The organism is Aquincola tertiaricarbonis, from assembly GCF_000969605.1.
GTDB classification, from domain to species: domain Bacteria; phylum Pseudomonadota; class Gammaproteobacteria; order Burkholderiales; family Burkholderiaceae_C; genus Aquincola; species Aquincola tertiaricarbonis.
The window spans coordinates 1-56,725 of record NZ_JZUE01000016.1 but is presented as its reverse complement, the minus strand read 5'-3'; the positions used below and the strand labels follow the sequence as shown (position 1 = coordinate 56,725).

Annotated in this window: 48 protein-coding genes and 1 pseudogene (1 of these 49 cut by a window edge); 24 read left to right on the top strand and 25 right to left on the bottom strand. The window is 66.3% G+C overall.

What is annotated here, in order from left to right; translation table 11 throughout:
• Positions 1-465: the beginning of a porin gene (locus VO99_RS17970; RefSeq protein ID WP_083440707.1), read on the bottom strand. The gene continues 609 nt to the left of window position 1, outside the view; only the first 465 of its 1,074 coding nucleotides appear in the window; its start codon is at positions 463-465; its stop codon lies off the left edge, out of view.
• 138 nt (positions 466-603) lie between these two features.
• Here VO99_RS17970 and VO99_RS17965 point away from each other — a divergent pair, with 138 nt between their 5' ends.
• The gene (locus tag VO99_RS17965) at positions 604-1,944 is read left to right on the top strand and encodes a class-II fumarase/aspartase family protein (protein ID WP_232315409.1); all 1,341 of its coding nucleotides are present in this window, start codon (positions 604-606) and stop codon (positions 1,942-1,944) included.
• Here VO99_RS17965 and VO99_RS17960 read toward each other — a convergent pair.
• Together VO99_RS17960 and VO99_RS17955 are read right to left on the bottom strand one after the other, a co-directional pair.
• A complete protein-coding gene (locus tag VO99_RS17960) occupies positions 1,935-3,215 on the bottom strand; it encodes a GntR family transcriptional regulator (RefSeq protein WP_232315408.1) in 1,281 nt (426 codons plus the stop codon). The two genes, VO99_RS17965 and VO99_RS17960, sit on opposite strands and share 10 nt — an antisense overlap.
• A 419-nt stretch (positions 3,216-3,634) precedes the next feature.
• On the bottom strand, positions 3,635-4,618 hold the full coding sequence (locus VO99_RS17955; RefSeq protein WP_046114373.1) for a LysR family transcriptional regulator: 984 nt from the start codon (positions 4,616-4,618) through the stop codon (positions 3,635-3,637).
• Positions 4,619-4,776: 158 nt separating this feature from the next.
• Here VO99_RS17955 and VO99_RS17950 point away from each other — a divergent pair, with 158 nt between their 5' ends.
• From VO99_RS17950 to VO99_RS17925, 6 genes are read left to right on the top strand one after another with little or no spacing between them, the layout of a single operon-like run.
• Positions 4,777-5,628: a fumarylacetoacetate hydrolase family protein gene (locus VO99_RS17950; RefSeq protein ID WP_046114284.1), complete on the top strand. Its 852-nt coding sequence runs from the start codon at positions 4,777-4,779 to the stop codon at positions 5,626-5,628.
• Positions 5,629-5,644: 16 nt separating this feature from the next.
• Complete coding sequence (locus tag VO99_RS17945) at positions 5,645-7,726, top strand: hydantoinase/oxoprolinase family protein (protein ID WP_046114283.1); 2,082 nt, start codon at positions 5,645-5,647, stop codon at positions 7,724-7,726.
• Positions 7,723-9,573, top strand: a complete 1,851-nt coding sequence (locus tag VO99_RS17940; RefSeq protein WP_232315407.1) for a hydantoinase B/oxoprolinase family protein — start codon at positions 7,723-7,725, stop codon at positions 9,571-9,573. Before VO99_RS17945 ends, VO99_RS17940 begins: the two co-directional genes overlap by 4 nt.
• A 17-nt stretch (positions 9,574-9,590) precedes the next feature.
• A complete protein-coding gene (locus VO99_RS17935) occupies positions 9,591-9,983 on the top strand; it encodes a type II secretion system F family protein (RefSeq protein ID WP_232315406.1) in 393 nt (130 codons plus the stop codon).
• 43 nt (positions 9,984-10,026) lie between these two features.
• Positions 10,027-10,998, top strand: a complete 972-nt coding sequence (locus VO99_RS17930; protein WP_083440705.1) for a Bug family tripartite tricarboxylate transporter substrate binding protein — start codon at positions 10,027-10,029, stop codon at positions 10,996-10,998.
• Positions 10,999-11,026: 28 nt separating this feature from the next.
• The gene (locus tag VO99_RS17925) at positions 11,027-12,133 is read left to right on the top strand and encodes a porin (RefSeq protein ID WP_232315405.1); all 1,107 of its coding nucleotides are present in this window, start codon (positions 11,027-11,029) and stop codon (positions 12,131-12,133) included.
• A gap of 408 nt (positions 12,134-12,541) precedes the next feature.
• Here the strand turns inward: VO99_RS17925 and VO99_RS17920 are convergent, their stop codons facing one another.
• Positions 12,542-13,300: an SDR family oxidoreductase gene (locus tag VO99_RS17920; protein ID WP_046114281.1), complete on the bottom strand. Its 759-nt coding sequence runs from the start codon at positions 13,298-13,300 to the stop codon at positions 12,542-12,544.
• Between the two features lie 123 nt (positions 13,301-13,423).
• On the opposite strand from VO99_RS17920, the gene VO99_RS17915 reads away from it, so the two are divergent.
• Positions 13,424-14,395 (top strand): AraC family transcriptional regulator, encoded by a 972-nt coding sequence (locus VO99_RS17915; RefSeq protein WP_046114280.1) that lies wholly within the window; start codon positions 13,424-13,426, stop codon positions 14,393-14,395.
• 340 nt (positions 14,396-14,735) lie between these two features.
• On the opposite strand, the gene VO99_RS17910 is transcribed toward VO99_RS17915, so the two are convergent.
• Complete coding sequence (locus VO99_RS17910; protein ID WP_046114279.1) at positions 14,736-16,028, bottom strand: amidohydrolase family protein; 1,293 nt, start codon at positions 16,026-16,028, stop codon at positions 14,736-14,738.
• Between the two features lie 193 nt (positions 16,029-16,221).
• Here VO99_RS17910 and VO99_RS30355 point away from each other — a divergent pair, with 193 nt between their 5' ends.
• Positions 16,222-16,386 (top strand): hypothetical protein, encoded by a 165-nt coding sequence (locus tag VO99_RS30355; protein WP_157039625.1) that lies wholly within the window; start codon positions 16,222-16,224, stop codon positions 16,384-16,386.
• Between the two features lie 55 nt (positions 16,387-16,441).
• On the top strand, positions 16,442-16,684 hold the full coding sequence (locus tag VO99_RS30350) for a hypothetical protein (RefSeq protein WP_198156986.1): 243 nt from the start codon (positions 16,442-16,444) through the stop codon (positions 16,682-16,684).
• A 443-nt stretch (positions 16,685-17,127) separates the two neighbouring features.
• Here the strand turns inward: VO99_RS30350 and VO99_RS30345 are convergent, their stop codons facing one another.
• Together VO99_RS30345 and VO99_RS31365 are read right to left on the bottom strand one after the other, a co-directional pair.
• On the bottom strand, positions 17,128-17,568 hold the full coding sequence (locus tag VO99_RS30345; RefSeq protein ID WP_157039623.1) for a hypothetical protein: 441 nt from the start codon (positions 17,566-17,568) through the stop codon (positions 17,128-17,130).
• Between the two features lie 247 nt (positions 17,569-17,815).
• On the bottom strand, positions 17,816-18,124 hold the full coding sequence (locus tag VO99_RS31365; protein WP_157039622.1) for a hypothetical protein: 309 nt from the start codon (positions 18,122-18,124) through the stop codon (positions 17,816-17,818).
• 430 nt (positions 18,125-18,554) lie between these two features.
• On the opposite strand from VO99_RS31365, the gene VO99_RS17900 reads away from it, so the two are divergent.
• The 3 genes from VO99_RS17900 (at position 18,555) to VO99_RS29630 (ending at position 22,745) form a co-directional block, all read left to right on the top strand.
• Positions 18,555-21,503: a PAS domain-containing protein gene (locus tag VO99_RS17900; protein WP_157039621.1), complete on the top strand. Its 2,949-nt coding sequence runs from the start codon at positions 18,555-18,557 to the stop codon at positions 21,501-21,503.
• A gap of 236 nt (positions 21,504-21,739) precedes the next feature.
• Positions 21,740-22,339, top strand: a complete 600-nt coding sequence (locus VO99_RS31730; RefSeq protein ID WP_310733663.1) for a sensor histidine kinase — start codon at positions 21,740-21,742, stop codon at positions 22,337-22,339.
• 58 nt (positions 22,340-22,397) lie between these two features.
• Positions 22,398-22,745, top strand: coding sequence for a sensor histidine kinase (locus tag VO99_RS29630; protein WP_198156984.1), 348 nt, complete (start codon positions 22,398-22,400; stop codon positions 22,743-22,745).
• A gap of 254 nt (positions 22,746-22,999) precedes the next feature.
• On the opposite strand, the gene VO99_RS29625 is transcribed toward VO99_RS29630, so the two are convergent.
• The 3 genes from VO99_RS29625 to pyp form a co-directional block, all read right to left on the bottom strand.
• Entirely contained in the window at positions 23,000-24,271 is a 1,272-nt protein-coding gene (locus VO99_RS29625; protein ID WP_198156983.1) for a response regulator, read from the bottom strand.
• Between the two features lie 402 nt (positions 24,272-24,673).
• On the bottom strand, positions 24,674-25,870 hold the full coding sequence (pcl, locus tag VO99_RS17890; protein WP_198156982.1) for a 4-coumarate--CoA ligase: 1,197 nt from the start codon (positions 25,868-25,870) through the stop codon (positions 24,674-24,676).
• 54 nt (positions 25,871-25,924) lie between these two features.
• Positions 25,925-26,332, bottom strand: coding sequence for a photoactive yellow protein (gene pyp, locus VO99_RS17885; RefSeq protein ID WP_198156981.1), 408 nt, complete (start codon positions 26,330-26,332; stop codon positions 25,925-25,927).
• A gap of 592 nt (positions 26,333-26,924) precedes the next feature.
• Between pyp and VO99_RS28985 the strand changes: the two genes are divergently transcribed.
• Positions 26,925-27,188: a hypothetical protein gene (locus VO99_RS28985; protein WP_052736430.1), complete on the top strand. Its 264-nt coding sequence runs from the start codon at positions 26,925-26,927 to the stop codon at positions 27,186-27,188.
• Positions 27,189-27,981: 793 nt separating this feature from the next.
• Here VO99_RS28985 and VO99_RS17875 read toward each other — a convergent pair.
• Positions 27,982-28,476, bottom strand: a complete 495-nt coding sequence (locus VO99_RS17875; protein WP_046114275.1) for a hypothetical protein — start codon at positions 28,474-28,476, stop codon at positions 27,982-27,984.
• Between the two features lie 303 nt (positions 28,477-28,779).
• Between VO99_RS17875 and VO99_RS17870 the strand changes: the two genes are divergently transcribed.
• The gene (locus tag VO99_RS17870; RefSeq protein ID WP_046114274.1) at positions 28,780-31,191 is read left to right on the top strand and encodes a diguanylate cyclase domain-containing protein; all 2,412 of its coding nucleotides are present in this window, start codon (positions 28,780-28,782) and stop codon (positions 31,189-31,191) included.
• Between the two features lie 456 nt (positions 31,192-31,647).
• Here VO99_RS17870 and VO99_RS31995 read toward each other — a convergent pair whose 3' ends face one another.
• The gene (locus VO99_RS31995) at positions 31,648-32,079 is read right to left on the bottom strand and encodes an energy transducer TonB (RefSeq protein WP_198156980.1); all 432 of its coding nucleotides are present in this window, start codon (positions 32,077-32,079) and stop codon (positions 31,648-31,650) included.
• A gap of 82 nt (positions 32,080-32,161) precedes the next feature.
• On the opposite strand from VO99_RS31995, the gene VO99_RS30335 reads away from it, so the two are divergent.
• Positions 32,162-32,530, top strand: coding sequence for a type II toxin-antitoxin system HicB family antitoxin (locus VO99_RS30335; protein ID WP_157039619.1), 369 nt, complete (start codon positions 32,162-32,164; stop codon positions 32,528-32,530).
• Between the two features lie 769 nt (positions 32,531-33,299).
• Here the strand turns inward: VO99_RS30335 and VO99_RS17865 are convergent.
• The 5 genes and pseudogenes from VO99_RS17865 to VO99_RS17845 all read right to left on the bottom strand — a co-directional run bounded on the left by VO99_RS17865 (position 33,300) and on the right by VO99_RS17845 (position 39,093).
• Positions 33,300-33,548, bottom strand: coding sequence for an acylphosphatase (locus VO99_RS17865; protein ID WP_259374798.1), 249 nt, complete (start codon positions 33,546-33,548; stop codon positions 33,300-33,302).
• A 79-nt stretch (positions 33,549-33,627) separates the two neighbouring features.
• Positions 33,628-34,935, bottom strand: a pseudogene (locus VO99_RS31990) (DUF1173 family protein).
• A 552-nt stretch (positions 34,936-35,487) separates the two neighbouring features.
• Positions 35,488-36,504: a ketopantoate reductase family protein gene (locus VO99_RS17855; RefSeq protein WP_046114272.1), complete on the bottom strand. Its 1,017-nt coding sequence runs from the start codon at positions 36,502-36,504 to the stop codon at positions 35,488-35,490.
• Between the two features lie 46 nt (positions 36,505-36,550).
• Positions 36,551-37,417 carry an exosortase-dependent surface protein XDP2 gene (locus VO99_RS17850; protein ID WP_198156978.1) on the bottom strand — a complete coding sequence of 289 codons (867 nt, stop codon included), beginning with the start codon at positions 37,415-37,417 and terminating at the stop codon, positions 36,551-36,553.
• Positions 37,418-38,229: 812 nt separating this feature from the next.
• On the bottom strand, positions 38,230-39,093 hold the full coding sequence (locus VO99_RS17845; protein ID WP_046114271.1) for an MBL fold metallo-hydrolase: 864 nt from the start codon (positions 39,091-39,093) through the stop codon (positions 38,230-38,232).
• Between the two features lie 788 nt (positions 39,094-39,881).
• Between VO99_RS17845 and VO99_RS17840 the strand changes: the two genes are divergently transcribed.
• Complete coding sequence (locus tag VO99_RS17840; RefSeq protein ID WP_046114270.1) at positions 39,882-40,154, top strand: hypothetical protein; 273 nt, start codon at positions 39,882-39,884, stop codon at positions 40,152-40,154.
• 154 nt (positions 40,155-40,308) lie between these two features.
• Entirely contained in the window at positions 40,309-40,845 is a 537-nt protein-coding gene (locus VO99_RS17835; RefSeq protein ID WP_157039618.1) for a hypothetical protein, read from the top strand.
• Positions 40,846-41,245: 400 nt separating this feature from the next.
• On the opposite strand, the gene VO99_RS17830 is transcribed toward VO99_RS17835, so the two are convergent.
• From VO99_RS17830 to VO99_RS17820, 4 genes are all read right to left on the bottom strand, one after another.
• On the bottom strand, positions 41,246-43,201 hold the full coding sequence (locus VO99_RS17830) for a bifunctional diguanylate cyclase/phosphodiesterase (RefSeq protein WP_046114268.1): 1,956 nt from the start codon (positions 43,199-43,201) through the stop codon (positions 41,246-41,248).
• A 12-nt stretch (positions 43,202-43,213) separates the two neighbouring features.
• The gene (locus VO99_RS30330; RefSeq protein ID WP_157039617.1) at positions 43,214-43,420 is read right to left on the bottom strand and encodes a hypothetical protein; all 207 of its coding nucleotides are present in this window, start codon (positions 43,418-43,420) and stop codon (positions 43,214-43,216) included.
• 11 nt (positions 43,421-43,431) lie between these two features.
• Positions 43,432-45,186, bottom strand: coding sequence for a methyl-accepting chemotaxis protein (locus tag VO99_RS17825; protein WP_046114267.1), 1,755 nt, complete (start codon positions 45,184-45,186; stop codon positions 43,432-43,434).
• Between the two features lie 306 nt (positions 45,187-45,492).
• Positions 45,493-46,692: a citrate/2-methylcitrate synthase gene (locus VO99_RS17820; protein WP_046114266.1), complete on the bottom strand. Its 1,200-nt coding sequence runs from the start codon at positions 46,690-46,692 to the stop codon at positions 45,493-45,495.
• A gap of 141 nt (positions 46,693-46,833) precedes the next feature.
• Here VO99_RS17820 and VO99_RS17815 point away from each other — a divergent pair, with 141 nt between their 5' ends.
• From VO99_RS17815 to VO99_RS17800, 4 genes are all read left to right on the top strand, one after another.
• Positions 46,834-47,799 (top strand): Bug family tripartite tricarboxylate transporter substrate binding protein, encoded by a 966-nt coding sequence (locus VO99_RS17815; RefSeq protein ID WP_046114265.1) that lies wholly within the window; start codon positions 46,834-46,836, stop codon positions 47,797-47,799.
• Between the two features lie 23 nt (positions 47,800-47,822).
• Positions 47,823-48,776 (top strand): 2-hydroxyacid dehydrogenase, encoded by a 954-nt coding sequence (locus VO99_RS17810; protein WP_046114264.1) that lies wholly within the window; start codon positions 47,823-47,825, stop codon positions 48,774-48,776.
• Between the two features lie 246 nt (positions 48,777-49,022).
• Positions 49,023-49,259 (top strand): Lrp/AsnC ligand binding domain-containing protein, encoded by a 237-nt coding sequence (locus VO99_RS29600; RefSeq protein WP_052736425.1) that lies wholly within the window; start codon positions 49,023-49,025, stop codon positions 49,257-49,259.
• A 309-nt stretch (positions 49,260-49,568) separates the two neighbouring features.
• Positions 49,569-49,766 (top strand): methyl-accepting chemotaxis protein, encoded by a 198-nt coding sequence (locus VO99_RS17800; protein ID WP_046114263.1) that lies wholly within the window; start codon positions 49,569-49,571, stop codon positions 49,764-49,766.
• Positions 49,767-50,569: 803 nt separating this feature from the next.
• Here the strand turns inward: VO99_RS17800 and VO99_RS29595 are convergent.
• Positions 50,570-50,797, bottom strand: coding sequence for a DUF3563 family protein (locus VO99_RS29595; protein WP_083440698.1), 228 nt, complete (start codon positions 50,795-50,797; stop codon positions 50,570-50,572).
• 863 nt (positions 50,798-51,660) lie between these two features.
• On the opposite strand from VO99_RS29595, the gene VO99_RS28965 reads away from it, so the two are divergent.
• The gene (locus VO99_RS28965; protein WP_052736424.1) at positions 51,661-52,533 is read left to right on the top strand and encodes an AraC family transcriptional regulator; all 873 of its coding nucleotides are present in this window, start codon (positions 51,661-51,663) and stop codon (positions 52,531-52,533) included.
• A 17-nt stretch (positions 52,534-52,550) separates the two neighbouring features.
• Here the strand turns inward: VO99_RS28965 and VO99_RS17790 are convergent, their stop codons facing one another.
• Genes VO99_RS17790 through VO99_RS17780 form a run of 3 tightly spaced genes read right to left on the bottom strand, consistent with a single transcriptional unit; the run spans position 52,551 to position 55,655 of the window.
• Positions 52,551-53,627 carry an alpha/beta fold hydrolase gene (locus tag VO99_RS17790; protein WP_046114262.1) on the bottom strand — a complete coding sequence of 359 codons (1,077 nt, stop codon included), beginning with the start codon at positions 53,625-53,627 and terminating at the stop codon, positions 52,551-52,553.
• A 28-nt stretch (positions 53,628-53,655) separates the two neighbouring features.
• Positions 53,656-54,273 (bottom strand): hypothetical protein, encoded by a 618-nt coding sequence (locus VO99_RS28960; RefSeq protein WP_052736423.1) that lies wholly within the window; start codon positions 54,271-54,273, stop codon positions 53,656-53,658.
• Between the two features lie 20 nt (positions 54,274-54,293).
• The gene (locus VO99_RS17780; RefSeq protein ID WP_083440696.1) at positions 54,294-55,655 is read right to left on the bottom strand and encodes a TIGR03118 family protein; all 1,362 of its coding nucleotides are present in this window, start codon (positions 55,653-55,655) and stop codon (positions 54,294-54,296) included.
• 409 nt (positions 55,656-56,064) lie between these two features.
• Here VO99_RS17780 and VO99_RS17775 point away from each other — a divergent pair, with 409 nt between their 5' ends.
• Positions 56,065-56,286, top strand: coding sequence for a hypothetical protein (locus VO99_RS17775; RefSeq protein WP_046114261.1), 222 nt, complete (start codon positions 56,065-56,067; stop codon positions 56,284-56,286).
• The last annotated feature ends 439 nt before the right edge of the window (positions 56,287-56,725 follow it).

Genomic DNA, 56,725 nt, shown 5'->3' with positions numbered 1-56,725 from the left:
CGGTGAGTACTCGCGCCCCGCATAAAGCTCGCCGAGCGTCTTCGAGCCGACGGCGATCACAGAGCGTCCAAGCCAGAACACGCTGGCGTTGCTGGCGGCCCCGGTGTCGGCGGCGAACCGGTGTTCGAACTGGAAGCGTGCGTAGAGCCCGCCGCCGACGTCTTCCTGCCCACGGAATCCCAGGCGCGAGGTGTTGCCTGCCTTCAATGTCCAGACGTCGGGGGCCGCGCCGCGCCCCGGCAGCAAAGCACCCGGCGTCGTGCCGCTGTTCGCCTTGACGACGCCCTGATCGATGATGCCGTAGATCGACACGGAGGACTGCGCGCAGGCGGCCGAAGCTGCGGCGGCAAGTACCACTGTGCAGAGTGCCACTCTGCAGGCGGGCGCGACCACCGGGGGTGGCCGAGGATGCGGATGTTGTTTGGCAATCACGTATGTCTCCGTCGGGTATGGCCGATACGTCATCGGCGCCGCAGTGTACGCATATGTATTGTATGACGTCAATGTAAGTGTACCGGCGCATACGTATTTATCGCAGGGCGCCTCAGCTGGAGCGTACAATATGTATGCATTGATTGCTACGAGGCTCCCATGTGCATCGGAATGTTTGAATCGTTCGTGACCCGCCACTGGTTCAATGAGGCGGCGAAGGCCGTTTGGAGCGACGCGGCGACCCTGCAGGCGTGGCTCGATGTCGAGGCCACGCTGGCCCAGGCTCAGGCCGAGCTGGGCGTCATCCCGACCCACGCTGCGAACGTGATCCGCGCCCAGGCCCAGGCCGGCCGCTTCGACCTTGACGCACTGGCCGCCGAGATCGCCTTCGCCCAGCACCCGCTGGTTCCGGTTCTGCATCGGTTCGAGGCCCTGTGCGGCGAGCCGGCGGCCGGCTACATCCACTGGGGCGCGACCACCCAGAACATCTTCGACACGGCAAGTGCGCTGCAGATGCAGCAGACGCACCGGCTGCTGCTGCAACACCTGGGTGCAGCGATCGAGGCCATCGCAGCGCTCGCCGTCGAGCACGCGGATACGCCGATGGCCGGGCGCACCCATGGACAGCACGCACTGCCAATGACCTTCGGCCTGAAGGCGGCCGGCTGGCTGGACGAGCTGGACCGGCATCGCGTGCGCCTGAACAGCCGCATTGCGGCCTCCTTCCCGGCCTGCATGGGTGGTGCCATCGGCAGCTTTGCCGCGACGGGCGAGGTCGGCCGGCGTGTCGAGACGCTGCTAGCGGGGAAGCTCGGGCTGCAGCCGGCCGGGCTGTCGATGCGGTCTTCGTACGATCGGGCCGCGGACTACGTCTGCGGGCTTGGCCTGCTGGCCGGGACGGCGCAGAAGATCGCGCAGGACGTTGTCTTCCTGCAGCGCACCGAGATCGGCGAGGCGGCGGAGTCCTTCCACATGGGCAAAGTCGGCAGTTCGACAATGGCCCAGAAGCGCAATCCGTCGACTGCGCTTCTGCTCGTGAGCCTGGCCCGCCTGTTGCGCGCGCGTGTGCCGCCGGCGATAGAGGCGATGGTCCGGATGGACGAAGGCGATTCCTCGTCCACAAACGTGACCGACACCATGCTGCCAGAGATCGCGGTCATCGCGACCTCGATCGCCGAGACCTTGGCCACGCTGACGCGCGGCCTGCAAGTCGACGCGGTGGCGATGCGCCGCAACCTCCGATTGACGCGTGGCCTCATCAGCTCGGAGGCCGCGATGATGCGCCTCACGTCGGCAATGGGCCGCCACGAAGCGCATCGCATCCTCTACAACGCCGCGCAGCAGGCCGTCTCCCAGGACGTCGACTTCGAGGACGCGCTGCGCCAAGACGCCGCGCTGGCCGATCTGCCAGCTTCAGCCGACCTCGAAGGGGTGCTCGATCCGCAAGCCTACGTCGGACAGTCGGCCACGCTGGCCCGTGAGACGGCCAAGCGCGTCGGCGCTCAGCGTTGACTGCGACGCGCTTTTGCGGCGGGCAACGCGGCCAGCGACCGCCCCGGGCGGGACCGCACCTGTGTCAGCGTCGCGCCGTAGGGTGCGCCGGGTGAGCGCATCCGCATGCGGATGACGCGATGGAGCGTCTCAACCTGGTCGGCCACATGGCTGCCCACGATCTCGAAGAAGTCCGCATGCTCGGATGCGATGTCGGGTCGGCCCAGTAGCACGATGCTCAGCATGTCCGGCACCTCCAGACCGATCCCTGCGAGCGCGGCCCGGAAGGCGGCGCCGTCTTCGATGCCCCAGGCCACGAGGGCACTGAACGGCAGGCTGCCGGCGGAGCGCAGCAGCCCCTGCAGGTGATCAACCAAGGCGTCGGCGAAGCCTTCGTCCGGTAACAGCGGCAGCGTGATTTCGGTGCAGTCGAGCGTCTCCGCTGCGGCCAGCGCAAGACTGCGGTAGCGCCGCAGGGCGAGCTGGGTCGACAGGAACGGATGCGCCGTCGTCGCGAAAGCGATGCGACGATGCCCCTGCCCATGCAGCCGCCGCATGGCCGCATCCAGCGGTTCGCCCCATTCGATGCCGACGGACTCCACGTCGGAGCCGGCCAGCGCCAGACCATCGACGGCGACCACATCACACTTGTCGCGCAGCTCGGCAAGCAGTTCGATCGGGATCGTCCGGTAAGTGGATTGCACAACACACGCATCGAAGCGGGGCAGGCTCTTCAGCACGTCCCGGGCGTGGACGGGATCGGTGTACGACAGCTCCAGCACGCGTGCCCCGTCGGCCACCAGCGCTTTCTGGAGCCCTTCCATCAACAGGCGACCCCGGGCCACGCTGATTGACCGCCGCAGCAACAGCACCGACGGCCCGCTCTCGTTGTCGGCGATGGTCGACGATGGCGCCGGATGTTCGCGACCCGGTGCCTCGAGCGTGTCGGCACCGATGAAGAAGGTGCCGCGCCCGACTTCCGACTTGATGAGCCCCCTGTCCTTGAGCTGAGCGAAGGAGCGCTGGACGGCCACCTGCGAGGCGCCGAAACGCTTCATCAGCTCACGGATGGGAGGGAGCCGATCGCCGGGGCGCGCCTGACGCGCCAACGTGTCGAGGTACCGATCAATATCTGCCGAAGAACTGCGCATGAGCAACACAATACAACACAAGTACACGTTGTTGCGGCTCGGCGGCGCGCTGGCGCGCGTGCGACGACCGCACGGCTTGGTGAAAAATCGCCGTTGAGATATCAGCGCTCGGTCGGCACTGCCGGACGCCAGCTCTTGCATGCCTCAACGTCGGCAAGGCCGCGTTAAGCACGCGCCCGTTGTGGGCAGCGTCTTGCTCCAGCCCCTAAGAGCCGGGCAGGCTATGGTCTGCAACCGCCTTCGTTACCTGGCATGCTCGCACTGTTCGCCAGGACGCAACGGGAACAGGCGGCGGTTGCGCTGGCCGGGATCATCATCGCTCTGTTTGGCCCGCCAGAGCGGATGGCCGGTGTAAGCGCTGAAAGTCGGCGATGGGTCGCATCAACGCGCACCGGCCGCACTGCTTGCTCTTGGAAGGTGTCCTCGACGCGGACGTCGGTAGCCCAGGCGACTCCGCGAGACCGAGGCTGCATTGCCAGTGCGCATGGGTGGTCCCACGCGTTCTGTCAGGCGCCAATCGCCGACGCGGTGTCCCACGGCCGCCTGTTCGCGCGAGCCCGCTACCGGTGGTGTCCGCCTTTCGCCGAGCGTCTGGTCTTCGTTCCCTGTCCTGCCCCCGGAACCTCGGATCGGGGCTCCGTGAGCTGGTGGCCCCATGCGCACGTCAACTGCTGCACAACCTCGGCCACCACACGGCATGCAGGTGAGAGCTTGCCTTGCTTGGGCAGCGCCAAGGTTGTGTGGCGCAACAGGTCGGGCTTGACCAACTGGCTGGCCTGAAGCCGTCCGTCCTTCAATTCGCTGGCGATCGAATACGGGCCCAGCACCGAATACAGTCCCTTCGTGTGCGCGACCAACTCCTTCTGCACCGTCAGGGAATCGGCCTCTGCCCCCGCGGTCAGCCGGAAACCCAGCCCGCGCGCCGCCTCGTCAAGGGCGTTGCGCCACTGGCCGGGGCGCCGAGGCAACACCAGTCGCAAGTTCGAAAGACTCGCGAAGTTGACCGTCGGCGCCCGCGTCAGTTCGTCGCCCGGCGCCGCGACCAGGTAGGTGTGCGCGACGCTCAGCAGCTTCTCCTCGCGCCCGCTCGGGCGATTGAAGCGGAACAGGATGGCCAGGTCGACGGCCCCGCTGTCCAGCATGGCGTCGATCTCCGCGCCTTGCGCCTCGGCGATGTTCAGGCGTATGCCCGGATGCTCTCGCTGCAGGCACTCGAACAGTCGCGTGACGAGCGGGTGCGCGGCGGACGGGATGATGCCCATGCGCACCTCGCCCATCACCGTGCCTGACTCGGCGCGCAAGTCTTCCGTGAGGCGATCGGTGTCCTGAACCCACACGCGCAGGCGCAGCGCGGCACGCGCCCCCAGTTCGGTCAGGGCGACCCCGCGACCCGTGCGCCGGAACAGCGGGCCCCCGAAGCTTGCCTCGAAGTCGCTCACCTGCCTGCTGATGTGCGACTGCGCCGTCTGCCGACGGGCGGCCACCTTGCTGAGGCTGCCGGCCTCGGCCACCTCCAGGAAGAGTCTCACGCTGGCGATGTTCATGGGGAATTCCCGTATGAGCCATGCCAAATCGGGCATGTCTGAAAGCTCAGAAGTCTAGCTATCCAGAGAACAGACCGGTTCCTACAGTGGCGTCACCGACTGCCTCGACACGCTCTTGCGAGCCGCCTGGGGCAGGCCCCAACAGTCAGGAGACGTCATTGAAACTGGTCAGCTTTATCCACGCCGGACAGCCCACCTACGGCGTCGTCCGGGGTGGTCGTTATCTGCAACCCCCGGCCGACTTCCTGCGCCGGTTTCCCGACCTGCTGTCCGTGCTCAAGGCCGGCGCCGCAGGCGAACTCCAGCAGGCCACGGCGACGAACGGAACCTCCCTCGACCCCGCAGCCGTCAAAGCGCTGCCGGTGGTGCCGAACCCCGGCAAGCTGATCTGCGTCGGACTCAACTACAAGAGCCATGTGGCCGAGACCAAACGCGCCGATAGCGAATACCCGTCGCTGTTCCTGCGCTTCAACGACACGCTGGCCGCCGATGGCGACGAGGTGTTGCGGCCGGTCTTCTCCGAGCGCTTCGACTGGGAAGGTGAACTCGCCTTCGTGATCGGCAAGGGAGGCAGGCATATCCCAAAGGCGCAGGCCTTCGACCACATCGCCGGCTATGCCTGCCTCAACGACGTCAGCGTGCGCGACTGGCAACGCCATACCCACCAGTTCACGCCTGGCAAGAACTTCCCCGGCACGGCGCCATTCGGCCCGTACCTCGTCACGCGGGACGAAGTGCCCGACGTGACGCAGCTGACGCTCGAAACGCGGGTCAACGGGCAGGTGATGCAACACGCCACCATCGCCGACCTGATCTTCGACATCCCGGTGCTTGTTGAATACATCTCGCGCTTCACACCGCTGTCGCCGGGCGACGTCATCGCCACCGGCACGCCAGGTGGTGTTGGCGACCGCCGCGAACCGCCCCTGTACATGAAGGAGGGTGACGTGGTGGAGGTGGAAATCACCGGCCTGGGTGTGCTGCACAACCGCATCGGCACCGAAGCCTGAAGCAGGGAGATCCCACATGGCACACCAACGACCCCAATTGCGCATCGCCGTCGACATCGGCGGCACCTTCACCGACATGGCGGCCTTCGACGAGGGCAGCGGCAAGCTGCTGTTCGGCAAGGCCTTGTCGACCCACGGCGAACTGGTCAGGGGCATCCAAGCCACGATCGACAGCGCCGACATCGACTGGCGCGACGGCAACCTGTTCCTGCACGGCTCGACCATCGCGATCAACACGCTGCTCGAGCGCACCGGCGCCAACACCGCGCTGCTGATCACCGAAGGCTTCCGCGACATCTACGAGATCGGCCGTGTCAACCGGCCCGATGCCTACAACCTCTTCTTCAACAAGCACCAGCCGCTGGTGAAGCGATCGCTGCGCTTCGAGGTCGCCGAGCGCCTGCGCGCCGACGGCAGCACGCACAAGCCGCTGGACGAGGCCGCCGTGCGCGAACTGGCGCGCGAGCTGAAGCAGCACGAGGTGCAGGCAGTGGCCGTGCTGCTGCTGCACTCCTACCGCAACCCGGCGCACGAGCAACGCGTCAAGGCCATCCTGCAGGAGGAGATGCCCGGCGCCTTCGTCTGCGCCTCCCACGAGCTGAGCCAGGAATACCGCGAGTTCGAGCGTGTCTCCACCGCGGTAGCCAATGCCTACGTCGGGCCACGCGTGTCCGAGTACCTGGGCCAGCTCGAGAGCCACCTGTCGGGCAGGGGCTTCGAGGGTGACTTCTACATCGTGCAGTCCACCGGCGGCCTGTTCCCGGTGGAGCATGCGAAGGTGGGATGCGTGCGCATGCTGGAATCGGGTCCGGCGGCCGGCGTGATCGGCGCGCAGGCGATCTGCGCCCAGCTCGGCATGGGCGATGCCATCGCCTTCGACATGGGTGGCACCACCGCCAAGGCCGGGGTGATCAGCGAGGGCCGGCCGCTGACGACGGGCTCGGCGCTGATCGGCGGCTACGAACGTGCGCTGCCCATCCAGATCCCGATGATGGACATCCACGAGGTCGGCACCGGGGGCGGCAGCATCGCACGCGTTGAGACCGGCAGCGCGCTGCGTGTCGGCCCGCAGAGTGCTGGCTCGATCCCCGGTCCGGTCGCCTACGGCCGCGGCGGTACCGAGCCGACCGTGACCGATGCCAACCTGCTGCTCGGCCGGCTCGATGCCGACCACTTCCTGGGCGGCGAGCTCAAGCTCGACCTCGACGGCTGCCAGCGCCAGATGCGCGAGCGCCTGGCCAAGCCGCTGGGGCTGGACCCCACCGCGGCCGCGGACGGCATCCTGCGCATTGCGGTGACGCAGATGTCGCATGCGGTGAAGGCCGTGACCACCGAGCGCGGCCTGGACGCCGGCAGCTTCACGATGGTCGTGTACGGCGGCGCCGGTCCGCTGCACGCATCGGCCATTGCCCGCGAGATCGGCATCCGCAAGGTGCTGATCCCATATGCGCCGGGTTATTTCTCGGCCTACGGCATGCTGTTCTCCGACCTGCGCTACGACTACGTGCGCTCGGTCTTCCGCAAGCTCAACGACGTCTCGTTCGAGGAGATCGAGGCGGCGTACAAGACCATGGAAGACGAAGGGCGCGCGGCACTGGCGCAATCCGGCATCAACCCCGACGGCGTCGTCATCGAGCGTGCCGCCGACATGCGCTACGTCGGACAGGAGCACGCGGTCACGGTCGACCTGCCGCTGGCCTACTTTGCAGGCAAGGACAGGCAATCGATCAAGAAGCAGTTCGACGAACTGCACAAGGTGCGCTATGGCACCTCCGCACCCAAGGAGCCGGCCGACCTGGTCAGCCTGCGCGTGACGGTGCTGGGCACGATGAAGAAGCCGCCCAGGCACAGCGTGGATGCGGGCACGGCCACACCCGACAAGCGCGCGGTACGTGCCGTCAAGCCGGTGTACTTCCGCGCCGGCGGATGGGCCGACACGCCGGTCTACCTGCGCGACCTGCTGTTGGCGGGCAACGTCATCAGCGGGCCGGCCCTCATCGAGGAACACGCCTCCACCACCGTCGTGCAGCCCGGTGATGAGCTGCGTGTGGACGAACTTGGCAACCTGCAGATCTCCATCGGAAGCGATCGCTCATGAGCACCACCCAAGCCACTACCCAAGCCACTACGCAGGCGAACACCCACGGCACCACCCGGGCGCCTGACACGAGCTCCGCCACCGTGGACGCGGTCACCGTCGAAATCATCCGCAACGGCCTTTATGCCGTCACCGAGGAGATGAAGACCAACCTGACGCGCACCGCCTACAACCTGATCATCTACGAGGCGCTGGACTTCACGGTGGGCCTGTTCACCAAGGAAGGCGACACCGTCTCGATCGGCCTGGGCTTGCCGATGTTCATCCGCGGCATGTCGGAGACGGTGAAGGCCAAGATCCGCCACTTCGGCTACGAGAACATCCTGCCGGGTGACATCCTGGTCACCAACGATGCCTACACCACCGGCAGCCACCTGAACCACTTCACCTTCACCATGCCGGTGTTCCACGAGGGCAGGCTCGAAGGCTTCACCTGCTGCATGGCGCACTGGCTGGACGTGGGCGGCACGCTGGGCAACGTCACCACCGACATCTTCAGCGAAGGGATCCAGATCCCGATCATCAAGTACCAGCGCGAAGGCGTCGTCAACCAGGACCTGATCGACATCATCGCGATGAACGTGCGCCTGGCCGAGCGGGCCCTGGGCGACCTGCGTGCGCAGATCACGGCCATCACCACCGGCGAGCGCCGCTACGTCGAGCTGCTGCAGCGCTACGGCGCCGATGCAGTGAACGCATCGATCCGCCAGATCATGGATGCGTCGGAAGCGGTGGCCCGGCAGAACACGCTGTCGATCCCCGACGGCGTGTACGAGGCCGAGTCGTTCATGGACGACGACGGCCTCGAGATCGGCAAGCGGATCCCGATCCGCGTCAAGGTCACGGTGGCGGGCGATGAGATGACCGTCGACCTGTCGGACGTCAGCAAGCAGGTGCGGGGCTTCTACAACTCGGGCTTCACCACCGGCATCGCCTGCGCGCAGGTGGCCTACAAGTGCCTGACGACACCGACGGACTACCCGGTCAACGACGGCAGCTTCAGGCCGCTGAAGGTGGTGATGCCGATGGGAACGGTGATCAGCGCGGAGCGCCCCTACCCGATGCGCGTGTGGATGACCTTCCCGATGACGGTCATCGACACGATCTTCAAGGCGCTGGCACCGGCGATCCCGCACCGCTCGATCGCGGGACACCATGCCGACCTGGTGTTTCCGAACATCCACGGCATCAGCCCCGAGGACGGCCGGCTGTTCATCGTCGGCATCGGACCGCTGGGCGGCGGCTGGGGCGCCAAGAGCAGCGAGGACGGCGTGTCGGTCACCGTCTGCATCAACGACGGCGACACGCACAACAGCCCGACCGAGCAACTCGAAGCCAAGTACCCGGTGCTGGTCGAGAAGTACGCGATCCGCCAGGACAGCGCCGGTGCCGGCAAGTACCGCGGCGGCCTGGGCGCCGAGATGGTGGTGCAGGCGCTGTCGCCCTTCACCGTGACGACCCGCATCGACCGCGTGCATTGCAAGCCCTGGGGCCTGGAAGGCGGCGGCGACGCGATGGGCAACGGGCTGGCCGTTCGCCACAAGGGCGAGTGGAAGACCGATCACCTGAACGCCAAGATCTTCAACGTGCGGCTGGAGCGAGGCGACGCCTACAAGATGCTGTCGGGCGGGGGTGGCGGCTTCGGAGACCCGCTGGAACGCGACATCGAGAAGGTGGCCGAGGACGTGCGCGAAGGTTACGTCAGCGCGCAAGTGGCGCGCGAGGTCTACCGCGTGGCACTCGACTCGAGCGGCCAGGTGCATGCGCAGGCCACGAGCGCCTTGCGCAGCGCGCCACGCCCGCCCGCCAATGGCACGGCGGGCGACCTGGCCTGGGCCGGACAGTGAGCGCCGCAGGCCTGGCCGTGGATGCCGACGATCTCGTCCAGCGTGCCGAGCACCTGCTCGACCTGTGGAGTGCACTGTCGATGCAGCACGTGGCGCTGGGCGCCGGATGCGGCTGCGGCGTGGGCGGCATCAGCCTGCGGCTGGACGACTTCGAACTCGACATCGTCGACTACCTCGGCGACGCTGGTACGCGTTCCGATGTGCCGGAGGTGGCGATGTTCTTCACCGCCTTGCAGAAGAGCGCCGAGGAGGGTGCATCGATGGGATCACGGGCGCAGCCACTGCGCCGCCTGCTCGATCAGGCCCGCCGCGAACGCTTGCCTGCATCGGTGGCCGAGTGGCTGCTGCCCAAGGTCGAGAAGACGCTGCGCTCCTATGCCGAACTGCACGGGCCGAAGCTCGAGGATTGACCGTGCGCCGCCGACGACCCAACACGTAAATCGAGGAGACATCATGAACATCAACCAGGTGCTGGCAGTGGCGGGCCTGCTCGCCGCCGCCCCTTCATGGGCCCAGACCGAGAAATTCCCGGAGAAGGACAAGACGATCCGCATCGTCGTGCCGTTTTCCGCCGGCGGTGGCGTCGACAACGCTGCCCGCCTGCTCAGCGAGCAACTGCGCAAGCAGTTCGGCAGTACCGTCATCGTCGACAACAAGGCCGGTGCCAGCGGCACCATCGGCGGTAATGCCGTCAAGACGGCCCACGCCGACGGCTACACGCTGCTGTTTTCGGCGGCCACGCACGTGCTGGCCAAGCAGGTGCTGGCCAAGCCGCCGTACGACCCGCAGACCGACTTCGCACCGGTCGCGCGCGTCGGGGAGGCGCCCTTGATGCTGGTCATCGCACCGCAACGATCGGAGAAGAAGCTGTCGGAGGTGCTGGCCTCGGCGAAGCAGGAGCCGGAAAAGTGGACCGCGGCCATACCCGCCGCTGGCGCGCCCAGCCACCTCGCCACCTTGTTGCTGGCCCAGCAGAGCGGCGTCAAGTTCACCTACGTGCCCTACAAGGGGACGCAGCCAGCGCTGGTGGACGTGGGTGGTGGTCATGTCAACCTGCTGCTCGACTCGATGATCTCGTTGCAGCCGCTGGCCAAGGCCGGACAGGTCAAGCCGATCGCGATCACGTCCGCAAAACGCAGCCCGCTCGCACCCGAGGTGCCGACCGTCGCCGAAAGCGGAATGCCCAACTTCTCGTACGTGTCCTGGTATGGCGTCTGGGCGCCGAAGGACACGCCTGCCGATCGCATCGCCATCCTCAACGCCGCCATCAACAAGGCGGTGGTTGAGCTCGGCAAGTCCGGCGCCTTCGCGAGCCTGGGCATCGACCCCGTCTCCGAGACCACCGAACAGTTCAGGCGCTACGTCGCCGCCGACGTTGCGCAAGGCGCCGAGCTGCTGAAAAGCGCGGGCTTCAAGCCGGAGTAGGCGCATGCCGCAACAAGGAAACATCATGATGAAACGCCTGAGCGCAGCCACCCTGGGCGGTGCCTGCCTGGCTGCCGCAGCGCAGTCGTCGGTCACCATCGGCGGCACCGTCGACCTCGGCCTGCGACAGGTGCGCAACGGCTCCCTCGGATCGATCAAGTCCGAGGTCAGCGGCGCCAATGCGACGAGCAAGCTCATCGTTCGGGGTGTCGAGAACCTGGGCGGCGGGCGCAGTGCCGGCTTCTATCTCGACGCGACGATCCTCGGCGACATGGGCACCGTCGGCGCCGCGACGCCAGCCGGCCAGTTCTGGGACCGACGCTCCACCGTGAGCCTGGCCGATAGCCGACTGGGTGAGGTTCGACTCGGCCGCGACTGGGTGCCGACGCATCTGGTGTGGACGAGCTTCGACCCGTTTACGACGCTGGGCGTTGCAAGCGCCAACACGTTCCGGTCGTTCGCCGCCTCGCGCGCGCTGGGACAAGCCTTCGGCACGGCCGGCGAGGCGACGACGGCCAACCCGACCCTGCGCGTCAGCAACGCGCTCGAATACTTCCTGCCGGCGGGACTGGCCGGCGTCTACGGCCAGGCTGTCGTGACGGCCGGGGAGGGCGGTGCAACCGGCGCCGGCGGCACGAAGGGCAGCGGCTTCCGCCTCGGCTGGGCGAGCGGCCCTTGGAACGTCGCGGCCGCGCAATTCACGACCCGCAACGCCGCCGGCAACCAGCACTTCAAGGACCAGGTCTACGGCGCCTCCTACGACTTCGGCGTCGTCAAGCTCGACGTCATGCAGCGGCGATGGGTGTTCGGCGCCGACCGGACCGTCAACACCCAGGTTGGCGCGGTGATTCCGGTTGGCCCTGGCCTGGTCAAGTTGACGTATCTGCGGGCCGACCAGTCGGGTTCCACCGCAGCACGAGATGCCAACGATGCCAGGCTGCTGGGTGCGGGCTACGTGCACAGCCTGTCCAAGCGCACCGCGCTCTACACGCACCTCGCCCGCGTAGAGAACAAGGGGGCAGCGACCTTCGCCATTCCGGGCGGGCCAGCCGTGAGCGCCACGACCACCGCCGCCAACTACTCCGGCGGTCAAAAGTCTACCGCGTACGAATTTGGCATCCGACACGACTTCTGATCGTGGTTGCGGCCATTTAACTCGGTCAGCTGTCGAAGGGCCATCACTGCGATCGCGGGCAGATGTGGCCTGCCGTGGGCATCGTCCTGTGCGGCAAGGCCGGACGTTTGCGACTTCATGACCCTTGTCCTGCGGCGCTTCGACACGACCGCGCGATGCCTTTAGCGTCGAATGATTGCCGGCCTTCCAAGGACTGCCGCACGCCCGTTGGGCGAGGCCACTCCGGCCGCCGCCCCGCAGCACCAGTGCCACGTTGTTGCCGTGTGCGCAGATGGCTGGACGCTGGTTGACGCGCCTGGCCTGCAGCTTGGTGCGCTGTCCTCTCATCAGCAGGCGGCAGCAGGCCACAGCCGGCCAGCAGCGGAGCGGTGATTCTCCGGGCTGCCGATGCGCGCTTGCAGCGCAGCTTCAGGACGCGCCGCTGCGCGCCAGCGCCATGGCGTCGGCCCCGGCCGGCCTGCGCATTGGGCCGTTGACGTCCGTAGCCGCCTGCCACACGGCGTCGGCCACCTCAGCCTCTGCTGTGACATGCTCCACCTGCGTCAGCATCGCGAACACCCGCCGTGCGTAGCCGGCATACGCCTCGGGCACCAAGCCCTGCATGCGCTCGCTGCCGTTGACGGCGAAGCGCGTGGTCGGCGCGTAGCCCGGCTGCACCAGCCGAGCGTGGATTCCGAACTCGGCCAGTTCCAGCGCCAGCGAGGCGGTGAAACCCTCGACCGCGGTTTTGCTGGCGGTGTAGGCGGCTACCAGGGGCATGGGTGCCAACACCGCGCTGGAGGTGACGTTGATGATCGATCCGGACCGCCGGTGACGGAACTGCGGCAGCACGGCTTGGCACATGGCCATCGTGCCCAGCGTGTTGGTCTCAAAGACTTCGCGCACCGTGCTCATCGGAGTGGCCTCGAAGGCGCCGAACAAGCCGATGCCCGCGTTGTTGACCAGCACGTCGATGGCGCCGCAGCGCTGCAAGGCGCTGGCGATGCTGGCAGGGTCCGTCACATCAAGCGCAACGGGCTGAAAGCGTTCCGAGGTGGGGATGACGCCGTCCGACAGGGCGTCGGGTTGGCGCATCCCGGCAAAGACGTTCCAGCCCTTGGTGTGGAAGTGCAGGGCCGTGGCCAGGCCGTAGCCGGACGAGCAACCAGTGATGAGAATCGTGTTCATGCGGGAAATCCTTTGGTGGGTGGTGAACAAGCAGGTGATGCTTGGCGCAGGCTTCACACGTTAGGGAGCCGGCGCCGGATCGACTACGATCCGTCGTCCATCAAAAGTCTGCCAACGTCCGCCATGCGATTCCACGCCGCGCCCAGCGACCCCCTTGCGGAGGTCATCGCCCTGTTGCAGCCCCGCAGCGCCTACTCGCGCACCATTGAGGGCGCCGGGCGTTGGGCGGTGCGGTATGGCGCCTTCGGTCTGCCCAGCTTCTGCGTGGTGCTGGAAGGCGGCTGCCAGCTCGCCGTTCAACGGCAGGCGCCCGTCGAGCTGCGGCAGGGCGACTTCGTGCTGCTGCCGGCCACGCCGGGCTTTGTGTTGTCCAGCCTGGAGTTGGGCGCCATACCTGTGGATTTAGATGCGCAGCAGATCGCTGCCCAGGCGGCGCGCCTGGATGGTGGTGTCGGCGGGGACCAGCCGCCGGACGAGACCTTGCGCCACGGCAACCCCGAGGGGCCGCCTGACCTTCGCGTGCTCGGCGGGTTTTTCGAGTTCGGTTCGCCCGACGCAGGCTTGCTGGTTTCGCTGCTGCCGGCCATGCTGCACGTGCGAGACGTGCCGCGCCTGAGCCTCCTCGTCGGTCAGGTGGGAGAGGAGACGCGCACACGGCGCGCCGGGCGCACGCTCGTGATGACGCGCTTTGTTGAGCTGATGCTGATCGAGGCCTTGCGCTCGGCGGCCGAGGTCGACGGCCGTGCCGAAGGGGCACCACCGGGCCTGTTGCGTGGTCTGGCAGACCCGCGTCTGGCCCAGGCTCTGAGGGCCATGCACGCAGCGCCGGAGCGGCGGTGGACTGTGGTCCAACTCGCCGCCGAGGCGGCACTGTCACGATCGGCCTTCTACGAGCGCTTCAGCAAGGCCCTGGGCCTGCCACCGATGGAATACCTGCAGGCGTGGCGGATGGCGCTGGCCAAGGACTTGTTGCGAGGGCAATCCATGTCCGTCCAGCAGATCGCCGAGCGCGTGGGCTACGGCTCGGCCAGCACCTTCAGCATGGCCTTCAGTCGGGTGGTGGGAATGGCACCGGGGAGGTTCGGAAGAACCTAGACGTAGGACGGATGTCCGACGGCGGCTGCCGAAACACTGCATCTGGGCGCATGGGCAAGCGGACGAGCACGAAGTCGCTTGGCGGCATTCCACGCGGCAGGCACCAGGCTCAAGAGGTGGCCGATCTGATCAACTTCCTGGCATCCCGAAGTGCCGCATCGCTATCGGGGTCGGAGCATCTCATCGGCGACCGCACGGTCCTGACCCTGTAGGCGAAGGTACGGATTGAGACGCCGTTGCGGTCCTGACCGGCTGGCCCGTCTGCCAACTCGAAAGGGGCTGGTGGATCGGCCCTCCAAGGGGCACCTTCGCCGTCGATGACGACCAGTAGGAGCGACGCTCAGCGCACCGAGAACGGCGCCTGGTACGGGCGGCCATAGGCCACTCCGCCGGTGATGGTGCCGGCGGGCCGCAGGTGGGCACGCCCTTCCCGCTGGTTGTTGCGGGTGTCGACGAAGGTCACTGGGCCTTCCACCAGCTCCAGTATCGACAGGTCGGCCGGCGCACCGACCTGCAGCGTGCCCAGCTTGGGCATGCGGCCGATGGCACGCGCCGGCGCCTGCGTCGCCATCGCCACCACCTGCGGCAGCGAGAAGCCCAGGTGAAGGAACTTGCTCATCACCCACGGTAGGTAGGGGATGCCCGGCGTGTTGGCGCTGAAGACGTGCACGTCCGACGAGATGGTGTCGGGCGGGCAGCCTTGGGCAATGGCCGCTTCCGCAACCGTGTAGTCAAAGCTGCCGCCGCCGTGACCGACGTCGAAGACCACGCCCCGCTGCTTAGCGGCCAGCGCCGCCGGCAGCAGCCGGCCGTCCTGCACGATGTTGGTGAACTCGCCCGCCAGGTTGGGCGCGCCGGAGTAGGCATGGGTGAGGATGTCGCCCGGCCGCAGCAAGTCGAGAATCTGCGACATCAGCGCCCGGTCCGACACGCCACCGATGTGGCACATGAGTCGGGCCGGAACACCGGAGCGCTCGCAGGCCAAGAGGGCGCGCTTGAGCGGCTCCGCACCGTGGCGGGCGATCACGTTCTCGCTCATGCGCACCTTCACGCCGAGCACGATGTCGGCGTTCTCGGCGATGGCGCGTGCCGTGGCCTCCACCTGCGCATAGTCGATGTTGTAGAGCTCCGGCACCGGAAAGCCGGCCAGCCCCGCCACCGCGATGTGGATGAAGGCGAACTGCCGGGTGCGGCCGCCGGGCACGACGAAGCGGCGCCAGGCCGCAATGTTGTTGGCGCCGGCGTCCCCGGCGGACACCACGGTGGTGGTGCATTGGTGCGCCACCAGCTCGTCGGCCGGAATCCCGATCGCCGATCCAAAGGGATAGGTGTGCGCGTGCAGGTCGATGAGGCCCGGCGTGACGAGCTTGCCGCCAGCGTCCATCACCCGGCTGCCGCGCTCCGCCGGGATGGCGGGCGCAATGGCCTCAATCAGGCCGTGGCGGATGCCGATGTCGTACAGGCCAGACAGGTTCTGGCTCGGGTCCACCAGGTTGGCCCGGCGCACCAGCAGGTCGAACTTGTCGCCCGGTGCCATTGCGGCCCGGGCGGGGCCGGCCAGGGCAGGCAGCAGGGCCGCTGCGCCGTAAAGGCCGCCGAGGCGGATGAAGTCGCGACGATGGTGGGGGGTCATGCGGGTCAGCTCCTGTGCATTTTTCAAGGCGATGCATCAGAGCAGTCCCGTCGCGGCCGCGCAAGGGCGTTAGTGCCGAGAGGCGGCCGTGCCGCCACCGTGCTGGGCTCCACCGGCCCAGGCCCCGGTGGCTTGCTGTAGGCCGCCCTCCAGCGCCAGTAACGGCTTGCGGAATTGCGCCACCACCGTGGCCATGTCCTGGTCAGTCGACCCGTTGCTGCCGCAGTCGGACGCCGAGCTGGACGGCAAGCTGCTGGAACTGGCCACACCCGTGCTGGGCGCAGAGGAGGCACAGGCCTTGCGCAGCCGGCTGTGGGGCGTGGACCACGCCGTTCACGTGCGGCAGTTGCTGGGGTGAGCGGTGCGCCGGCACTTCAGCGGCCGGCCGGTGTTGGCCCCGGCCGCGCCGCCTCATGCGGGTGACGTCGATCGTGCGCATGGTCATCATCGCGTCGAACACACGCATGCGCACCGGCGGCTCGGGATCGGTCATGCCGTCTTCCAGCGGGCGCGGCGTGATCCGCCAGAAAGAGCCCGAGGTCGTCCTTGCACCAACCGCACTCGATCTTCTCCGCCGTGGCCCACGGCGCGGGTTCAACAGCGTTGTCGAAACAGGCGTGGAACGCTCGAGCCAATCGAATGAGTGCGTCGTCTGATCAGACAGGTCGTCAAGGGCCATCGGGCCACGCGCGCGTTGGACGGTTGCGGCGCAGAGCGTGAGAGGTCGTTTTCAGCAGTCTGCCGTCGGAGAGCGCCCCGCCGACACCGAGCGCTCCCAGGATGACGACCAGGGAATCCGGGCTTCGCTCGCGGAGCTTTTTCTACGTGTACGAGTCTGGAAAGAGCAGAGTGTGATGACGGCTAATTGCTTGAGGAGGCACAAAACGCTGCGCCAGACCACGGGCGACTTGCTTTAAGCTAGTAGAAGGCCCACGTCTGCGAACGCTTGGGCACGCCAGTACCTGTGCCAGCCGGCGTGTTGTCACCTTGGCTCGTCGTCGGGCGGCAGACTACGCTCGAGCTGGCACACCTCTCCCTTCTGATTGCGGCGCATCAAAGTCGTCCGGCACGGTCGACCGCCCCGCCCACGACCCAAGGGTCATGCCCGGTACTGGCCATTCCAACGCTTGCCTGCACTCGCCATCTCGTCCAGCGCCTTCGCGAGCCGCTCGGCGTCATTCACCCTGGTGGCCACCACCAGCAGGTCGCCCGTCTCCAGCATTCGGCGCTGGCGCTGCCACACCGCCTCAATCACGGGGCGCAAGCCGGCTCGAGGGTAGGGCGGTTGGTCGCCCGTCGGCATGTCCACGTACCAACCGCGCACAACCGCCTTCTGCGCTTTGTTGAGCTGCTCCCAGCGCACGTTCAACGGTACACCCTCTTTTGAGGTCGTCGCGACAATGGCGGCCGGCCGCGCGAATCTGTCCGGCCGGGGCAGGGCGTGCAGCGGTCCGGGCGTGCCGCATCCGGCGATCGAGCTGGCAAGCGCAAGCACAGCGAACGAAGCAACCGAACAGGAGAGAGTGGTCCAGCCTGGCATGCGAGCCCCCTCGACTGACGGCGGCTGCATCCTCCCATGCGCCGGTCTTCCGCGGAATGGCGGCGGCTTCAAGCCGACTTGCGTCGGGGACTCACCCGCCCCAACGCGACGAGATTGCCGGACGCGGGTAGCGCCGTTGGCTGCCACTCATAGGCGACTCCGTGGAGCGCGTGGCCTCGAAGATGAGCGCTGCCGAATCCCGGATCGCAAGAATCAAGTTGCCAACAGCGTCCTGCCAAGCATCTCCCTAGGAGATTCCGCAGCTGGTCATGACGTTAGTAGAAGGCCGGGTTCGTGGATTGACCTTGTGGGGCGGCAAGCTTCCCTGAATCGAGTGCAAGAGCTGCTCGGCAACGCCGCGCCAGCGCTTCAGTGCCTCCAAAAGGCCGATGACGACCCGGTCCATCGCCGCCCTCGCGTCTCGTTCAGGGTGACTGGTCAAGCCATTGACCGCGCGCATCGCTTTCACGATGACCAGCTTCCGGTACACGCCGCCATGCCCTCCGGTGCAGGAAGGCGACGCAGAGAGCTTCGTCGCGCATGCATGTTGGTTCATGGACTACGGTGGACCGGCGCGTGGTGACGCCGAGCCGGACTTGCGTCGGGCGATGGCACTTCACCCGGGCCTGTGGGAGCGGTGGTGGAAGCTGGCTGAATTAGTGTCCAACGAGGGTGCAATCGAACACGCTGGAGCTCCCTGTTGAGGGGGGCTTAGGGGAGCTGAGCACTAAGGCCGTCGCAGGAGGCTGTGCGGCTTCTGCCGCGCAGACTCCCCGACGGCTTCACGCAGCAACACCACGATTACCAGGTCGTGGATGGGATTGGCAGGGCGGAGCGGATGCAGAGCTCCCCGCACTGCCAAGATGTTGGCAGTAGGGTCCGGCCGCTGCTTGTCCTACGCTTGAACGTGGATTGGTTTGGCCCCACCAGTCCGGGAGGTTGCCCTGCTTCACTCCGGACCGCGAAGTGTGCTCAAGGATCAAGGCTTGATCGTCGGTCGCACCGTCGGAGCGGTGAGTCGCGCGCCTGAGGCAATGGCGCTGGTCTATGCTCGGCAGATGCAACCGACCTCTGCTTTGCTGACCTTCCTCCAGGCGGGAGGTGAGATGGGCACGCTTGTCCGCAGCCATGACTGGACGCGCACAAGCCTGGGCGACCCCAAGGACTGGCCTGTGAGCCTGAAAGCTGCGGCCTCGCTGGTCCTCAATTGCCAGTTGCCGATGTATCTGGCCTGGGGACCCGACCATGTCCAAATCTACAACGATGCCTATCGTGCCATCTTGGGCGACAAGCATCCAGCCGCACTGGGTGCGTCGACGCCCGCCACCTGGCATGAGATCTGGCCCATCATCGGCCCTATGTGGGAGGAGGTGCTGCGCGGGCGTCCCATCGGCTTTGAGGATTTCAAGCTGAGCATCGAGCGCTACGGCTACCCTGAGGACTGCTACTTCAACTTTTCTTACAGCCCTGTGCGGGACGACGAGGGTTCGATTCACGGCGTGCTCGTGACTTTTGCCGAGACCACACGGCAGGTTCGCAGCGAGGCACGCCTGAGGTTCCTAGATGAGCTCTCGCAGGCCACCCGAGAGGTATCCGACCCATCCGAGGTGCTGCGCATCACCGCGGAGCGCCTCGGCAAGTATCTGAACGTGAATCGCTGCGCCTACGCGCATGTGCATGAGGACCAGGACACCTTCGATCTCATCGGCGACTTCAATGCCGGTGTGGACAGCATCGTCGGGCGCTATCGCTTCACCGATTTCGGCGAAGTCGTGCACGGGCTGATGGTGCAAGGCAAGCCCTACGTCAACGACGACGTCGACCGCCATCCCGCCACCCGCGGCGGAGACTTGTCGGCGTACCGGGCGACGGCCATCCAGGCGGTGATCTGCGTGCCGCTGATGAAGCAGGGTCGCTTTGTCGCAGGCATGGCCGTCCACCAGTCGTCGCCCAGGCGCTGGACGCCCGAAGAAGTGCAGCTTGTCGCGACCGTTGTCGACCGGTGCTGGGAAGCCTTAGAGCGCCTGCGCAAGCAGCGGGAGCGGGATGCGGCCTTGCGCTCGGCCGGAGAGAGCGCCGAGCAGTTCCGGGTATTGGCACAGTCGCTGCCCAACCATGTCTGGACTTCGCCCGCAGATGGGCGCCTGGATTGGTTCAATGACAGGGTTTACGAATACAGCGGGGCGGCAAGCGGCGAGCTCGTTGGGGACGCGTGGCTGGGCATCGTGCATCCGGACGACCATGTCGCCACGGCCGCGAGGTGGGCCCAGAGTCTAGCGTCTGGCATGGCGTACGAAAACGAGTTCCGGCTGCGCCGGGCCGACGGCGTGTACCGTTGGCACCTGGCCCGTGCGCTGCCGCTGCGCTCCTCAGACGGCGCCATCAACCGGTGGGTGGGAACGAACACGGACGTTCACGAGAGCCGCCTCCAGGAGGTCGAAATCCGGCGAGACCGGGACCGCATGTGGGCTCTCTCGCAGGAGTTGATGCTCGTTTGTGACATTGAGGGCTGCATCACCGCCGTCAATCCCGCAGGACAGCGCATCCTTGGTTGGTCCGCCGAGGAGATGGTGGGTCAGTCGCTCGGTGCGTTTCTCCACCCGGAGGATGTCCCGGCCACCACAGCGGAAGTGCAGAAGCTGTCCAAGGGAATTGCCACACTGGCGTTCGAGAACCGCTACAGGGCGAAGGACGGCGAGTATCGGCTGCTCAACTGGACGGCAGTGCCCGAGGCTGGCCTGATCCACGCCGTGGGGCGAGACGTGACGCGCGAGCGGGCGGCAGAAGAAGCGCTGCGTCAGTCGCAGAAGTTGGAGGCCATCGGCCAGCTCACGGGCGGCGTGGCGCACGACTTCAACAACGAACTGGCTGTGATCAGCTCCTCGATCGAGCTGCTCCGGCGCCTGCCGGCGCACGACAGCAGGCGAGGGCGGTTCATCGATTCGATTGCGAACTCGGTCGCCCGATCCCGAACGCTCACCAGCCAGCTGTTGGCATTTGCCCGGCGGCAGGCGCTGCAGCCCGCGGTGTTCGATGTTGCGGAACGTTCGCGGGCGATGAAGGACATGATCGACTCGTTGATGGGCGGTCGCATCAGCGTACGATTTGAGTCAAACAGCGCCGCCTATGCATTCGCCGATCCGAACCAGTTTGCGACCGCCTTGGTAAACCTCATCGTCAACGCCCGCGACGCGATGCAGGGCAGCGGCAGCTTGTGCATCAGCGTCTACAAGACGGAGCATGCGCCGCAGGTTGGACCGGAGGAGCGGCGGCCATTTGTGGCGATTGACGTCGCTGACACGGGCTGCGGCATCCCGCCCGACAATCTGCGTCGGATCTTTGACCCGTTCTTCACCACGAAGAACGTGGGTGAGGGGACGGGCCTGGGCCTGTCGCAAGTGTTTGGATTCGCCCGGCAGTCGGGTGGTGACATCCTGGTAAGCAGCGAAGTGGGGGCCGGAAGCGTCTTCACGCTTTTGCTGCCGCTGGCCGACGCACCCGCGGCGCCAGAACCGATTCGCGCCGAGGACCACCTTCCTGGTGGCGACGGCCGGCTGGTGTTGGTGGTCGAAGACAATGCGGAAGTTGCGAGGTCAGTGCAGGAAACGTTGCACCTCCTCGGCTACAGGACGCTGGCTACGTCCAGCGCGGAGGAGGCCTTGGCAGAGCTGGACGCCGCCGTGCACGAATTCGATGCTGTGTTCTCCGATGTCGTCATGCCCGGCATGAGCGGGATCGATCTTGCCCGGGAATTGCAGGCACGCGATTCTTCGTTGCCGATCGTGCTGTCCAGCGGCTACAGCTTTGTGCTGTCCCAGCAGCCGGATCATGGGTTCCGATTGCTGCCCAAGCCGTACTCGATGGAAGAGTTGGCGCGGGCGCTCCACCTGGCGATGAGCTGCGCGCCGGAGGCGGAGCCTCGCCAGGCGCTTTGACGCCGGCAAACGCGGACGGCTGAAGCCCACTCTTGGCGGCTCCGCCTTTGCCGAATGAGGGCACCTGTCTGACCGGTGTCTGCAGCACAGCGGTCGTGACATGCTTTTCCGCAGCGGAGGACGACCGCTGTCCTGGCCGTTCTGCGGCCAACCGCATTGTAGGCCGGCCGAGGCCCGGCCCAAACCGGGGGCGGTGACTGGCGCTTTCCTTGCCGCGTACGTCATGGTCGACGCCGGTGCTGACCAGGATATGTTGGTGCAAGGCCCGCGTCCGCTTCCGACGGCGAGATCCTCGCGTCGGGGGGCGACCCAGTCGAAGACGCCCTCGTGGTGCAGATCCTAGAGCCGCCTGGTGGCCGCCGACGGCTTGCATACCGCAATGGACACCGCGCCCCGCAGTACCGCTGCGCAGACCACCCAGCACCCGTTCGCCGATCGGTAGGGTGGCCGCAAAATCGTCGGCCGCTCGGCATGGATCTACTGGTCGAAGAGGTAGCTACAGCGATGGCAGCGTCAGGCACCGGCAATACGTCATCGCCGGAGCAGCGACGGCCTGGAGGCGGAAGGCCAACCAAGCCAAAGATGAGCTCTTGGCCAAGTTGGCACATGAGCTCCGCAATCCGCTCTCCTCGGTGAAAGGCTGGACCGAACTTGCTCGAAAAAAGGCATCGATAGCCCAGTGGGACATTCGAAGGACCCTCGACGTCATCAACAGCAACACCGAGGTGCAACAACACCTCATTGAAGACCTGCTGGACCTTCCAGATCGTGTCGGTGTCCGTGCGTGTAAAGACAGTCATGTTACCCCTCGACTTGGTGCTGCAGCGGGCGGTTGACGCGATGCGCGTCACAGCCGAGGCCCGCGGCGTACGGCCTGAACGTGATGCTCCTCACATGAATGTGCTCGGCGACGCCACGCGCCTGCACCAGGTCTTCACCAACCTCCAGGGCAACGCCATCGAGTTCTCAGCATCGGGGAGCGAGGTGCGAGTTGACCTGGAAAGGCGGGCGCCTGAAACGCGCGTAAGGATCACCGACCATGGTGTTGGTCTGACAGCGGAACAAGCGGGCAAGGTCTTCGAGCCATTTCGGCAGGCGTCGGGACATCACACTGGAGGAGGGCTCAGGCGAGAGTTGGCCATTGTTCGTTCCCTTGTAGAGCCGCATAAAGGTCGAGTGCAGCTAATCAGCGAGGGGCTCGGCTTGGGCTGTGTCTTCCAAGTCTTTATTCCGGCCGCGTGAGCCCGCTGGCGCGCAGGATATCGTCCGCACCTGCTGGTCTCTGGAACTTGCTGAGGGGTCCTGAATTGGGTGAGCGATTTTTCAGTGTTGCAGGAAGGCGTGCAAACGCAAATCCATTGTGCCGTCCTGCACTGCGGGAACGCCAGCACCGGGCGCTCCACGCTGCGGTGTTTGATCGTGCACCAAACTGTGGCTACGGTCACTGCGACTGGAGGATGTCACTTACACCTTCTCGCTCCGAACCGCAAGAGCACTCATGACCAATTCGCCCACTTCGGAGCGTCGAGGCTGAGCCGTCGCAGTTGAGCCGCTACGTCTGCAATCATCAACGGCTTGGTGATGAAGGTGTCCATTCCGGCGGCCAGGCATGCGCTTGCGTTGTCCGGAGTGGCGTCAGCGCTGGTGCCAAGTATGGGAAACGGCGCCATGACGCCCGATCGCTGAAGGGCGCGTATGTGGCGTGTCGCTTCGATGCCATCCATGACCGGCATGTTCACATCCATCAACACGGCTGAAGGGGGGCTCTGCAAGCACAGGTCCAGACCCTGCTGGCCGTTGTCCGCTTGGATCGCCGAATAGCCCATGGTCTCAGCCATTGCGGCCATGACGACCTGGTTGACCAGGTTGTCGTCAACGATCAGCAGAGACGGCGTCGGGATGGCCCCGGTCAACGCCGCAGGCAGCGATGTGACGTCAAAGTTGGGCTCATGGGCGGCGGTTAGACAGGCGAGATCGTGCGGGCTGAAGGGCAGCGCCTGCAGCAGATAGGTGGAACTCAACTGTTCCAGTGCCGGGTGCCCCAACGGAACCGCCAGCACGCGGTGCACATCGGATGCGACTGGAAGCGACAGCCAGTTCATCACGTCCGCGTCCAGCGACGGCTGCCGTTCGTGGGCCAGTAGCAGCGCAGGTTGCTCGCTGCTCAATCGACCGACCGCATCCGTGATGGCGGTTTCGGGGTTGAAGAGCACCACCTTCCAGCCTAGCCGCTGCAGCCTGCGCTTAAACACCGCGGACCTTGAGTTTTCGGGTAGACGGACCCAAGCAACCGCGCCTTGCGCCGAGGGCAGTCGAGGTGCCGGCTCGCCCGTCCAGACGAAAGGAAGGGTGGCATCTAGCACGAACCCTTCCGCTGTATCGTGGATCAGTACCAGTGGCCCAAGAGCGACGGGACAGTGTCCGCGCGCAACGAACAACGTACGGTCGGACAAGGCGGGCGGCGACAGGGCCAGCTCGTCGAGCGCAGATGCCAGCCGCTGTCCAGTGACCAGTGCGCCGGCCCCAGCGATGCGGACTGTAGGCAGCCCCTTGTCGTTAACAGATCCATGAATGGCCAGCAGCCCAGCATCGATGAGGCCGAGTGCACCCTGTAGGAGCCAGTGCAGCGAACGCCTCGCCGTCTCGAGGTCACCTCGTACCGGCAGCGATGGCACGTCCACGTCAAATGTGAAAGCCAGTCCTCGCTCTGCGATGCGCGGCACCACAAGCCGTGCACTTCGCGTAAGGCATTCGGGAAAGTCGAACATCTGGCTTGTGTGAGCTGCAAACGCATGCATGTGAGGAACCGCCGCCAGCGATCCCGTTTCGAGCGGATTATCACGCGCCGGCCGTGTATACAACAGCGCTGACGTACCGGGCGGGGCTGGAACTGCTGGATCGCCCCTAAGGTCGGTTGAGTTGGCCAGACGAACTGCCCACGCGGAATGCAGTCTCGTTTCGCTGATGTGGATCCAGCTCGGACTACATCGCGTGGAGAGGAGGTCGAACAGTCGTTGCTTGGGCGACACCCGGTAACTGACACGACAGGGGCGACCGTGCCGGGCTGGGCCGGGCCGATCGCATCGGACAAGCATCCAACTCTCGTGCGAAGAGCTTGATAGCGCAGCTCAGCCCGTGCCAACTGCTCTTGCAGTGGCCGGCGTCTCTGGTCAGGCCGGCGCGCCAACGGTTGCCGGCCAGTCGGCCAGTTTACCGAGAGCGGTGCGCGGAATCGAACTTCCAAAGCTGAACGCCTTAGGACGCGCAGGAACAGGCAAGCGCTTTTGTGTCCAAGACCACAGTTCGTCCCTCAGCGTTTCCAGGTCAGCGCCAGGCACCGGCAAGACAAAAGCCTTCAGGCGATTCCCTTCAGCTGGCGTCATCAGCCGCACAGCCGCGTCGGCGACGCGGGGATGGCTGCACAAAACGGTGCGCACCTGCGCTGGGAACACGTTTGTGCCCGCCACTTGAACGGCTTCGTCCAACCGGCCCATGACACGGAATAGATCTCTGCCGAGCCATTCAAGGAGGTCACGGACATCATGGGCGTCTTCCTGCCCGCTGGTCGTTGTGCGCAGGAGCTTGTTGGACTCGTGCGGGTGAGTGGCCCAGAACGGCATCAACCGATACGGTGCGCCTGCGCAGTCGCGGGTTGCAATGCCGGCCGTCTCCGAACTGCCGTAGATCTGGATGAGGCGCTCAAGCCCCTGCGCCTTCAGGCTCAGCGCAAGCTCATCCGGGCAGGGTGCGGTGGAGCTCGCCCCCAGAACCCCCGCCGGGAGGCGACCGGCGTGCCGCTCCACCAGCGCCCAATGCGCCGGGTGACTGACGACCAAGTCACCGGGCTTTAGCAGGGATGCCAGCGACTGTGGGGTCTGGCGCCGAATGTCAATCACTTCATCGCAGTCCAACTGCGCCGGCAGCAGGACGGTGAACAGGAAGCCGTAGATGTGGTGCGCCGGCACGGCTGTGAGCACACGCCGCACCCCCGGCGTCAACGTGGCCAAGTACTCAACCTCTTGATGCAGGGACGCAAGTGAATGGCAGCAGGGCTTGGCCGCGCCAGTGCTGCCCGACGTCCGGAAGGTCAGGCCGGCGTCGAAGGCCAGCAGGCTGTCCGACACGAGGTCCAGCCATTCACCGAAACGTCGGCGAGCCAACAAGAGGTCTTCTAAGCCGCTCTCATGCAAATGAAGGCATTCGCTGAGTGCGGACGCTACGGCCAGGAACTCGAGCGAGTCCATACCCAGCCCGGCTTCATCCAGAGCCATGTCGGCTGACCACGGCCGCTCAGGCAGCGCAGCGCCGCCCGGACGCAGCTGCTTGAGTTCATCACAGATCAGGTCGGCGACGAACCGTTCCAGCATGCCTCGGTCGGCATGCCAAGCGGGTTCCACGTGAACAGACGGCGGCGCCATCATTCAGACGCGCTTCACAAAGATCCAGTAGGTATCGCCGGAAATCGCGCGTTTCATGTGAATCTTCACACGCGTGGGCTTCATTTGGTGGTCGAAGGTGTATTCAAACAAGGTGTTCAGGTCCTTGTTGCGAACGCCTGCATCGAACACGCCCTTGAACTCAGGCCGGTTTGTGCATGGTGCCACCTCCGTGAAAAAGCTCTTGCCGATCACCGTCTTGGGATCACGGCCGGTGATGGCACCTTCAACCGCGTTGTACTTGATGATGCGACCGCTGCCGTCGAGTTCGATGGCACCAAAGGCGAGCTTGTTGAGTTGAGCGTCATCCATCTTGGACAACACGTTGGCAACGTCGGACTTTCCGAACGCGACCGTCTTCATCGAAACGGCGCTAGGTGCAAGGCTGGTCATCTCGTCTTCCGGGTGAAGGGGGTTCAACGACAACGGCGACAGAGGCGTCACCGCAGCTGCATATCGGTACATCGCGCCAGTCCTTGAGCACTCGAGTGTTTACGCTGTAAGGGCGGGTGTCGCCGAGAAAACATTCGATCTGCCATCTGTTAGGTCAAAGATGTGCTTGAACGTCGCTCGTACGATGGCATCCGTCCCACATTCCCGGCAAGCTGCTCGCCATCAACCGATGGCAGGCCAGCATCTATCCGCCGCCGGCTCTGCAAATCTGCGCCCTTGGCGGAGCCACGGAAGACAGCGCGCTGGTTTGGCAGCCACGTCAACGTGCCTAAGGGTGTGTAGGAGCACGTTTCAGGCATGTTGAGCCGGATCCGAGGAGGACGGTTCCTTTTGCACAGCGACGCCTGCTGGCAACCCGAAAGCGACGTGCCGGCCGCGGCGGGTTCTGGCTTGTGTATGTCGAGCCGAACTGGGAGACCGGCAACAACCAGTGGTGGCGCTATCGTCGTGCCGGTGGGCAGCCGTGGGGCATGGCGGGGCTATGGAACACCTGGACGGATAAGGAAACCGGCGAGGTGGTCGGAGCTTCACCATGGTGACGCTCAACGCGGACCACCATCCACTGCTCAACCGAATGCACCGGCCTGACCCCGCTAGGCCGACGACTGTGCAGGACAAGCGGGCGGTGCCCTTGTACCCGTCTGCGTTTACAGCGTGGCTGTGCGGCAGCCTCGACGAGGCCACCGCCGCACTGGCGTTGCCCCACATCGATGACTATGACGCCGGACCGGATCAGACTTCGCTGCTCGTCGGGGGCTCTGAGAAGCAACGCCCCGACGATCTGGCCTTGCTATAGCGCCCTTGCGGGCGCTGGAACGCCTTCGGAACTGACGGCCAGTCGCAACACTTCGCCTTCAATGAGCGATCTCCCAGTGGCTGGGTGAACATCAGATCGTTAGCGGCCCGGTGTGCTTGTCTCGGCCTCCGTGCGCGCGATTGGAGCGCTGATTTGCTGCATGACCACTCGAATGGATCTTGTCCTCGATCGTCGCCTGCGGCCCAGTGCCGCTGTGCGCTTTAACACGTCAGGAAGGGGAGTGTCATCGGGCACTGGCAGCCCGCGTCGCCGGCCGCCGGCGTTGACAAAAAAGTCCAGCGAATGGCTTCACGTTGTCGAGGCGTCCTGAGCGATAGGACCGGCCGTGCCTCACATCGGCACGAGGCCAATCGGTTTTGCCGACCAATGCGCTGACTGGCATCACAGGCGGCAGAGAAGAGGTTTCGGGGGCCGCCGCGAAGGTGCGCGCACTGACGACGGATGTGACGTGAAACAGCAAATGGTTAACGGCTGCCCATAGATTGCAGGCCGTGCGCTTTTCGTCCAGGGCCCAGTTTCAATTGCAGGCTGGGGGCGATCAGCGACGTCACGGCTTACAGCGCCGCGTCTTTCACCTTCTTGAGTGCGCACAGGGTAGCGTTGTCGTCGCCCGGTTTGCGACCAACTCCTGCTCGTCTTTGATGAACGGGTTGATGCCCACGCGTTTCTTTTGGCAGGCACGGCGACGGCCGTCACCTTGAGCAGGCACGGCAACGCAAGAGGAGAGAAGAAAAGCCACGCCGAGGCGTGGCGTTGTGGCAGTGGTGAGGTGTTATCGGCCGTCGCGGTCGGAGTCACCCGGCACCGCCCGCTCAACACGGTCGCTCAGGCGCTGCCAGGCGTCCCGGGAGGCGTGCTTCGCATGGTCCCACTCAAGCTTGGAGCTCCCGCGCGTCGTCCCCCAGTCCTTGCTCAGTTCCGGCTCGACCTCATCGAAACTCCGATTGGGGTACCGCTCGTATGCGCTGACGCCATGGGTGTAGGCCGGGCCGTAGTCGTCATAGCTCGAGCCGGGTTGCACATACGGCCTGGATGAGTAGTTGTCGCGCCAGTACTGATTTTCGACAACGGGATCCGCCTTTGCAACACCCTTCCCGGCCAAGGCACCTGCAACAGCGCCAACGGCAGCCCCGACCGCTGCACCCACAGGTCCGGTCATGCCGCCGATCGCAGCACCCGCAGCCATGCCGCCAGTGACGCCGCCTGCGACTCCACCGAGCACTGCACCGGTGCCGGTCGCCTTGCTTTCCTTGCTGTCTGCTGACATGTGCACTCCTTGTTGTTGGGGACTGCAGCGTAGATCCAGGTGGCCGTGCGTGACCTCTCACGCAGTCGCGCTGCCGCGTAGGGCATTCGCTGCTGCAGAGGTGGGATCGCTCTGACGCTGTGAGTTTGTCCTATACAAGCCATTGGGAGATCGAACTGGCGGTGAGGTCGTGCACGCTGGACCGCCTGGCGGGCACTGCGAACTTTTACAGATGAACGCGGGAGGTCGGCCGCCCGCCGGCTAGCATGTGCCCGAGTCATCAGGACATCCCTCAACCCCCCGTGGCGAGCGTTGAACCCAACGATGACATGGCGCAGCGTTTTTCTCTTTCGGACCTTTGGTCCCCTCAGTCTTCGACTTCGGCTGAGCATCGGCGTCGTTGGCGTTGTGCTCGCTATCTCGATCGGGCTGGCTACTTCGGCGTTGTACTTCGTCAAGCGCCACATGCAGGCGTCTATAGCGCAGGAGCAGTTCGAGCGGATGTCCGGGCTCGCCGACGCGGTCGACCAGAAGTTCATCAGCCGACGTGTCCTGCTGCGCAACTTCGCGCTCAGTGCCCAAACACACCGGTTCTCGGACGCATCGAAGTTGCAGGCCTTCCTGGTCGCGCATGAGAACGCGCTGAGGGAAAGCTTCGACAACGTCAGCTTCCTCGATCTCCACGGCGAGTTGGTGGCCAACCTGAACGGCTCAGCCCCAATCGGCAAGCTGAACATCGCGGACCGCGAGTACTTCATCGACACCTTCGCCCGGCGCGCCGGTGTGATCTCCGCTCCTTATCGCAACCGATTCAGCGGCCTGGCACAGGTGGCGGTCACGCAACCCGTGTTGGATGAACAGGGTGCTGTGCGGTGGATCGTCAGCGGGTCGATCAACCTGGCAGAGGAGAACTTCCTCGGTGAGCTGGCGCGGGTGAAGTTTGGCCGGACCGGCTACATGTTCATCCTCAACACGAAGGGGATCGTCATCGATCACCCGCAGAAGGACCGCATCCTCAAGCACATCGACGCGCTTGGAGGGCGCAACCCGGCGACCGCGCGCGCGGTGGCTGGCCTTGAAGGCACGACTGAGGGAATGAACCGGGTGGGCGTCTACGGCCTGTACGCCTTCAAGCGCACAGCCCAGACCGATTGGATTCTCGGCGGGATCTATCCCCGTGCGGAAGCCTTCGAGAGTATCGACCGCATCGAACGCCTGGCCTGGGCGGGCGCCGTGGTTCTTACGCTTCTGGCCGGGCTGCTGACGCTGGCCGTGTTGAACTGGCAGTTGTCGCCGCTGACGCGCCTTCACGAGCACATGAAGCGGTCTCATTTGTTGGCCTCGTATGTGCCTTACCCGGGCGATCCGTCGCAGCCAGAGATCCGTGACATGGTGCGAACGTTCGACGCCTTGATGTTGCAGAGAGAGAAGGCACAAGCGGAACTTAAGGCCCGCAAAGACCGCGTGCGGTCAATCCTCACCCACGCGGCGGACGCCTTCGTCAGCATTGACGAGGCTGGTGCCATCACCGAGTGGAACCGGCAGGCGGAACGGACGTTCGGCTGGCTCAGGGACGAAGTGCTTGGCAAGACAATGCGGGACCTTTTGATTCCTGAAGCCGTGCGGCCAGCCCACAAAGCAGGCTTCGACCGGTTCTTGCACACCGGTACCGGACCCATCGTCGATCACCGGATCGAGGTGATGGCTCTGCACAAAGACGGGCACTCGATTCCGGTCGAATTGTCCGTGGCGGCAGTTCGCCAAGGGAACGTCTACGTCGCGAACGCGTTCTTGCGCGACATCACTGAGCGGCGTCAGGCGCAGGCGGACTTGGCCGCCAGCGAGAAGCGGGTGCGGGACATCACGAACCATGTCCCCGCGCTGATCGGCTATTTCGACGCCGACCTGCGCATGCACTTCGCAAATGAGCCGGCAACGCGGTTGTTCAACCTGCGGGCTGATCGAGAGTACGACATGCGCACGGCTCTCGGGGAGCCCACCTTCCTTGAGCATGCCCCGTATCTGGATGAGGTGCTCGGTGGACAAGAGGTCAGTTTTGAAGCCGCGTCCGCCCTGGGCGATGGTGGGCATTACCAGGCGCACCTTGTGCCTGACCGGGAGACGACCGGAGAGGTGAAGGGCTTCTACGTCATGACCTTCGATGTCACGAAGCTCAAACGAGCCGAGCAGAAGTTGCTGGAACTGTCTCGCGTTGATGCGCTGACCCAACTGCCGAACCGGCGTTGGTTTCAGGAGAGGCTGGATGATGCGCTGGCCAGAAGCCAACGCAGCGGGCGGGCCTTGGCACTGATGTACCTGGACATCGACGGTTTCAAGCAGATCAACGATGCCCATGGCCACGGGGTCGGGGACGAGGTGCTGGTCGTGTTCGCGGCGCGTCTGAAGAGCGTCGTGCGGATCACGGATACGGTCGCACGGCTGGCCGGCGACGAGTTCGTCATCATTCTTGAGGGCCTCCATCAGGCGGAGGAGAGCCGCTTGGTCGCCCGGAAGATCATCGCGTCGATGCAGGAACCCATGCGGCTGAAATCCCACCGGCTCGTCGTCACATCCAGCGTCGGCGTCGCTGCCGTAGACGCTGTAGCCTCGGATCACGAGAGCGCCTTCGCACGTTTGAACCAGCTTACCGCAGAGGCGCTGATCGCTCAGGCGGACCAGGCGCTCTACGAAGCCAAGCGGGCAGGCCGCAACACGTTCTCACTGCTGCACACGTAGGTCCGCGGACTTCTCAACGCCGGGTCGGCCGAGCTGCCGAGGCGGGTAAAACGATTTAGCCATGCGCATCTTCATCGCTGACGACTGCCGTGACACCGCGCATCCTTAGCCCAGCGGTTGGAGGCTGTTGCAGAAGAACCGGCTGCGACGTTGGTAGCCCTCGATGGCGCGCGCGCTGTTGAACCTGCTCAGGCGGCTCCGCCCGACGTCGTGGTGCTCGACATCACCATGCCTGACATAGATGGGTACATGGCAGCTCATCGCATGCACACCGGGTCGTTCTGGTCGTGCTGTCTGGCCAGTCCGAGCACGTACTTGCGGCACGCAGCGGCGGCGACGTTGACCATACGTTCTCAAAGCCAGTCCCGATGGACCCGATCATCGACATCGTCGAGACCGCTTCAGCCGGTCCGCACGGGCGCGCCAAGCCAAGTCAGTCGGCAACGCCGAGCGCCACTACGGCGGCGGCCTCTGGCCCTCTAGCTTCCAGTGAAATTCCACGATGGCCTTGCCGCGGACTGGCCGACCGTCAGCATCCCTGGCAGGCCGAAACGGACACTCGGTGAACGAGTCGATGGCCGCCTCGTCCAGCTTCTTGTGTGCGTTAGTGCGTCCAGCGGACCGCATCACGGTTGCGTTGAGTACTTGGCCCTCCGGGGAGACATCGAGCAGCAGTCGTGTCGTTCCTTCTGCATCGGCTTGCAGAGCGTCGGCCGGGTATCGAGGTGTCGAGCAAAGCCGGGCGTTCTGCTGCACGCCGGAGGGTGATCGTGACTCCACCGAAACGGCCGGCGGCTTCGGCGGTGCGCTGCACGCCGGCAGCGCGATGGCCAACACCGCGCCAACAGAGCGCCCGTGAGCCAAGGCGATGGGTGTTTGCCACTTCATGTGTCTCATCGGTCTTCGCTTTTGCGTGCACGTGACCGACGGTGCCACAGCAACTGCTCGAAGCACAAGGGGAGTGAGCCGTATGCCGCAGTTCTACGGCTTGCCGTCGTCCGCAGGATGGGAGACTCGGGTGATGCCACATCTTCGTTTTGCATTCCCAGTTGCGATCGTGCCCACCCAGGACCAGCGTTTCGACGTCACCTGCCGCGACTTCCCTGAGCTGCGTCTTAGGTCGAGCGGCTCTGGGCTGCTGCGGACGTTGATGGAAGTAGAAGATGCCCTTGATGCCGTGATTGCGCACTACCTCGAGCTTGGCCGAGCGTTGCCGCGACCGTCGTTGCGGGAAGCGGGCGAGCATGTAGTGGCACCTTCCCCTCAAGTGATCGCGTCTGCAATCCGGCTTCGGGGGGTGGAGGGCGATGACGGTATACGGGTGCAAAGCGCGCAGTGACCCCACACGCAGGCCGCACGACCAGCGCCCGGGCCGGCAGCGGGTGCTCAGCCGGCTGGATGCCAACCCGCAGGGGGTTGGGCGCCCGCGCCGCCGACGGGACGACGGCCTGGGCTACCTGAAGGTCGTCCCCCCGTTGCGGATTGTGCGGGCGTCGGGCAGAAGGGCCGCGTGGCGTGGTGACGCCTGCGGCCCATCTGGTCAGCCGAAGCGTTCATCATGCTACGTCCAGCAGAGTAGTCCGACTCCGCACCAGTAGTCAACGTCGTCAGGGGCAGGGCAGAGCAGCCTTCGCTGCCTGACCTGGTGGGGGTGCCGCCAGAGGAAGCCGCTCGAACACCTCACGTGCACCGATCGCCAGGTCAGCAAAGTCCGCTACGGAGGTAGCCACAAAAGTGGTTGCGGTCTGCAACGGAAGTGGCTCAACCAGCTTCGCCAACGGCAGGGCGCTGGGATCATTCCGCGTCGGCGCCTGATACAAGCGCTCAGGCCCGTGTCGGGCGGTTCGAGACGCGCCGCACGACGGGCAGCACCCGCCGCGGCGCGGTCAGCCGTGCTGGATCCTTGCGGGTAAGTTGATGGGCCTGCGCCGGCAACGTGGCCTGGCAACTGGGGCAGGTCCGCACCAACGAACTGATGACGTCGGTGCAGGCGGGGCATCGAATCAGGGCCATGGCGGTCGCCGGTGGTGGTGGAGACTCCAGCATGAGCGACGCCGGCTGCGGTCACCACAGCCCAAGTCGGGGCCCGCGCCTCAGCCGAGGGGTCTTCACAGTGAGAGGCGGCGATGGAAGGCGATGTCCACCGGCCCCGGGTGACTGACTTGCCGCCATTCGATGTTGCGCACTTCGGCCAGCGCCGGCCCGTTGGCCAGCCAGAGGCGCATGGCAAGCAGCTGCTCCACCGAGCCATGCAGCTCCACCTCCACTGAGCCGTCCTTGCGGTTGCGCACCCAGCCCGCCAGCCCGATCTGGCGCGCCGTCTGCACACAGGCGTCACAGTAGCCCGTGCCTTGCAGTTGCCCCGCACGCGGGCATACCAGTGCTCCGTGGGGTCGTCGGCCACCGGGATCGGACGCAAAGGCGCGGCGAGGTTCATCATCGTGCCGACAAATGGTTCACGGCACAGTCTGCGCGTGCGGCGGGCCGCTGCATCCCCCCATCCGGTGGGGGCGGCGGCGACGGCGTAGTGCGGGTGGTGATAGCGACGCTGCGCCGTGCGGGCAAGGCCGGCATCAGCGAGTCCCGCGGTGACCAGTACCAAGCGGCGGCAGGCTGAGCCACCGTCTCGTCCCGCCCTTCCGGGATCAAGAACAGCGGCGTGGGTGGCGCGTCCGTGTCCGTGAGCACCGCCGCCGGCAGCCGTGCATCGCTCAGCGGGTACTGCATAGGCTTCACAAAACACCGCGCCGCCTGCACCAGCGCCTGCAGCAACTGCGCCTCCAGACCATCGTCCACCGGCAACCAGGTGGCTGTTGTCAGCATCAGGCCAACCTCCACCAGGCTGGGCCGGCCGGCGTCGGACAACACGGCCGTGGCCAGCAGCACCAGGTGCAGGTCGTCCTCGGCGCCCAGGTCGCCGATACCACCTCCAACTGCCGCGCCAGTCGGCGCATCAAGGTCGCCTCCGGCCAGCAAGCTTGATCCGGCAGGTGCTTGAGCACCGCCTGGTGGCCGTAGCGGGCCGGGACCAGCTCTTTGAGCTCAGCCAGCACCAACAGCAGCGGCTGTGGCTGGCGTGGCCGTGGCAGGGCGCTCGCCCACTGCTGGCGCCGCCGCTGGGCGAGCACGTCACGCTGTGCCACGCTGAAGACGTCCGGCACGTACATACGACCCGCCAGCGGCTGCCCGCTGATGGTGGTCGTCTGCGCCGCGCGCAGCAGGTGGCGCCGCACGGTGCCCCAAGTGCGCCGCCCCGCAAAGCCCGGATGCCAACGGTTGGGCTCCGCCTGTTCCCACAGGTAGTGCAGGACCCCGCGCAGCGTCAGTCGGCTGCCCGGGCTGCGCACGCTGCCGCGTGGCTCGCCGGTCGCCGATGCGCCAGGGCGTCCGGGCCGCTGACTGAGCGGGAAGTCAGCCCGCAAGCTGACCCAGCCGGTGGTGACATCCTCCCGAATCGCGGGCGCGACCGCCCCCCCGGCCCGACCACTCGAGCGGTGGTTCATGGGAACCACAGTCCGGTGCGCGCGCCGCCCCGGTCCCTGCCATGCGCTTGACGAGAAAACCGGGCCGCCAGTGCGCGATGTACATTGGCACACCCTCGGGCTGGCACAGGCAGCGCGGGCGAAGTTGGCGCGCGTAGGCCTGGCCCACGGCGTCCATGAAACCCGGGTCGTGGGGGTCCAACACCTCGTCCTCCAAGGCGTAGCGCGGCCGGCTGCCATCGATGTCGCCGGTCGTGTCCATGGCCTTACCGGGTGGGCTCCGTGCGGTCGCGCGTGCGGCTGCGCTCAGGGGGTGTCACCACCGGCCGCTGAGACGGTGCCTCCAGGACGACATGGTGGTCCGATCTCGGGCATGTCGGCTCACCTGCCGGGTTGTGCGTCGACGTGGCTCATCGTTCTGCAGGTAGGTCGCGTGTGTCTCCATTGATTCGTACAGGCCGTGCTTGCCGTCCGCCCCGCCGATGCCCGACTTGCGCCGCCCGGCGTGGAAGGCTTGCATGGCCTCGAAGTGCTCTCGGTTGGTCCCGCGAAACGCAGGCCGCGGCAGGCGAACATGGCGAGTGACAGTCACGCGTGGCGACAGCGGAGGAGGTCAGTCCGTAGTCCGAGTTCCACCCGCGCGCGCGTTGCACCGCTGCGTGCGTCGAGCCTGGTAGCGCAGGAGTCAGCCCGCGTCGTGAAGCAGCTCAGCCGCACTCCGGCGCGCCGCAGCGCCCCACGGGAGTGTGCGTGCGCTGGAACGCCTTGATTGGCACCACCAGCATTCTGTGCGAGCCTGTGCTGAGGCTGGCGATCAAACATTGCCGATCGCCGCGGGCGCGGCCGCCCGCGGCATGGGGTACAGGCCGGCTTCTCTCGCGCGGTGGATGAGCAACGCCAGTAAGGTGTCCAGGGTGGGCGTGGGCACGTCCAGGCCGCGGGCGATGTCTTGCACGACGGCGAGCTGGCCGTCGATCTCCATCGGCCGCCCGGCCAGCAGGTCCTGCAGCATCGACGAGCGGTGATGCAGTGTCGTCATGCGGCTTAGCGGCGTTTCGGCGTCGGCCGGCACCTCGATGCCCAGTGCCGCGGCCACGCGCGCGCCTTCTGCCATCAGGCGGCGAAACAGGTCGCGAAGCGCCGGGTCCGCGGCGATGTCGCTGGAACGTGCATGCGTTAGGCAGGCCAGCGGCGAGGCGCTGAGGTTGATCAGCAGCTTCAGCCAGAGGTCGCGGCGGATGTCGATGCTGCCGCCGATGTCCGGCAGGGCCTGGCGCAGCACGGTGACGATGCGTGCCAGCCGCGGCGAATCGCTCTGGTCCGGCTCGCCGATGATGAAGCGGTTGGTGGCCGAGCCGTTGTGCACCACACCGGGTGCGGTCACCTCGTTGGCCGAGTGCACCACGCAGCCCAGGGCGCGCTCCACCCCGATGCCGTTCCACAGCCGGCCCTGTGGGTCCAGCCGCGGCAAGGGCTGGCCTGCCAAGGGGCCTGCAGCCTGGTGAAAGTACCACCACGGCACCCCGTTGATGGCGTAGACCACCGGGGTCTGCGGGCCCAGCAGGGCTTGCAGCGCGTCGGCCGAGGCGGGCAGGGCCTGCGCCTTCACGGTGCTGATGACGAGGTCCTGCGGGCCCAGCTCCGCCGCACAATCGGTGGCCCGCACCCGCACAGTGAAGTCGGCGTCGGCGCCCACAAAGCGCAGTCCACGCGCCTGGATGGCCGCCAGGTGCGCGCCGCGGGCGACGATGGACACGTCCACCCCGCCATGCGCCAGCCGCGCCGCCAGGTGCCCGCCGACGGCGCCGGCCCCAAAAATGGCGACTCTCATGGCATCAGGCCCCGGCAGCGAGGGCAGGGTGCGAAGGGATGTGGCGTCATGGTCGCGTATTGAGTGTGCTCATCAGAAAGGGCTCGGGCCGCGTGCGTCGGCGAGCGGCCAGGGCCACCCCACCCAGCCCGGCGAGCAAAAAGGCGTACGTTCCGGGCTCCGGGACGGCCGAGACGGCCAGCACCTTGTAGTCCGGGCCGTTGTAGTTGAGCACGTCGGAGCGGTAGCTCGACAGGCGCAGCCGGCTGACCGCCTCGTCGGTACGCAGTCCAATCGATCCCAAGGTCTGGCCCGCGAGCTGGAACGCGCCGTTGTCGGTCGAAATGACGATGCCGGTGGCGTCGTAATTCGAACGCAGGATGGTGTACGAGCCGATCACCTGGTTGCTCGCATTGAGCGCCTGCACCTGCAGGTCGCTGTTGCCGCCGCGCTCGTAGAACAGGAATGTGCTCTGGGGTGTCGCGAAGCCCACGTCCAGGATGGCGGTGCCCGGGTTCTCGCGCGTCACGACGATGCTCGTCAGGTTGGTGTTGGCCAGCGCCGCCTGCAGATCGGTGCTGGTGGGCAACACCGTCGACGGGCCCTGGCCCGCCCAGTTGTCGGCCGCGGCGTGGATGCCGTGACCGGCGGCCAGGTTGCCGCCACCGTTCACGGCGTCGAGTCCATCGTCGAGAACGATGGACGTGCTGCTCACCGTTTGCAGGGTCGCGGGGCCATGGGTGACGCCGCCGAAGCGAACGCTGTCCAGCCGTACGTCGCCATTACCATAGATGCCGTTGACGCCACTGAAGACGCCGCTGGTCGATACCTCCGAATCGAAGCTGAAGGCGGTAAATGTCACCGCGTCGCTTGGGAGTGCCGTGATGGCCAACAGGGCGCCCAGCGCTCGGGCGCCATAAGGGGCAAGTTGCATCGTCATCCTCCTCGGGGCCGGAGAAGATGCTCCGGTAACGCAAGGCTAGATGACGGTGTCATGCCCGCGAACGACGATGTTGGCATATGCATCTGCGCTGCGTCGGCACCGACTGCAGGCGCTGCACAGGATGCCGGCGCGGTCTCTCTCGAGGTTGTACCGGTTCACGGATGCAGTGAAGGGAGTTTGCCGCGAGCGACGCATCTCTTGGCCCAGCAACGCTGGCAAGAGATCTGGCCGTGCGGCCGATGGTGCACGACTTGGCGGTGCAATCCGTGTCGTGACTTGTGCGGAGAAGCCAAGCTGCGGCACGACTGCTGTGGCTGGCCGCCGGTCGCCCAGTCAAGAGGCGGGTGGGTGCGCAGGATCAGCCGCTTGTACGTCGGAGTGCCGCCGTGAACCTGGTGGAACGGGAGGGGATGTCGCCGTTTGACCATGGGCGCCGACTTGCGGTCTGACACCATTCGCAGGGCCGTCCGGGTCCGGCCCGAGGACGTGTGCATGGCCGCGGTGTGCTCACCGTCCGTGTTTGACCGGTGGGTCGCCTAAGGACTTTGTAGCCGCGGTGGTCGTCGGCCGCGCCACCCAGCACTCGCTCCACGGATCTTCTCTCTGGAACGCCAGGTACCTCCGAGTTAGGTGCGTCCACTGCGAACCGCTTTTGAGCTGACCGCCGGCCGAAGGCGTGAAGCGCTTGACCCGCAGTGCACTGTCGATCGGGCCCGGTGGCCATGGCCGTGAGTCGGTGGTATTCCGATTGGGCGGCAGGAGTGCGGCGCTCATCTTCGCCACTGCTGCGCTATCAGGCCGCGTCAGGCTACGCTCATGGCGGGCTCGAACACGCTGCGGCCGGTGATACGTTCAAACTCGACGGGGTCGTGCGAGCAGCAGACGTCAACCTCCTGCCCATGTGCAGCGCACAATGTGCGTAAGCGATCTTGGTTGTGCAATCGCTGGCGACGATCTTTCTCCATCAGCGTTTGGTAGGCTCGCAGGCCGGGCGTGCACCAAGGCTGTTCGTGGTCCATCTCCCGGTGATGAAAGTAGGCGTCGCCGGCCTGCAGGATCCAGCGGCCTGAGGTGAAGATGGCCACCCCCGCGTGCCCCCACGTGTGCCCGACCAGCGGCACCAGGGCGAGGTCGGCGCGAATTCCCTCAAGCGGCCGAACGCACCCGAAGCCGAACCAGCGATCACCTTCGCTGCTGCGGTAGGTATGCCAACGCCCGCGGCTGCTCCACTGCTGCGGCCGAAAGCGTTGGCGATCCAGCCACGTGCGTTGCAGCAGCGCGTGGTGTTTCTCCTCGTGCAGCATGTGAACGCGGGCGCGGGGAAAATCGTCCAAGCCGCCAGCATGGTCGAAGTCGAGGTGAGTCAACACGATGTCGCTCACGTCGTCGGCCTGAAAGCCGAGCCGCTCAATCTGGCGCACGGCCGTCAGCTCCTCACGAAAATCAGGTGCCAGCAAGGTGAGGAAGAAGCGGCTCAACCGACCGGCAGGGTCGCGTACATCTCCGAGACCAAAGCCCGTGTCCACCAACACCAAACCCTGCGCCGTCTCCAGCAACAAGCAGTGGCAACACAGGCGTCCGCGGCGGAGGATGGACGGCGTGCGCCCGTCCATCAGCAAACCGCCCAGCGGGCAGGACGAGATGCAGTTGAGGTGATGGATGCGCATGCAGGTTCGAGGGCAATGCGCGTTCCACCTGCAGGGGCAGGGAGTGGACACGGCATGCGTGTGAACCTGCAGCGGTTAGGATGAACCGGTAGCGCAGTCGGCTGCGGTGCGGTCCATGACATCAGGCCCCAGGTGTGCGGCTGCAGCGGCGAGCCGCTGCAGCCGCTGGCCCGCCACCGCCTGACGCACGTGTCCAAATGCGGTTGCAGAGCCACTGCCATTCAGACGGCTGAACTGGCAGACGATGCACGGAGCGGCCCTCGCGGGTTCGCAAGACGTGTGAGCTCGCCATCCCACATCCCCAGGGCCATGTCAGTGGGCCGCCACAGGGACTAAAGGCGCTGCCCCGGCCGGTGCCGAGCGCGCTGCCGGCGGGCTCGGGGCAACTATGGCCTCAGGTGCGGAAGACGGCCGACCGCGGCGATGCTTCGCGCCGCTCGCGCGAGATGCGCAAGCGGCTGGAGCACTGCAAGCGGAGCTTGCGCACGGCAGGCAGCGCGAGCGCCGGGTTGCCCTGGTCTGGATCCGCAAAGCATCGCCGACTGCGCCCTGTCGCCGGCTGAACGCGGGCTGCGCTGAGGGCCTGGGCCCGCTCCCGGACAGAACCTTTGCGGCTGGACCTGCAGACGGCAGAATCCACCCTTTGCTCCCAAAGCACAACCACCATGATTTCCTTCTCTATTGACGCTCAGTTCCACATGCCCGCGATAGGTCCGGCTGTGCTCGCCTGGAAGCCGCCCGTCAAACGCGCCGCCTGAGTCAGCGGTAGGCCTGCAGTTCGATCGGGCATGAAGGTCAGCAAGCTGTTCATGGGGATCGAGTGCAACGCGGAGGCCACCGACGGCTCTGCGCTTCGCGGCCTCGTCCCAAGCAGCGTGCTCGAGGAGGTGCTCGGTGCTTCGCCTTCGGAAGTCGGCTGGCTGCAGGCGGCGTGCGCTCACAGCGAAGCCATCCGGCTGGCGATCCAGCAAGAAGCCAGGCGGCGGCACGGCGTGACCGTGGTGGTGAACGAACGCGCGCTGCGGAGAACACTCAAGGCAGTAGACCGGCGCGGCCCCTAAGCAGATGCAACACCGCCGCCCTCAGCGCTGCGGTTCAGCCTTGCCTTCCGCAGCATTCGGACCCTGATGCCGGTCGAGCCAGCCCCGAGACGTGCGTTTCTGCGTGCGCGCAGGTCGTCTTGAATCCCTCACAGCGGCCGCATGCCTTCGGCACTTGGGCCTGCTGGGATCGGCGGCCGCCTTCCCGCCTGGTGCCGACCGGGCCCTCCCCAATATTGAGGAAGCGTTCGCCGTACGAGGTCTTCTATCGTGCTCGATTTGGTTGGCCCGCTGGCCGGTGGCAGGTGCAGCCGCAGCAGCCGCAGGGACACCAATGCTCGCAGAGGCACTCAGGGCGATCATCGACCTGCTCAGGATCCGGCAGGAGTCAAAAAAGGCCGACATCGACATCCGCAAGGGCGCTCTGGAAATGTCTCGGCTGGAGCGAGAGGACGCCTTGCATCGCTCGAACATCCAGATCGCGACCCCGGACGACGTGCGGAAGTACGATCCGCGTGTTGCTGCCGTCGGGAGGCTATTGTCCCCGCCTTCTGCTCCCAGCCCGGCTCAACAGGCGCCCGCCTTTGAATCTGAAGAGGCCCGGGCGTCCGCGAACCTCATCGTCCTGCTCGCTGTTGCTTGCCCGCTTGCAGTCATCGCGGCGCTGGTGGTGTGCTGGCCCTCCTTGGAAGGCTTCTTGAGCGGCATTTGATGCTGGGCGCCTCGGCGACCGCAAGAAAGTTCCCGGCTCTGTCGCGACACAAGGCGCTGCCCGGGTGGGCGGAACAATTTGGGACCACACCGCGCGTCCTGACACTCAGCCGGCTTGGCCCCGCAGTGGTATTGGCGGCGTTGCCCGTGCCGGCGGCATCAACGCTCGCGCGGCATTCAATCATCACGCCGACACAGTGATGATGCTCCGGCTCACGCGCTCGCCGTCCCGCTGAATGGCCGGCTGGCTCCGGTCGGTATCTGCGCAGGCCTCCTGCAGCCAACCAGCGGGGTTGCAGGCCGCACCGAACTCCTCTTCGAGCATGTGCGCTGCCAGCAAGTCGCGCAGCGGCGCACCGTGACGGCTATCGCAGTCGATGCCAGTGACGAGGCGCTGACTTTCAGGATGACTCGTTACGTCCAGCCTGGGCCAGCAGACTGCGAAGTCCACCATCGATTTGCAGCCGCCCCTTGCCCTGGCGCTTGGCTTCCAGCATCGCCTGATCCGCCCGCGTCAGCAATGCAGCTGGGGTGTCGCTGCTACCGTCGGACGCAGCCAACCCCATGCTCACGCCGACGGTGACGACGTGTCCGTTGGCCAGGGTGACCGGCGCGTTGATCACTGCCGTCATTCGTGCCAGCACTGTGGGCCAGTTGAACCACGGAGACGGTGCCAGCAGCACCACAAATTCGTCCCCGCCCATGCGAGCGACGGTGTCGTCTGTCCGCAGTTGCGTCACCATGCGGCGGGCAACTTCGACCAACAGCGCATCGCCGGCGCCGTGACCATGCTGGTCGTTAACAGCCTTGAAGCCGTCGAGATCCAGGTAGCACACCCCCACCTGATCGCCGGCACGACGAGCGTTGGCCAAGTGGTCACTCAAACGTTCGAGCAAGAGCACGCGGTTTGGCAGCAGGGTGAGCGCGTCGTGGCTGGCTGCATGCCGCAGCCGGTCGTGTGCCGCGTGTGCGGCTGTGGCGTCGACGGCGATCCAGAAGCTTTCGTGCTCAGATACCCGAACACCGTTCAGGTCCGCCCAAACCCCGTCACTGGCCTTGCGGCGCAGCTGCACCTGCACCCGGCAGTTCTCGCCGCTGGCGAGCAGCGCGTTCGCCAAGGTCATGACTTCCGTGGCCTGGGACCGGTCAAGGAACAGCGCTGACAGCGGTTGCCCCGCCAGCTCGCCCGCAGGGTAGCCCAGCAACAGCTCCAATGCCCGGTTGCGCCAGCCGATGTGCTGCTGGGCGTCGAGCTTCATCATGCCCACGACGTCGTTGTTGAGCATGGCGGACTGCTCCTGCAACAGCTGCGAGATCTTTGCTTGTGCCTGGCGCTGGGCCTCCGCGTTCGCGGCGATGGTCTGCATCGCCTGGGCCTCGCGTGCGCCAAACTTGTAGATACCGCCGCTGGCGATGGCGATCAGTACCCAAGCCAGGCCGGCCAGTGAGGTCACATGCCAAGCCTGTTCGTTCCACGGCGCGAGGAAGTTCGCTTGGTTGACGCCGGCAAAGACCAGCAAGGGCCAGCCTTCTACAGCTCGGTACGCTGTGATCCGGGTGGCGCCGTCGATGGCCACGACAGAAGCGAAGTTTCCGCTGACGGGGTGACTGCTCACCGCGGCCATCAGCTCGGGGGACACCGAGGCGCTGCCCGGGGCACCCTGCGGGCCGCCACCGGGTGCACGTCGTGCAATCAAGCGCAGATCGGCCGTGCGCAGGGCAACGGCATCACCGGCCTGCAGGTCATAGCGGTCGAAGACATCGGCGAAATGATCGACGTTGATCGTCCCGTACAACGCCCCGGCGAAACGCCCATGGATGCGCAACGGGTGGACCAGGGCCAAGACCCAGTTGCCGGTGGTGCGCGACTTGAAGGGACCCGCGACCAACGCCTTGTCGGCCAGGTGCTGCTGAGCGAGTGCGAAGTAATCGCGGTCGACAACGGATATGTCCGGCTGGGCGGGAAAACCGCCGCGCACGCGGCCCTGGTCATCCGCCAGACGCATCGACTCGATGTCCTTCAGCAGCGCACCACGCGACCGCAGCAGTGCGTCGACCGTTGGGACGTCGTGTTCGTCATGGGTCGCCATGTGCACCACGTCCTGCACGGTGGCCTGCATGACGGCATCCACGACCCCCAGCTCGCTGGCGAGGTTCAGCTGCGCGACCGCCGCACGACCTTCGGCCGCCGTCAGCGCACGATGTTCATAGCCGCGCCTGGCGGAGGTCAGCACGGTGACCACCAGCGCGCCCAGCAACAGCGCTACCACGACGTTGGCCACAATGAGCCCGCGCTTCAGACGCCGGCGCCTGGCGCCCACGCCTTCAACAAGGTCGGTCGCAGAGAAGCTGAACATGTGGCTGGCACCTCAGTGGTGCATCTTGCCGTGATGCCGGTCACTGACCGATGCGACCGCGGCCCGGTCGACCGTCAACGCGGCGACACGGGGCTGAAGGCACAGACGGGTGCGCCAAGTCAAAAACTGAACATCAGCCAGCGCTTGGGCAGGCGAGCGCAACGCCTCTGCGGCGGCGCGGTGCGCTTTGATCGCGTTGACCGGTGCGGTGGTGCACATCCGGCAAGTGGTCAGAAGGTCGCCCAGTCATCGGTGGCCACGACCGCCGCTTTTACCGGCGCCGCCGCGGGCTTCGTCACGGCCACCGTCAACGGCCGCTCAGGGGCTTGGGCCTTTGCCCCCGTGTGCGCAGCGCGGCTCACCGGCAGGGGCACGGCCTGCATCGCTTTGCTGCGTGAGACATCCACCCTGTGGACCGGGATGGCTTGACCGGCTGCAGCACCCATCAACTTGAAAATTGAAACGGCCGCCACCAAGCCCTGGGCTTGTGTCTTCAGGCTTTCTGCGGCGGCGGCCGACTCCTCGACCAGTGCCGCGTTCTGCTGCGTGACCTGGTCCATGGCGGTCACCGCCTCGCCCACCTGACCGACGCCGCTGGCCTGCTCGCGCGATGCCGAGCTGATTTCGCCCACGATGTCGGTGACCCGGCGGATGGAAGTGACCACCTCCTGGATGGTGGCGCCCGCGCGGTCGACCTGCTGCGTGCCTTGCTGCACCCGCTCGGTGCTCTGAGTGATCAGCGTCTTGATTTGCTTGGCCGCCTCGGAGGAGCGCTGGGCAAGGGTGCGCACCTCGCTCGCCACGACTGCAAAGCCGCGGCCCTGCTCGCCGGCCCGGGCGGCTTCCACGGCCGCATTCAGGGCGAGGATGTTCGTCTGGAACGCAATCGCATCGATCGTGCCGATGATGTCCGCGATGCGGCTGGAGCTTTCGGCAATGCCCTTCATCGTCGCGACCACATCTTGCACGGCTGCGCCGCCGCGGCTGGCCACTTCGCTGGCCGACAGCGCCAGTTGGTTCGCCGCCTGGGCGTTGTCCGAGTTGGCGCGCACGGTGGAGCCGAGTTCTTCCATCGAGGCAGCCGTCTGCTCGAGAGAGGAGGCCTGGCTTTCGGTGCGCGCGGAAAGGTCCAGGTTGCCGGAGGCGATCTGAGCGGAAGCGGTGGCCACGCCTTCGGCGCCGGCGCGGACCTGCGCCACGATGCCGCCCAGGCGCGTCTGCATGTCCTTCAAGGCCGTCAAGAGCTGACCGGTCTCGTTGGTGCCGGCGGCGTTGAACTTGCTGGTGAGATCGCCTGCGGCGACGGTGCGCGCGACGTGCACCGCCTCCTGGATCGGCCGGGTGGTCGAGCGGATGATCGACAGCGCCAGCAGCGCGCCAGTGACCAGCGCGCCGAGCATCAGGCTGATCACGGTGGCGCGCATCTCAGCCACCTCTGCGTCGACTTCGAGGCCGGCGCCGTCCATGCGACGCTCGCTGTACGCAATGAGGTCGTCCACCTTGCCCATGTACGCCTTCTGCGCCGGCGCCATTTCACTGGTCACAGTGGCGCGTGCGTCGGCCAGGCGGCCTTCCTTGACCTGGGCGAGCACCTTTTGTCGCGGGCCCTGGTACACCGTGCGTGCCTCCATGAGGGACTGGAACAGGCGGCGCCCCTCGTCGTCCATCAGGCCGTCCTCGTACTCCTTCATGATCGCGTTGGTCTTCTTGGCGACCTCGGCCATCTCGTCGTACAACTGGTGGCGGTCGCTGTCCTCCAGCACGACAAACAGGTCGCGCATGGCGCGGCCCACCTGGGCGTTGTTTTCCTTGATGCTGTTGAGCATCTTCAGGCGGGGGATGCGGCGGTCGGTGAGTTGATTGAACTGCTCGCTGATGGCGCTCGCTTGCATCAGCGAGTACACGCCCACCATGACGATGAGCGCTGCCATGGCGGCAAAGCCGAGGGCCAGGCGCGTGCTGATTCGAAGGTTGCTGAGGTTCACAGGGCACTTTCAATGGGAATCAGCACTTCATCGGACGTTTGAAGTGCGAATGAAGTCACAAGCGGTCCCGCGGTCCCCGGAAAAGCAGGGTTTTCCTGGGCTGGTTGCTGCACTTCCCGCGTTGGCCTGCCGTCGTACGTTGCTGCCAGCACGGGACATCGATCGCCACCGTCCGACGAGCAAGGGCCACGTTGTTGCGCAGACTGGCGCGGATGAGTGCGGAGAACCAGCGTCCAGTGGCTGGCGCTTCAGGCCGCAGTCCAGAAGCTCGCACGAGCGCAAGCCGACGACGCGGCGGGTTCGTCGTTAGGTTGCGCGGCGACGGCCAAGCCGCGACGGTCCGGCGGGGACCTCGATGGACGGGCCGACGTAGCGGCCGCGCGGGCGGATGACCGAATCCACAGCGAGCTGTTCCATCGCATGGGCCAGCAGGCCGACGCTCCGGGCGGTGGCGAACAGGCCGAAGGCGGCATCCGCCGGCAGCCGGTGTTGGGCCACCAGCGTGGCCAGCGCCAGGTCGATGGTGGGCTGCTGGCCGGTGAGCGCGGCCACCCGCTCGATCAGCCGGCTGATGGCCGGCGGCGGCGTCAAACCCGCCAGCAGCGCCGCCGCGCGCGGGTCGCCATCCGGGTAGAGCCGGTGGCCGAAGCCGGGTAGGGGGATGGCGGCCGACAGGTAGCGGTCCACCACGGCATCGGCGCCGCCGCGTTCCACCTCGTCGAACAGCGCGCGCACCCGCAGGGAAGCATCGCCGTGCAACGGACCCGAGAAGGTGGTGAGACCCGCCAGCAGGCAGGCCGACAGCGAGGCGCCGGTGGAGGCGGTGATGCGGGCGGAGAAGGCCGAGCTGGTGATCTCGTGGTCGGCCAGCAGCACCAGCGTCTGGCGGATCAGGTCCGCCACCGCCGCCGGCTGCTTCCAGCCGCGCGCCAACCGCTCGTGCAGCGGCAACGCGTGGTGAGTCCTGGCGGTCGAGGCGCCAAAGGCCGCGCCCAGCCGCCCCACCAGCGCCATCGCTTCGTCCAGCAGCACACGGGGCAGCCGGCCGCGGGTAGAGGGGCTGGTGGCCGTGAGCAGCGCCAGCTCGCTGAACGCCCGCACGCGGCCCGGAGGGACTGCCGGTGCATCACCGTCCGGGGAAGCCAACACAACTGCGGCCTCACAGCCCCAAAGCAAGCGCGCGGCCTCTTCCAGCGTGCTGTTGCCGGCCAGCGCCACGGCCTCCATGCCGCGGTAGTACAGCCTGCCGCCGGCAAAGGTGGAGATCGCGGTGGGAACGCTGGGCTCGGAGCCGAACATGGTGGTGGCCGCCAGCGATTCCCGTGAGCGGCCGTCGGCCTTGCGCTGCGCCAGGCTGGCCACGTCCTCGGCCCGATAGAGACTGCGCCGTGGGTCCTGCGGGTCGGGGCTGGCGCCGATGCGGCCGCGGCTGACGTAGGCATAAATCGTCTGGGGCTGGACGCCGAGGATGCTGCGCGCCGCTTCCAGCGTGATCCATTGGGGCATGCATTTGCAGCGCCGCACGCGCCGACGGTAATGTTGATCGTTGATGTTAACTGGCCATAGAAATATTGATATTGATGATCAACATTGACTCATCGGCCGCCAGCTGCCTAGCATGGGCTCCACATTGATGGAGACGACACGATGACCTTCACCCGCTTGACCGCACTGGTCGCCCTGGCAACCTCGTTGACGGGCGCGTTGCCGACGGCGCTGGCCAATGGCTACCCCACGAAGCCCATCACCCTCGTGGTGGGCTCCAGCGCTGGCAGCACCACCGACGGCTTGGCCCGGGCGATCGCGCAAGAAATCTCCGCCGAGACCAAGACGCCGGTCATCGTGGACAACAAGGCCGGCGCGAGCGGCGGCATTGCGGCGCAATCGGTGGCCCGCGCCGCGCCGGACGGCCACACGCTGTTCATCACCACGAACACCACGCAGGCCGCCAATCCGCACCTGTTCCGCAAGCTGGCCTACGACCCGGTGAAGGACTTCGCGCCGGTCGGGGCGCTGGTCAAGGGCTACCTGCTGCTGGTGACCCACCCCGGCGTGAAGGCGAAGGGTGTGAGCGAGCTGGCCGCGGTGGCGAAGAAGCAGCCACTGTCTTTCGGCGCGGGCAGTTCCTCGGCCCGGGTGGCGGCGGAGCTGTTCCAGCAGATGACCGGCACCCAGCTCACCTACGTGCCCTACAAGGCCAATCCGCAGGCGATCATCGACCTGGTGGGCGGACAGATCGATCTGATGATCGTGGACCTGACGACCAGCCTGCCGCAGGTCAAGGCCGGCAAGCTCAAGGCGCTGGGCGTCAGCAGCCCCAAGCGTTCGCCGCTGGTGCCCGATCTGCCGACCATTGCCGAGGCCGGTCTGCCCGGCTATGAGATCAGCTACTGGAACGCGGTGTACGCGCCAGCCGGCACGCCGGCGCCGGTGGTGCAGCGCATCAACGAGCTGATGCAAAAGGCACTCACCACGGAGCCGGTGCGCCGCTTCATCGAGCAGAACGGCATGGAGCCGTTCACCTCCACTCCGGCCGAGCTGGCGAGCTTCCAGGCGGCCGAGTTCAAGCGCTGGGGCAGCGTGATCCAGGCCGCCGGCATCCAGCCCGAATGACCCTGTCCACCTTGCTCCCTACCATGAAGCCGCACATTCTCCAGCTCAATCCCATCCTCGTGCCGTCGGTCAATGAACGGCTGGAAGCCCTCTACACCGTGCACCGGCTGTACGAGCAGGCCGCGCCCGATGCCTACATCGCCGCCCATGGCGCGCAGATGCGCGGCGTGATCACCGGCGGCCACACCGGCATTTCACGCGGCCTGATGGAGCGGCTGCCCGCGCTGGAGGTGGTGGCGGTGAACGGCGTGGGCACCGACGCGGTGGACTTGGCCTATTGCCGCGAGCGCGGCTTGCCGGTCACCGGTACCTTCGGCGCGCTGACCGAGGACGTGGCCGACTTGGCGGTGGTGCTGCTGCTGGCGGTCTGCCGCAACCTGTGCGCGGTGGATCGGTTTGTGCGCTCCGGTGCCTGGGTGCGGCATCCGCAGCCCAGCGCGATTCCACTGGCCCGCCGCTTCAGCGGCCTGCGGGTGGGCATCGTCGGGCTGGGCCGTGTGGGCCGTGCGGTGGCCATGCGGGTGCAGGCCTTCGGCTGCCCCGTGCGCTATACCGACCTGGCGCCCATCCCGGGCGTGGACTGGCCCTACGAGCCGGCGCTGCTGCAGCTGGCCCGCGACAGCGATGCGCTGGTGCTGTGCGCTGCGGCCGACAAGGCCGACGGCATCGTTGACGCAGCGGTGCTGGACGCGCTGGGGCCGCAAGGGGTGCTGGTGAACGTGGCCCGCGGCCGGCTGGTGAAGGAGGACGACCTAGTGCGTGCGCTGCATGACAGGCGCATCGCCGGCGCCGGGCTGGACGTGTTCGTGGACGAGCCCAACGTACCGCCCGCGTTGTTCGAGATGGACCATGTGACGCTCCAGGCCCACCGGGCGAGTGCGACCGCGGAGACCCGAAAGGCCATGGGCGAGCTGGTGCTGGAGAGCCTGGCCCAGGCCCTGGCCGGCCAGCGGCCGACACACAGCCTGACAACCTGATGCGGCGGTGAGCCTCGCGGCGCAGCCTGTCCAGGCGTGCGTCGTTGAGTCGATGACGTCACGCTGAGCCGGCCGATGTGCTGCTCGATCGCGGGAGGCTGCTGCCTGGGCAACTTCATGAAGCCGTTGGCTCTCCACCGCCCCGGCGACGGTGGAGCGGCTGCAGCGCCTGCAGGCTGCGGGCGTGGTGCGATCCATCGGCGCCAAGCTGACCCGGCGCGCGTTGGCTACGCTGTAGAGGCGATCGTGGGCGTCACCGCCGCACAGCCCGGCAAGCAGCGGCTGCTGAACACGCTGGCCAAAACGCAGCAAGTGCTGGAATGTCACCACGTGGCCGGTGCCGACTCCTACCTCATGACCGTGGTGGCGCGCGACCTGGCGGACCTGGAGCGCTTCCTCGGTAGCATCAACGGATACGGCGAGACGCGCACGTCCATCGTGTTCTCGACGCCTGTCCCGAGGCGCGGGCTGGTGGCAGCCTAACCGTGCCGAGCGCCTGCCACTGTCTCCAGCTTCCCGCTTCACCGGGGGTGGCGAAGACATCGCAGGTGGCGATGAACAGCGCTACTCTACTGCCGCCGCCCTGGCACGACGCCGTCGATGCCGAAAGACGCCCTGTCGCCGAGCTGCTGATAAACACCACCCAGTCGGGCATCTGGTGTCCCTGCCCGCAAAGATGCGGCGTAGCGATGGAGGACTGAAGGCCACGACAAAGCAAGCCACTCAGTGGGCCGCCTTGGCAAGCCAAGCGGCCAGCCAAGGGGCTAGGTTGTTGCATAGGCCGTTGCAATCATGGACGACATCACCCAAAGTGGCGAGCGCATCGCCGACATCATCAGCACCATCGACGGCATTGCCTTTCAGACCAACATCCTGGCGCTGAACGCCGCCGTGGAGCGGCACACGCCAGTGAGCAAAGACGCGGTGTCACGGTCGTGGCTGGCCCCGCTTTTCGCAGCGCACAAGCCACCAAGGAGATCAAGTCCTTGACGCCCAGCCACTGTCATGGGCTGGCACTGCGCTGCGCGTAACGCTCAGCAAAGGCGGTGATCACGCCGCAGAAGGTCACCACCGGCCCGGCCGACTGCATCGACCGCAGCCGCTCGCTGCATGCGATGAACGGCATGCCCAGCTTCTCGGTCGCGTGGGCGCTGAGCGCTCACTGAATTTCGCCACGAACGTCATGGGGCAACTTCACTCTCCAGTTTTCGTCGCAGCTGCAACCTACCGCCGCAGGCCCTTCGCGGTCCTAACAAGCCGGCTCCGCAAGCTGCCGGGCGGCCTGGAGCTGTCGTTTTCGGGTCCCACAGCGGATGGTCGAGCGGTTAGACACCATTCGAGCCGTGATTGCAGGTGGTCTGGAGCGGGTCCTGCGATTTGCCGCTTTTAACGCCGGGTGGTGAGACTGGCCGGCGCGGTGCTACGCTCCGGCCCAAATATCGTGTTGCGCACGTGCCGGCGTAGCGCTTACGGCGGTACGCCAGAAGCCCGCATGAGAACCAAAGGAGGACTGTCTGCAGCTGGAACGGCGCGCGGCCGACTGTGGTCCTATGTCGAGTCCAACAGGGAGACGGGAAGAATCCAGTGGCGGCGCTTCCGCCTCGCTGAGGGGCAGCGGCCGAGCGCCAAGCACACGGTGACCTGCGCGTGCGTGGGCAAATTGCCATCGCACAAATTGCGGCTGCCTCGGGCGCCAAAAGCGCGAGCGACTTGTCGAGGTTCTTGTCGCAAGCCGAGTGCAGCATCAGCCGCGCACTGCGGATGAGCAGCTGCATCGAAGCGTCGGGTGCTGCTCACCGCCAGGCCTCCAGCGTCACGAGGCTGGGTTCGTGCGAGGCGCGTTCCCACGTGCGTTGGCGGCGCTCGAGGTCAACGAGGTCCGTCGCACTCGCGAAGTAGGCTTCGCGCTTGCTCTGAAGAAGGCTGCGCCACAGGTGTGACAAGAGGCCTGTTCCGCTGGGCGCGGCAGCAGGCCGTTCGCATGCGCCCGCGGGGGCATTAACGGCTTGGATTTCGGTCATCGCAGCACATGGTCAGGTGGGTTCAAAGCACCATGCTCGCAGCAGGCTGGCAGGCCGTCTTGCACAACTGCGACGAAAGCACCGGCGAGGCGAAGTCGGCTAGCAATGTGCCTCGCTCATTTGCCGTTTGGCACACCCCGGGGGATGCACCTCTCAAGGCTGTATTCGTCTGTGTCAGGCGCCGTAAATAAAATGACCCTAGGGGGCCGTGCTGAATGCCGCATGACGGCCTGTGAAGCTGCGCTCGACCGTGACCCACGGACCCAGTGCCGGGGCCCGCGGATAGCCGTACGAGAACCAGTCGATTTCCGTGGGGTGGATGTGTCATGCCGTGGCATTGCTGTCTGGAGGATCGGGTGCCGGCCGTCCAACGGGAAAGGCGGTGGTTACCACGGTAGCTGCAAAGACGGCGCCCCGGCGATGGACCAGCTGCGCAGCCTGAGCCATGCACACCGCGCGGAGCGGTCACGATCGGTGCTGGTCGGTCTCTGCGAGCGGCCATCTCGGGCTGTAGGCAGCTGCCCGGGCCGTCCTGCCGCTGAACGGCCTCCAGAAGACCGACCGTCCTTTCCTGCCGCTGCGGACGGTCAGCCGGGCAGGGACCGGCGATGTTCGAAGGTCAAGCGCAGCGATCCTCGGGCCTGAATTCGCTTAGCGGCTGGCAGCACCCGCCGCGCCAGGCGGGCAGGTCGACCTTCACACGGACGTCTCGCCGGTGAGGCAGGAGAGGGCCTTTGTCCCATCATGCGCCGTGACGCACCAAGCCCTGCACGCGAAGACGGGACACCCGCCCCATGGCCTTCTGTGGCCCGCTGGAAAGAATGAGCACATTCGCTGGCACCCTCCCGGCGGCGAGAACTCCGATGACCAACGACACCACCTCGCAGGCCAGCTTGCCGTTGTGCACGCACACCCTTCCGGTGTCAGGCGCACTGCGCCCTTACGTCAGTGCGCTGATGTCGGCCGAACTCAGCATCGGCGGGCCACTGCCCCTGGCCATCGTGCCGCACGAATCCCTGGTACTCAGCGTCCAGCTCGGACGGGGGCCCGACGCCATCGAACAGAAAGGCGCGCATGGCGAGAACACCCACCTTACCGGCATCCGCAAGCGCACGGGCGAGTTCTCCGGTCAGGGCAATTGCGTCACCCTTTTTGCCCTGCTTACCCCGCTGGGCGCGGTGCAGTTGCTGGACGCGCGCCCGCTGGCGGCAGCGCCACGTATCCGTGCGCGCATGGCGGAACTGCTCGACAACCACTTGACGCGCGACCTGGAGTCGGACGTGGCGCGCGCCGGCACGCTGGACAAAAAGCTGCTGGCCTTTGCGGCTTGGCTGGAAGTGCGCGCAACGGCGCACCGCCATGTCGGCGATGCGGCGCTGCGCGCCGGCCGTGCGGCAATGCGGCTGGTGGGCGACCCGCGTGTGGCGATGGAGACGCTTGCCGGCGAACAGCACGTGTCGCGGCGCCAGCTCGAGCGCGACTTCCGACAATGGCTGGGCACGTCACCTCGCCACCTAGCGCAGGTTGCTTGTGTGCAGGCCGTCTCGCGCAAGGCTCAGACGGGGGCAACGCTGGCCGACATCGCGGCCGACGTTGGTTTTGCCGACCAGGCCCACATGTCGCGAGTCGTGCGCCAGCTCACCGGCCTGACCCCGGGGCGCCTCACGCGCAGCCGGCCCAGCCCGCTGGCTGCTGGCTTCCGCCGCGCCACTGGTGGCGGCACGGTGTATTTGTGATTTGGGAGACGGCCGGCTCAATCGCCCAGGCGGCCGAAGCCCGAGTCGCGCGCACGCACGATGGCTTGTGCGCGGGTCTCCACTTGTAGTTTGGCGAAGATGTGGGTGATGTGGTTGCGCACGGTTTTCTCGCTCAAGGACAAGATAGCAGCGATCTGTGCGTTGTCGCGCCCCTGGGCGATGAGTTCCAGCAGCTCTCGCTGGCGATCAGTCAGCGCCGCAAAGCCGGGCAGCTCGGCGCCCGCAGCGCGGGGCAGAAACCTGCGCACAGCGTCAATCCAGTGCTGCCAGCCGGGCTCGTCTTCCAACAGCAGGTGATTGCCGCTTTCGATGGGCACAAATTGGGCGCCCGGGATAGCGGTGGCGAGCAGGCGCCCTTGCTCGAAGGGCTGGCGCACTTCATGCCGGCTGTGCAGCACCAGCGTCGGACAACGCACCCGGTGCAGGAGGTGGGACACATCGATGCGCGCGAATTCGCGCATGAACCGCACCGCGTTGGCCGGTGACGTGGAAATGCGCTCGAGCTCGTTGAACCAATGGTGCTGCTCGGGCCGACCGCCTGGAATGAACTGGCTGGTGAAGAACTGTCGGAACGAGGGGTCGGCCTTGCCCCATCCCAGCTCGGCCAGCTTGTTCATGGTCTCGACCTCTTCGCGCTCCGCCGCTGTGTTGCTGCGCACCAGGCGCCCCCGTGCATAACCGCCATGCAGCACGAGGTGAGATACCCGCTCGGGGTGTCGCACGGCATAGGCGATGGCTATCGACGCCCCCTGCGACATGCCCAGCAAGGCGAAGCGCTCGGCGCCAATGGCATCGGCCAGGACTTCGAGGTCGCGCACCCAGCTTTCAAAGGACAAGTCCTCCACGAGCCAGTCCGACAAGCCGCAGCCACGCTCGTCGTAACGCACGAACGTGTACTGCGCGGACAAGGACTGCAGCAGATGGCTCCACACCGGGCTCTGCCAATCGTATTCCAAGTGCGACAACCAAGTCGCGGCCTTGATCAGCGTCGGCCCCGCGCCAGCACTGGCATAAGCCAGGCGCACGCCATCGTGGCTGCTAATGAAGCGAATGTTCTGGTGAGAGGCAGGCATCCGGGGACGGGCTCTCGCGCGGTTGCAATCAGCGACATTCTCCCGCAGATGCGCCCCGACGGGGCGTCACCGTGTGCAACCGACGCTGAAGGCGGCGGCTGCGCTGGTGCATTGCCGGCGCTGTCCCCAACAGCACACGGGCCAAGAACAGGGCCATGGCCAGCGCCGCGGCGTACAGGGCCATGAAGCCTGCAAACGGCATCGCCGGTGACAGAGGCCGGGCCACGCCCACGAACGCGGCGTAGACCCAGCTGGCGCTGCTGATGGCGCCCAGCGCGGCCGGCAGCCGCAGCCCGGCAGTCCAGGAGAACGTACCGGCCTGCAGACGCGGGAAGACGCAGACATGCAAGGCACAGCCGTTGAGCGTCAGCAGCGTGACGACCACCAGCTTGGCGCAGAGCTTGGCGTTAGGGGCCCAGGGCATCGGGCTGGCCGCCGCACTGACGGCCACCAGCGCCAGACCCGTCGCCCACAGCACGGCGAGCCCGGCGCTGACGACACGCATGGTCTGGCGCAGCCGCATTGGCTCGACGCGGCGTGTTGCCAGCAACCGCAGGTCTTCACGCAGCACGGCAGACAGCGTCACCGCGAAGGCCATGACATGTGTGAACAGGACCGCCTGGTGCCACAGCGACATAGAGTCCATGACGCGCCCTCAATCCCGTTTCAACGACACATCGACACACCGCCCAGGGCGGGCCGCGTGGTCGGGTTGGCCTGAAGTTTGCCGAACAGGCCCTCGGTCTCGCGTTCCGGCCCGGCAGCGAAGTACATGTGGTCGGCTTCGCCAAGGCTGGCACCGTTGCCAAACTGCAGACCCCACAGGCCGTCGATCACCACCTTCTTGCCGCTGGTGTCGCGCACGTAATCCAGTGCGACGCGCAGCGTCGGATGGAAGGCCACCACGGTGCCGTCGCCGAAGTTGCCGACCAGCAGGCAGTCTGCATACAGGCCGTAACTGGCAGGCGCCTTGGCCACGCCCCACGGGTAGTTGAGGAATCCGCGGCCGTACCAGCGCGCCACCTGCTTGCCGCTGGCGTCAAACTCAACCAGGCGGCCCTCGGCCGGTGGGGCCTGCGTCGGGTTGGGTGGCACGTGGCGGCCGTACATCGCAAATACGCTGCGGCCCAGCGCCTGCACGTTGAAGGCCTCGAAGCCGCCAGGCTGCACCACGCCGGCAGGCCGGAACGGGTTAGGCCAAGGCGTCTGTTCGGCGAAGCTGTGGTCGTAGCTGCGCAGTTGAGCACCGGCGCCGAAATCGGCCACCAGGACGCGGTCTGCATCGGGTGTGACCGTTACGCCGAGGAAGTTCGAGCCCAATGCGCTGCGGTCGACGACGATGGTGCTGTCCAGCGGATGGTCGAAGCCGCCGCCGGTTCGTGCGCGTTCGGTCCACGCTGAAAGCGTGCCACTGGCATTGGCAAAGAAGAACTTCGTCGGTGCCGTGATGGGTCCGTTGGCGTGGGCCTGTGTGATGGTGAAGCCGGCGCCGTGGTTGAAGCCCACACCGGTGGCGGGACCGCCCGTGGTAACGATGGCCAGCTCGTCCTGGAACAACGCCGTGTCGCCGACGTCGCCGACGTACTGGATGGACGTGCCGGTCCCGGCGGCGCCGATCCAGAAGTGGCCGCCCAGGCCTGCCGGGCGGATGGCGATGCCCCAGGCGTTTTTCATTTCAGGCTCGATGATTGGTGCGCCATAGCCGGGTTTGCTCGCCACCAAGTTGCTTTGCTTCACGCCGGGGAAGTTGGCGGCCGCGGGCGCATCCCCGTCGGCGGTCAGCGCCGCTGCGCCGCTGCCTTCGGAGTAGAGAGTGGGCAGTTGGCGTGCGCGCACCTCGTGGTCGGTGGCCTCGAAGGCAAGACGTGCTTGTTCATCAAGTGCCGCATCCGGCTGGTCGCTGGCATCGCTTTGCGCTGCCGTCGGAAGGGCGCGCGCTGGATCGTCACGGCCACCGCATGCCGCAAGAAAGGCCACAGCCAGGCTGACAGCGGCTAGCGCATGGGGGGAACGGGGAATCGCATTCATTGAAGGACCTCGGCAAGAAAAGGACAAGTTCCCGGAGCGGGACGCACAGCTTCGGCGCTCACAAGCCCAGGGTCTTGTCGATCCGCGACATGCGCTCCGGCTTCCACACCAGCCGTCGCATAGCTCCACGGCTCGTGCCGGGACGCTGACGACACTGTCGCGTCCGCATCGCACGCCGCTTTCCGTGCGCCACTTCTCGGGCAACTTCCTCCGCTCACTTCCGCCTTTCTTCAACTGTCACGAAAACTCCTTCCGCACGCGTCACCGCCCTTGCTTGCGCCGCCTTCACCCTGTCCGTGCTGGCGGCACAAGACGAGGTCTATGACCTGCTGCCCAGTTCACAGGGACACCATCAAGGCCTGGACTGAACAAATCCACGCAGTCCAATGCCATCCTGATCGACGCCGAAATGCTGTTCGACAACAGCAGCAACACCTTCGCCCTCCCGGCCCGCACGCCGATCGCCGATCTGCAGAACGGTGCGCATATCTTCGGCTTCAACCGCGTCCGCCCTACCAATCAGCCCTCTTGCGCCGTCGGCTTCGGAAGCATCGGCCGCACGGCCTTCCAGTTGCGATGGACGGCGACGGCGTCCCGTGCCATGGTGCCCGAAACGCTGCTGCTCCCCTAAGGCCAGCGCCACAGGACTTCACTTGAGGCGCAGTGGGCGGTCGACTTGGCCGCGACCGGGCTGGCGAGCATCGCCGAGTCCAGCTGCAGGGCGTAAATGCGGCGGCCTTATGCGCCGCTGCCCAACGCACCCGCGCCGACTGTAATCGACGTATTGAGCCAGGCGCTGGCGCTGGTTTTGCCCTCGAGCCGTCGAGTGAACGCGACCTGGCCCCACGCGTACTGCCCCTGGAGCAAATGCAGAAACGCCTCGCCGAGGCGTGGCTGCGATCAAGTGGCGAGCAGTTACCGGCCCCCGCGGTCGGAAGCAACCGGCACGGCCCGCTCTGCACGGTCGCGACCCCCGGGGATGCCGCCGGAGTACTCGCTCACCTGCAGGACTGCACGGTCATGTCGGTCACCTACGCGCTAGGGAAGGTCTGCACAACTACGTGCCGATC

What these genes read in the sequence shown, in the direction of transcription:
- VO99_RS17965 (WP_232315409.1), top strand. Translation starts at nt 604, where the DNA reads ATGTTTGAATCGTTCGTGACCCGCCACTGGTTCAATGAGGCGGCGAAG.
- VO99_RS17960 (WP_232315408.1), bottom strand. Translation starts at nt 3,215, where the DNA reads ATGCAAGAGCTGGCGTCCGGCAGTGCCGACCGAGCGCTGATATCTCAA.
- VO99_RS17955 (WP_046114373.1), bottom strand. Translation starts at nt 4,618, where the DNA reads ATGAACATCGCCAGCGTGAGACTCTTCCTGGAGGTGGCCGAGGCCGGC.
- VO99_RS17945 (WP_046114283.1), top strand. Translation starts at nt 5,645, where the DNA reads ATGGCACACCAACGACCCCAATTGCGCATCGCCGTCGACATCGGCGGC.
- VO99_RS17940 (WP_232315407.1), top strand. Translation starts at nt 7,723, where the DNA reads ATGAGCACCACCCAAGCCACTACCCAAGCCACTACGCAGGCGAACACC.
- VO99_RS17930 (WP_083440705.1), top strand. Translation starts at nt 10,027, where the DNA reads ATGAACATCAACCAGGTGCTGGCAGTGGCGGGCCTGCTCGCCGCCGCC.
- VO99_RS17925 (WP_232315405.1), top strand. Translation starts at nt 11,027, where the DNA reads ATGAAACGCCTGAGCGCAGCCACCCTGGGCGGTGCCTGCCTGGCTGCC.
- VO99_RS17920 (WP_046114281.1), bottom strand. Translation starts at nt 13,300, where the DNA reads ATGAACACGATTCTCATCACTGGTTGCTCGTCCGGCTACGGCCTGGCC.
- VO99_RS17915 (WP_046114280.1), top strand. Translation starts at nt 13,424, where the DNA reads ATGCGATTCCACGCCGCGCCCAGCGACCCCCTTGCGGAGGTCATCGCC.
- VO99_RS17910 (WP_046114279.1), bottom strand. Translation starts at nt 16,028, where the DNA reads ATGACCCCCCACCATCGTCGCGACTTCATCCGCCTCGGCGGCCTTTAC.
- VO99_RS30355 (WP_157039625.1), top strand. Translation starts at nt 16,222, where the DNA reads ATGTCCTGGTCAGTCGACCCGTTGCTGCCGCAGTCGGACGCCGAGCTG.
- VO99_RS30350 (WP_198156986.1), top strand. Translation starts at nt 16,442, where the DNA reads ATGCGGGTGACGTCGATCGTGCGCATGGTCATCATCGCGTCGAACACA.
- VO99_RS30345 (WP_157039623.1), bottom strand. Translation starts at nt 17,568, where the DNA reads ATGCCAGGCTGGACCACTCTCTCCTGTTCGGTTGCTTCGTTCGCTGTG.
- VO99_RS31365 (WP_157039622.1), bottom strand. Translation starts at nt 18,124, where the DNA reads ATGAACCAACATGCATGCGCGACGAAGCTCTCTGCGTCGCCTTCCTGC.
- VO99_RS29630 (WP_198156984.1), top strand. Translation starts at nt 22,398, where the DNA reads ATGAATGTGCTCGGCGACGCCACGCGCCTGCACCAGGTCTTCACCAAC.
- VO99_RS29625 (WP_198156983.1), bottom strand. Translation starts at nt 24,271, where the DNA reads ATGTTCGACTTTCCCGAATGCCTTACGCGAAGTGCACGGCTTGTGGTG.
- pcl (WP_198156982.1), bottom strand. Translation starts at nt 25,870, where the DNA reads ATGCTGGAACGGTTCGTCGCCGACCTGATCTGTGATGAACTCAAGCAG.
- pyp (WP_198156981.1), bottom strand. Translation starts at nt 26,332, where the DNA reads ATGACCAGCCTTGCACCTAGCGCCGTTTCGATGAAGACGGTCGCGTTC.
- VO99_RS28985 (WP_052736430.1), top strand. Translation starts at nt 26,925, where the DNA reads ATGGTGACGCTCAACGCGGACCACCATCCACTGCTCAACCGAATGCAC.
- VO99_RS17875 (WP_046114275.1), bottom strand. Translation starts at nt 28,476, where the DNA reads ATGTCAGCAGACAGCAAGGAAAGCAAGGCGACCGGCACCGGTGCAGTG.
- VO99_RS17870 (WP_046114274.1), top strand. Translation starts at nt 28,780, where the DNA reads ATGACATGGCGCAGCGTTTTTCTCTTTCGGACCTTTGGTCCCCTCAGT.
- VO99_RS31995 (WP_198156980.1), bottom strand. Translation starts at nt 32,079, where the DNA reads ATGAAGTGGCAAACACCCATCGCCTTGGCTCACGGGCGCTCTGTTGGC.
- VO99_RS30335 (WP_157039619.1), top strand. Translation starts at nt 32,162, where the DNA reads ATGCCGCAGTTCTACGGCTTGCCGTCGTCCGCAGGATGGGAGACTCGG.
- VO99_RS17855 (WP_046114272.1), bottom strand. Translation starts at nt 36,504, where the DNA reads ATGAGAGTCGCCATTTTTGGGGCCGGCGCCGTCGGCGGGCACCTGGCG.
- VO99_RS17850 (WP_198156978.1), bottom strand. Translation starts at nt 37,417, where the DNA reads ATGCAACTTGCCCCTTATGGCGCCCGAGCGCTGGGCGCCCTGTTGGCC.
- VO99_RS17845 (WP_046114271.1), bottom strand. Translation starts at nt 39,093, where the DNA reads ATGCGCATCCATCACCTCAACTGCATCTCGTCCTGCCCGCTGGGCGGT.
- VO99_RS17840 (WP_046114270.1), top strand. Translation starts at nt 39,882, where the DNA reads ATGAAGGTCAGCAAGCTGTTCATGGGGATCGAGTGCAACGCGGAGGCC.
- VO99_RS17830 (WP_046114268.1), bottom strand. Translation starts at nt 43,201, where the DNA reads ATGTTCAGCTTCTCTGCGACCGACCTTGTTGAAGGCGTGGGCGCCAGG.
- VO99_RS30330 (WP_157039617.1), bottom strand. Translation starts at nt 43,420, where the DNA reads ATGTGCACCACCGCACCGGTCAACGCGATCAAAGCGCACCGCGCCGCC.
- VO99_RS17820 (WP_046114266.1), bottom strand. Translation starts at nt 46,692, where the DNA reads ATGCCCCAATGGATCACGCTGGAAGCGGCGCGCAGCATCCTCGGCGTC.
- VO99_RS17815 (WP_046114265.1), top strand. Translation starts at nt 46,834, where the DNA reads ATGACCTTCACCCGCTTGACCGCACTGGTCGCCCTGGCAACCTCGTTG.
- VO99_RS17810 (WP_046114264.1), top strand. Translation starts at nt 47,823, where the DNA reads ATGAAGCCGCACATTCTCCAGCTCAATCCCATCCTCGTGCCGTCGGTC.
- VO99_RS17800 (WP_046114263.1), top strand. Translation starts at nt 49,569, where the DNA reads ATGGACGACATCACCCAAAGTGGCGAGCGCATCGCCGACATCATCAGC.
- VO99_RS29595 (WP_083440698.1), bottom strand. Translation starts at nt 50,797, where the DNA reads ATGACCGAAATCCAAGCCGTTAATGCCCCCGCGGGCGCATGCGAACGG.
- VO99_RS28965 (WP_052736424.1), top strand. Translation starts at nt 51,661, where the DNA reads ATGACCAACGACACCACCTCGCAGGCCAGCTTGCCGTTGTGCACGCAC.
- VO99_RS17790 (WP_046114262.1), bottom strand. Translation starts at nt 53,627, where the DNA reads ATGCCTGCCTCTCACCAGAACATTCGCTTCATTAGCAGCCACGATGGC.
- VO99_RS28960 (WP_052736423.1), bottom strand. Translation starts at nt 54,273, where the DNA reads ATGGACTCTATGTCGCTGTGGCACCAGGCGGTCCTGTTCACACATGTC.
- VO99_RS17780 (WP_083440696.1), bottom strand. Translation starts at nt 55,655, where the DNA reads ATGAATGCGATTCCCCGTTCCCCCCATGCGCTAGCCGCTGTCAGCCTG.
- VO99_RS17775 (WP_046114261.1), top strand. Translation starts at nt 56,065, where the DNA reads ATGCTGTTCGACAACAGCAGCAACACCTTCGCCCTCCCGGCCCGCACG.